56 protein-coding genes (1 of these 56 cut by a window edge) are annotated in these 54,280 nt (G+C 62.6%); 34 read left to right on the plus strand and 22 right to left on the minus strand.

All coding sequences use genetic code 11. The annotated features are described in order from the left end of the window. Together CO670_RS23245 and betI are read right to left on the minus strand one after the other, a co-directional pair. Positions 1–298, minus strand: a 298-nt coding sequence (locus CO670_RS23245) for an aldehyde dehydrogenase family protein (RefSeq protein ID WP_141502360.1), incomplete at its 3' end; no start/stop codon positions are given. After that, positions 295–936 carry a transcriptional regulator BetI gene (gene betI, locus CO670_RS23250; protein ID WP_097592382.1) on the minus strand — a complete coding sequence of 214 codons (642 nt, stop codon included), beginning with the start codon at positions 934–936 and terminating at the stop codon, positions 295–297. The genes CO670_RS23245 and betI, both read right to left, overlap by 4 nt. A gap of 141 nt (positions 937–1,077) precedes the next feature. Between betI and CO670_RS23255 the strand changes: the two genes are divergently transcribed. The 4 genes from CO670_RS23255 (at position 1,078) to CO670_RS23270 (ending at position 5,139) form a co-directional block, all read left to right on the plus strand. Continuing rightward, complete coding sequence (locus tag CO670_RS23255; protein ID WP_097592383.1) at positions 1,078–1,626, plus strand: HdeD family acid-resistance protein; 549 nt, start codon at positions 1,078–1,080, stop codon at positions 1,624–1,626. Positions 1,627–1,848: 222 nt separating this feature from the next. Next, positions 1,849–2,091 (plus strand): type II toxin-antitoxin system ParD family antitoxin, encoded by a 243-nt coding sequence (locus tag CO670_RS23260; protein ID WP_088688201.1) that lies wholly within the window; start codon positions 1,849–1,851, stop codon positions 2,089–2,091. A gap of 112 nt (positions 2,092–2,203) precedes the next feature. After that, complete coding sequence (locus CO670_RS23265) at positions 2,204–4,063, plus strand: EAL domain-containing protein (RefSeq protein ID WP_141502362.1); 1,860 nt, start codon at positions 2,204–2,206, stop codon at positions 4,061–4,063. Positions 4,064–4,140: 77 nt separating this feature from the next. Next, entirely contained in the window at positions 4,141–5,139 is a 999-nt protein-coding gene (locus CO670_RS23270; RefSeq protein ID WP_097592385.1) for an NAD(P)H-quinone oxidoreductase, read from the plus strand. A gap of 58 nt (positions 5,140–5,197) precedes the next feature. Here CO670_RS23270 and CO670_RS23275 read toward each other — a convergent pair whose 3' ends face one another. Then, positions 5,198–6,622 (minus strand): MFS transporter, encoded by a 1,425-nt coding sequence (locus CO670_RS23275; protein ID WP_097592386.1) that lies wholly within the window; start codon positions 6,620–6,622, stop codon positions 5,198–5,200. A gap of 101 nt (positions 6,623–6,723) precedes the next feature. Between CO670_RS23275 and CO670_RS23280 the strand changes: the two genes are divergently transcribed. After that, the gene (locus CO670_RS23280; RefSeq protein WP_097592387.1) at positions 6,724–7,347 is read left to right on the plus strand and encodes a MarR family transcriptional regulator; all 624 of its coding nucleotides are present in this window, start codon (positions 6,724–6,726) and stop codon (positions 7,345–7,347) included. A 38-nt stretch (positions 7,348–7,385) separates the two neighbouring features. On the opposite strand, the gene CO670_RS23285 is transcribed toward CO670_RS23280, so the two are convergent. Further along, the gene (locus CO670_RS23285) at positions 7,386–8,597 is read right to left on the minus strand and encodes an MFS transporter (RefSeq protein WP_097592388.1); all 1,212 of its coding nucleotides are present in this window, start codon (positions 8,595–8,597) and stop codon (positions 7,386–7,388) included. A gap of 526 nt (positions 8,598–9,123) precedes the next feature. On the opposite strand from CO670_RS23285, the gene CO670_RS23295 reads away from it, so the two are divergent. Beyond that, positions 9,124–10,131 carry an asparaginase gene (locus tag CO670_RS23295; protein ID WP_097592389.1) on the plus strand — a complete coding sequence of 336 codons (1,008 nt, stop codon included), beginning with the start codon at positions 9,124–9,126 and terminating at the stop codon, positions 10,129–10,131. On the opposite strand, the gene CO670_RS23300 is transcribed toward CO670_RS23295, so the two are convergent. After that, on the minus strand, positions 10,132–10,887 hold the full coding sequence (locus tag CO670_RS23300) for a DeoR/GlpR family DNA-binding transcription regulator (RefSeq protein WP_097592390.1): 756 nt from the start codon (positions 10,885–10,887) through the stop codon (positions 10,132–10,134). 128 nt (positions 10,888–11,015) lie between these two features. Between CO670_RS23300 and CO670_RS23305 the strand changes: the two genes are divergently transcribed. Both CO670_RS23305 and CO670_RS23310 read left to right on the plus strand, forming a co-directional pair. Next, entirely contained in the window at positions 11,016–11,372 is a 357-nt protein-coding gene (locus CO670_RS23305) for a DUF4406 domain-containing protein (protein WP_097592445.1), read from the plus strand. A gap of 191 nt (positions 11,373–11,563) precedes the next feature. Continuing rightward, positions 11,564–12,184 (plus strand): glutathione S-transferase family protein, encoded by a 621-nt coding sequence (locus CO670_RS23310; RefSeq protein ID WP_097592391.1) that lies wholly within the window; start codon positions 11,564–11,566, stop codon positions 12,182–12,184. Here CO670_RS23310 and CO670_RS23315 read toward each other — a convergent pair. Both CO670_RS23315 and CO670_RS23320 read right to left on the minus strand, forming a co-directional pair. Then, entirely contained in the window at positions 12,175–12,534 is a 360-nt protein-coding gene (locus CO670_RS23315) for an MmcQ/YjbR family DNA-binding protein (protein ID WP_097592392.1), read from the minus strand. The two genes, CO670_RS23310 and CO670_RS23315, sit on opposite strands and share 10 nt — an antisense overlap. A gap of 39 nt (positions 12,535–12,573) precedes the next feature. Next, a complete protein-coding gene (locus CO670_RS23320; protein ID WP_097592393.1) occupies positions 12,574–12,771 on the minus strand; it encodes a hypothetical protein in 198 nt (65 codons plus the stop codon). A gap of 132 nt (positions 12,772–12,903) precedes the next feature. Between CO670_RS23320 and CO670_RS23325 the strand changes: the two genes are divergently transcribed. Beyond that, a complete protein-coding gene (locus tag CO670_RS23325; protein WP_097592394.1) occupies positions 12,904–13,800 on the plus strand; it encodes a LysR substrate-binding domain-containing protein in 897 nt (298 codons plus the stop codon). A gap of 1 nt (position 13,801) precedes the next feature. Here the strand turns inward: CO670_RS23325 and CO670_RS23330 are convergent, their stop codons facing one another. Beyond that, positions 13,802–14,467, minus strand: a complete 666-nt coding sequence (locus tag CO670_RS23330; RefSeq protein WP_097592395.1) for a glutathione S-transferase family protein — start codon at positions 14,465–14,467, stop codon at positions 13,802–13,804. A 215-nt stretch (positions 14,468–14,682) separates the two neighbouring features. Between CO670_RS23330 and CO670_RS23335 the strand changes: the two genes are divergently transcribed. After that, positions 14,683–14,922: a hypothetical protein gene (locus CO670_RS23335; RefSeq protein ID WP_097592396.1), complete on the plus strand. Its 240-nt coding sequence runs from the start codon at positions 14,683–14,685 to the stop codon at positions 14,920–14,922. Positions 14,923–14,964: 42 nt separating this feature from the next. On the opposite strand, the gene CO670_RS23340 is transcribed toward CO670_RS23335, so the two are convergent. Beyond that, on the minus strand, positions 14,965–16,335 hold the full coding sequence (locus CO670_RS23340) for a TIGR03808 family TAT-translocated repetitive protein (protein WP_097592446.1): 1,371 nt from the start codon (positions 16,333–16,335) through the stop codon (positions 14,965–14,967). Between the two features lie 248 nt (positions 16,336–16,583). On the opposite strand from CO670_RS23340, the gene CO670_RS23345 reads away from it, so the two are divergent. Next, a complete protein-coding gene (locus tag CO670_RS23345) occupies positions 16,584–18,884 on the plus strand; it encodes an EAL domain-containing protein (protein WP_097592397.1) in 2,301 nt (766 codons plus the stop codon). A 3-nt stretch (positions 18,885–18,887) separates the two neighbouring features. On the opposite strand, the gene CO670_RS23350 is transcribed toward CO670_RS23345, so the two are convergent. Further along, positions 18,888–19,859, minus strand: coding sequence for a glycerophosphodiester phosphodiesterase family protein (locus tag CO670_RS23350; protein WP_097592398.1), 972 nt, complete (start codon positions 19,857–19,859; stop codon positions 18,888–18,890). Positions 19,860–19,979: 120 nt separating this feature from the next. Between CO670_RS23350 and CO670_RS23355 the strand changes: the two genes are divergently transcribed. The 9 genes from CO670_RS23355 to CO670_RS23395 all read left to right on the plus strand — a co-directional run bounded on the left by CO670_RS23355 (position 19,980) and on the right by CO670_RS23395 (position 27,821). After that, a complete protein-coding gene (locus CO670_RS23355) occupies positions 19,980–20,786 on the plus strand; it encodes an alpha/beta hydrolase (protein ID WP_097592399.1) in 807 nt (268 codons plus the stop codon). Between the two features lie 46 nt (positions 20,787–20,832). Further along, the gene (locus CO670_RS23360) at positions 20,833–21,843 is read left to right on the plus strand and encodes a ligase-associated DNA damage response exonuclease (protein WP_097592400.1); all 1,011 of its coding nucleotides are present in this window, start codon (positions 20,833–20,835) and stop codon (positions 21,841–21,843) included. A 201-nt stretch (positions 21,844–22,044) separates the two neighbouring features. Next, complete coding sequence (locus tag CO670_RS23365) at positions 22,045–23,670, plus strand: cisplatin damage response ATP-dependent DNA ligase (protein ID WP_097592401.1); 1,626 nt, start codon at positions 22,045–22,047, stop codon at positions 23,668–23,670. 119 nt (positions 23,671–23,789) lie between these two features. After that, complete coding sequence (locus CO670_RS23370; RefSeq protein WP_097592402.1) at positions 23,790–24,713, plus strand: alpha/beta fold hydrolase; 924 nt, start codon at positions 23,790–23,792, stop codon at positions 24,711–24,713. Positions 24,714–24,876: 163 nt separating this feature from the next. Continuing rightward, entirely contained in the window at positions 24,877–25,683 is an 807-nt protein-coding gene (locus CO670_RS23375) for a L,D-transpeptidase (protein WP_097592403.1), read from the plus strand. Positions 25,684–25,858: 175 nt separating this feature from the next. Continuing rightward, the gene (locus CO670_RS23380) at positions 25,859–26,593 is read left to right on the plus strand and encodes a L,D-transpeptidase (RefSeq protein ID WP_097592404.1); all 735 of its coding nucleotides are present in this window, start codon (positions 25,859–25,861) and stop codon (positions 26,591–26,593) included. A 258-nt stretch (positions 26,594–26,851) separates the two neighbouring features. Then, complete coding sequence (locus CO670_RS23385) at positions 26,852–27,061, plus strand: cold-shock protein (RefSeq protein ID WP_097592405.1); 210 nt, start codon at positions 26,852–26,854, stop codon at positions 27,059–27,061. A 249-nt stretch (positions 27,062–27,310) separates the two neighbouring features. Continuing rightward, positions 27,311–27,547: a 30S ribosomal protein S21 gene (rpsU, locus tag CO670_RS23390; RefSeq protein ID WP_097592406.1), complete on the plus strand. Its 237-nt coding sequence runs from the start codon at positions 27,311–27,313 to the stop codon at positions 27,545–27,547. 52 nt (positions 27,548–27,599) lie between these two features. Further along, positions 27,600–27,821, plus strand: coding sequence for a hypothetical protein (locus tag CO670_RS23395; RefSeq protein ID WP_097592407.1), 222 nt, complete (start codon positions 27,600–27,602; stop codon positions 27,819–27,821). 20 nt (positions 27,822–27,841) lie between these two features. Here the strand turns inward: CO670_RS23395 and CO670_RS23400 are convergent, their stop codons facing one another. Further along, positions 27,842–28,333, minus strand: coding sequence for a MarR family transcriptional regulator (locus CO670_RS23400; RefSeq protein WP_097592408.1), 492 nt, complete (start codon positions 28,331–28,333; stop codon positions 27,842–27,844). 125 nt (positions 28,334–28,458) lie between these two features. On the opposite strand from CO670_RS23400, the gene CO670_RS23405 reads away from it, so the two are divergent. After that, positions 28,459–28,881 (plus strand): organic hydroperoxide resistance protein, encoded by a 423-nt coding sequence (locus tag CO670_RS23405; RefSeq protein WP_097592409.1) that lies wholly within the window; start codon positions 28,459–28,461, stop codon positions 28,879–28,881. A gap of 263 nt (positions 28,882–29,144) precedes the next feature. On the opposite strand, the gene CO670_RS23410 is transcribed toward CO670_RS23405, so the two are convergent. Beyond that, complete coding sequence (locus CO670_RS23410; RefSeq protein ID WP_097592447.1) at positions 29,145–29,663, minus strand: MarR family transcriptional regulator; 519 nt, start codon at positions 29,661–29,663, stop codon at positions 29,145–29,147. Between the two features lie 86 nt (positions 29,664–29,749). Between CO670_RS23410 and CO670_RS23415 the strand changes: the two genes are divergently transcribed. The 3 genes from CO670_RS23415 (at position 29,750) to CO670_RS23425 (ending at position 31,857) form a co-directional block, all read left to right on the plus strand. Beyond that, on the plus strand, positions 29,750–30,478 hold the full coding sequence (locus tag CO670_RS23415) for a thioredoxin family protein (protein ID WP_097592410.1): 729 nt from the start codon (positions 29,750–29,752) through the stop codon (positions 30,476–30,478). A gap of 95 nt (positions 30,479–30,573) precedes the next feature. Beyond that, positions 30,574–31,041, plus strand: coding sequence for a DUF1579 domain-containing protein (locus CO670_RS23420; protein ID WP_097592448.1), 468 nt, complete (start codon positions 30,574–30,576; stop codon positions 31,039–31,041). 36 nt (positions 31,042–31,077) lie between these two features. Beyond that, complete coding sequence (locus tag CO670_RS23425) at positions 31,078–31,857, plus strand: VOC family protein (RefSeq protein WP_097592411.1); 780 nt, start codon at positions 31,078–31,080, stop codon at positions 31,855–31,857. A 164-nt stretch (positions 31,858–32,021) separates the two neighbouring features. On the opposite strand, the gene CO670_RS23430 is transcribed toward CO670_RS23425, so the two are convergent. Next, on the minus strand, positions 32,022–33,542 hold the full coding sequence (locus CO670_RS23430) for an ABC-F family ATP-binding cassette domain-containing protein (RefSeq protein ID WP_097592412.1): 1,521 nt from the start codon (positions 33,540–33,542) through the stop codon (positions 32,022–32,024). 381 nt (positions 33,543–33,923) lie between these two features. Here CO670_RS23430 and CO670_RS23435 point away from each other — a divergent pair, with 381 nt between their 5' ends. Then, positions 33,924–34,421, plus strand: coding sequence for a metal-dependent hydrolase (locus tag CO670_RS23435; protein ID WP_097592413.1), 498 nt, complete (start codon positions 33,924–33,926; stop codon positions 34,419–34,421). A gap of 7 nt (positions 34,422–34,428) precedes the next feature. Here the strand turns inward: CO670_RS23435 and CO670_RS23440 are convergent, their stop codons facing one another. Then, positions 34,429–36,024, minus strand: a complete 1,596-nt coding sequence (locus CO670_RS23440) for an ABC-F family ATP-binding cassette domain-containing protein (protein ID WP_097592414.1) — start codon at positions 36,022–36,024, stop codon at positions 34,429–34,431. A gap of 195 nt (positions 36,025–36,219) precedes the next feature. Further along, complete coding sequence (locus CO670_RS23445; RefSeq protein ID WP_097592415.1) at positions 36,220–37,782, minus strand: helicase HerA-like C-terminal domain-containing protein; 1,563 nt, start codon at positions 37,780–37,782, stop codon at positions 36,220–36,222. A gap of 223 nt (positions 37,783–38,005) precedes the next feature. On the opposite strand from CO670_RS23445, the gene CO670_RS23450 reads away from it, so the two are divergent. From CO670_RS23450 to CO670_RS23460, 3 genes are all read left to right on the plus strand, one after another. Continuing rightward, positions 38,006–38,398, plus strand: a complete 393-nt coding sequence (locus CO670_RS23450; RefSeq protein WP_088674413.1) for a hypothetical protein — start codon at positions 38,006–38,008, stop codon at positions 38,396–38,398. Positions 38,399–38,554: 156 nt separating this feature from the next. Further along, entirely contained in the window at positions 38,555–39,010 is a 456-nt protein-coding gene (locus CO670_RS23455; protein WP_097592416.1) for an NUDIX domain-containing protein, read from the plus strand. Between the two features lie 131 nt (positions 39,011–39,141). After that, positions 39,142–39,465, plus strand: coding sequence for a hypothetical protein (locus CO670_RS23460; protein WP_097592417.1), 324 nt, complete (start codon positions 39,142–39,144; stop codon positions 39,463–39,465). 22 nt (positions 39,466–39,487) lie between these two features. Here CO670_RS23460 and zwf read toward each other — a convergent pair whose 3' ends face one another. From zwf to CO670_RS23485, 5 genes are all read right to left on the minus strand, one after another. After that, on the minus strand, positions 39,488–41,005 hold the full coding sequence (zwf, locus tag CO670_RS23465; protein WP_097592418.1) for a glucose-6-phosphate dehydrogenase: 1,518 nt from the start codon (positions 41,003–41,005) through the stop codon (positions 39,488–39,490). Between the two features lie 115 nt (positions 41,006–41,120). Continuing rightward, positions 41,121–41,891 carry a trans-aconitate 2-methyltransferase gene (gene tam / locus CO670_RS23470; protein WP_097592419.1) on the minus strand — a complete coding sequence of 257 codons (771 nt, stop codon included), beginning with the start codon at positions 41,889–41,891 and terminating at the stop codon, positions 41,121–41,123. Between the two features lie 112 nt (positions 41,892–42,003). After that, positions 42,004–43,278 (minus strand): hemolysin family protein, encoded by a 1,275-nt coding sequence (locus CO670_RS23475; RefSeq protein ID WP_097592420.1) that lies wholly within the window; start codon positions 43,276–43,278, stop codon positions 42,004–42,006. Positions 43,279–43,456: 178 nt separating this feature from the next. After that, entirely contained in the window at positions 43,457–43,936 is a 480-nt protein-coding gene (locus tag CO670_RS23480; protein WP_097592421.1) for a cupin domain-containing protein, read from the minus strand. Between the two features lie 253 nt (positions 43,937–44,189). Beyond that, entirely contained in the window at positions 44,190–45,233 is a 1,044-nt protein-coding gene (locus CO670_RS23485) for a zinc-dependent alcohol dehydrogenase family protein (protein ID WP_097592422.1), read from the minus strand. A gap of 248 nt (positions 45,234–45,481) precedes the next feature. On the opposite strand from CO670_RS23485, the gene CO670_RS23490 reads away from it, so the two are divergent. Beyond that, positions 45,482–46,369 (plus strand): branched-chain amino acid aminotransferase, encoded by an 888-nt coding sequence (locus CO670_RS23490; protein WP_097592423.1) that lies wholly within the window; start codon positions 45,482–45,484, stop codon positions 46,367–46,369. Between the two features lie 202 nt (positions 46,370–46,571). Here CO670_RS23490 and CO670_RS23495 read toward each other — a convergent pair whose 3' ends face one another. Beyond that, positions 46,572–47,474 carry a LysR family transcriptional regulator gene (locus tag CO670_RS23495; protein ID WP_097592424.1) on the minus strand — a complete coding sequence of 301 codons (903 nt, stop codon included), beginning with the start codon at positions 47,472–47,474 and terminating at the stop codon, positions 46,572–46,574. 135 nt (positions 47,475–47,609) lie between these two features. Here CO670_RS23495 and CO670_RS23500 point away from each other — a divergent pair, with 135 nt between their 5' ends. The 4 genes from CO670_RS23500 (at position 47,610) to nadE (ending at position 52,684) form a co-directional block, all read left to right on the plus strand. Beyond that, positions 47,610–48,800: an HlyD family secretion protein gene (locus CO670_RS23500; RefSeq protein ID WP_097592425.1), complete on the plus strand. Its 1,191-nt coding sequence runs from the start codon at positions 47,610–47,612 to the stop codon at positions 48,798–48,800. Positions 48,801–48,875: 75 nt separating this feature from the next. Next, complete coding sequence (locus CO670_RS23505) at positions 48,876–50,492, plus strand: DHA2 family efflux MFS transporter permease subunit (protein WP_097592426.1); 1,617 nt, start codon at positions 48,876–48,878, stop codon at positions 50,490–50,492. Between the two features lie 27 nt (positions 50,493–50,519). After that, the gene (locus CO670_RS23510; RefSeq protein ID WP_097592427.1) at positions 50,520–51,725 is read left to right on the plus strand and encodes an adenylate/guanylate cyclase domain-containing protein; all 1,206 of its coding nucleotides are present in this window, start codon (positions 50,520–50,522) and stop codon (positions 51,723–51,725) included. A 125-nt stretch (positions 51,726–51,850) separates the two neighbouring features. Next, positions 51,851–52,684, plus strand: a complete 834-nt coding sequence (gene nadE / locus CO670_RS23515; protein WP_097592428.1) for an ammonia-dependent NAD(+) synthetase — start codon at positions 51,851–51,853, stop codon at positions 52,682–52,684. 36 nt (positions 52,685–52,720) lie between these two features. On the opposite strand, the gene CO670_RS23520 is transcribed toward nadE, so the two are convergent. Next, on the minus strand, positions 52,721–53,953 hold the full coding sequence (locus tag CO670_RS23520; RefSeq protein WP_097592429.1) for a multidrug efflux MFS transporter: 1,233 nt from the start codon (positions 53,951–53,953) through the stop codon (positions 52,721–52,723). Positions 53,954–54,070: 117 nt separating this feature from the next. Here CO670_RS23520 and CO670_RS23525 point away from each other — a divergent pair, with 117 nt between their 5' ends. Further along, positions 54,071–54,280, plus strand: the 5' portion of a protein-coding gene (locus CO670_RS23525; protein ID WP_097592430.1) for a nuclear transport factor 2 family protein. The gene runs 135 nt beyond the window's last position; only the first 210 of its 345 coding nucleotides appear in the window; the start codon lies at positions 54,071–54,073; its stop codon lies off the right edge, out of view.

Here is a 54,280-nt window from a genome sequence, read left to right on the forward strand (position 1 = left end):
CCTGGATCGGCTTGCCGGTGTCGAGCGTTTCCAGTTCCGACAATTCGCGGTTTCTCTCGCGCATGATCTCGGCGGCGCGTTTGAGGATACGGCCGCGCGCCATCGGGCTCATCGCCGCCCATTCCGGCTGGGCGCGTTTGGCCGCCGCGATCGCCTTCTCGACGATCGCAGGCGTTGCCGCGTGCAGCCGGGCGATCACCTCGCCGGTGGCGGGATAGAGGCTCTCGATGACGGTGCCGTCGGTATCCTCGACATATTCGCCGTCGATGAAGTGCGAGGCTGTCGGCTGGGCTTTCATGTCATTTGTCCTTGGATGGTGCGAAGTGGTTTTCCCTTCTCCTTCAGGGGAGAAGGGGACGTGGAGGCCAGAAGCGCATTCAGATAATCCTCCGTCAGCGCGATCGAGGCTTCGATGCCGATCGGCGCTGATTTCAAACTCTGCCTGATATAGAGCCCGTCGATCATCGCCGCTGCGCCCTCGGCGATGCGTTCTGCGGCGTCGGCCGGCAGCAGCGCCTTGAGATCGGCAAGCAGGTTGGAGCGCAGTCGGCGGGCATAGATCACCAGGAAACGGCGTGTCTCCTCCGAACGCTGCGCTTCGGCATAAAAGGCAAGCCAGGCGGCAATCGTCTCCGGCGCGAACTGGTCGGCATGGAAGCTGACGCGAACGATGGCCGAAAGCCGCTCACGCGGCGTCCGCGCCTGCTTGAGCGCCACGACCGCATCGCGACGCAACTGCCGCAGAAGCGAGCGGATCGTCTCGATCAGCAATTGCTCCTTGCTGCCGAAATAATGATGCGCAAGGGCTGGCGACACGCCGGCCTGGCGGGCGATATCGGACATGGTGACGGCAAGCGAGCCGTGATCGCCGATCACCCGCAGCGCCGCATCGACAAGCGCCTTGCGGCGCACCGGCTCCATTCCGACTTTGGGCAAGGCCACATCTCCCTGATAACGGCGCCATGTTAATTTTGATTGACTGATCAATCAATAAAAATCTTTCGCGTTTGGCAGCTATTCGGATCTTTTCCCGAAGCTTTGCTGCAACATATTCAAAATCACCCGGGGAGGTGCGTTATGACAGATGTCTTTGACGGAATGCCGACATCCCAGTTGCGGTCGAAATGGATCTGGTTCGTCGGCCTTGGGGTGCTGCTGTTCATCTGCGGCTTGATCGCGCTCGGCAATCTGATGCTCGCCACCGTCGTCTCGGTCTATTACGTCGGCATGCTCATGCTGTTCGGCGGTGTGATCTATCTCGTCCACGCCTTCCAGGTGCGCGGCTGGGATCATGTGCTCTTCTGGGCGCTGAGCGGCCTGCTCTATGTGCTCGCCGGCATCTGCGCCTTCATCAATCCGATCCTGACATCGGCGGCATTGACGCTGTTTCTCGCCATCGCCCTTCTCATCGCCGGCGTTTTCCGCACGTGGGTCGGCAGGCGGATGAAGCCGGCCAAGGGCTGGGGCTGGATCGTCGCAAGCGGTGTCATCACGGCGCTCGCCGGCTTTGTCATCGCGCTCGGCTGGCCAGTGAACAGCCTGTGGATCCTTGGCCTTTTCCTGGCCGCAGATCTCATCCTCCAGGGCTGGACGATGATCGCCTTCGGCTTCGGCATCCGCAGTTGAAACAGTGGAGAACGATGTCCCGGCGCCGCCTTCCAGCCGTTTCTTTTTTGACAAGGGCATGGCAGGGGATTAGACTTTAAGGGTTAAGGCTATTCGATACGCGAAACGCCAGCGCGTGCGAGTGCAACAAGGCATCGGCGAGATATCGTCGAAAATGCCGAAAATGGTCATGCGTCCCCCATGAGGCAGGATTCTGCCTGATTGAAAATAGGGAGGAAGTCCATGCCGATGGTCACCGTTTCCATCTCTCCGCAACAAGCAGCGGGCATTCGTGCCGCCGTCGATAATGGCGGTTATGCTTCAAGCAGCGAGGTCGTCCGCGAGGCGCTCCGCCTCTGGGATACCGCTCGCAAGATGGGCGAATTTCGCGGCGATGTTCTCGATGACGAGGACGTCCCTTCCAGCGGCAGATGCGTCGCCGACATGTTTGCCGATCACGAAGCGGAACGCCGCCGCTCCGCCTAAGCAAGCTTTTGATTGCATTGTAAAATCTGATAATCGTGGAACGCGTGGGCGCGCCTCGCGCGTTTCATAAAACTTTCATATTGGCGAAAGAGTTCATTGATCCTTCTGCGGCATGTTCCAGGCGAAAAAGAACAAGTCACAGTGGAGATCGGCCCACATGAAGACTGGAATGTCCCTGGCCACCGTCGAGCCGGGTGTTTTGCGCCGCTATGCCAGCGATCAGATCGTAACGCTTGCCAAGCTTGTCATCGAGAACGCCTTCCAGCCGATCGTCGAGGCCGGCACCGGCACGGTTTTCGGTTACGAATCCCTCATGCGCGGGCAGGAGCGCATCGGCTTCGACACGCCGATGGAAATTCTCGACGAAGCCCACCAGGCCAGCCAGCTGCTGCAGCTCGAACAGATGGTGGCGAGCCGCGCGCTTGCGAAATTCGCAACGCTGTCGAACTTCTCCACCTCCACACTTTTCCTCAATCTCGATGTCCGGCTTATCCCGCATGGCGAACGCCTGGTCGAGAACCTGCTGCAGCATTTGAGGACGGCCAATATTCCGCCATCCTCCGTGTGCTTCGAATTCTCCGAACGTTTCGACAATACCAGCGTGCCGGAGTTTTCCGCCCTCGTTTCCAAACTGCGCAAGGCCGGCTTCAAGCTGGCAATCGACGACTTCGGCGTCGGCCACGGCGAGATTAAGCTGCTCTGCGATCATCCCGTCGATTACCTGAAGATCGACCGTCACTTCGTTGCCGATATCGATCGCAGCCCGCGCAAGCGCCACCTGCTGAAAAGCATCGTCAACATTGCCCATGTGCTCGGCACGCGCGTCATTGCCGAGGGCATCGAAACCGAGGCTGAATTCATTGCCTGTCGCGAATATGGCGTCGATCTTGTCCAGGGCTGGTTCATCTCCCGCCCGACGACGCATGTTTCCGAACTGGCGCCGTGCTTTCCGCATCTGCAGGAGCTCGACAAGAGCAAGCGCAACAACCAGTCGCTCGACGAGATCCTCATCCGCAAGCAGATCGAGCTTCTGCCGGCGGTTTACGAGAACGACAGCATCGACAGCGTCTTCGAACTGTTCCGCCGCAATCCGCGCCAGGCCTTCTTTCCCGTTCTCAACGCCAATAGCGAGCCGCGGGGCATCATCCACGAGCACCACCTCAAGGAATATATTTATCAGCCCTTCGGCCGCGATCTCCTGAAGAACAAGATGTATGAGCGCAGCATCTCGCATTTCGTCGAGATGGCGCCGATCGTCGGTCTCGACAGCGACGCCGAGCAGCTGATGGCGATCTTCGCCAATATGGAAGGCAGCAACTGCCTGATCCTGACCGACAATATGCGCTATGCCGGCGTCGTCTCCGCCGCCTCGCTGATCAAGGTCATCAACGAGAAGCAGCTGAAGACGGCGCAGGACCAGAACCCGCTGACCGGCCTGCCCGGCAACCGCGCCATCCGCGATTTCATGCGCCAGTCCGGCCGCGACGGCGATGAGGTCCGCCATTTCTGCTATTGCGACTTCGACAATTTCAAGCCGTTCAACGATGCCTACGGCTTCCATCTCGGCGACCATGCGATCTCGCTGTTTGCCGCGCTGATGCGCCGCTATTTCTTCGCCGAGCGTCATTTCCTCGGCCATGTCGGCGGCGATGACTTCTTCATCGGCGTCGTCGGCTGGACCAAGGAGGAACTGACGGAAATCCTCGACCGGCTGATCAGTGATTTCCACGACGACGTGCTCGATCTCTATTCCGACGAGCACCGCGCCGCCGGCCGTATCCTCGGTCACGATCGCGCCGGCGTGGAAGCCCTGTTCCCGCTGATGCGCTGCTCGATCGGCGTCATCGAGCTGCCGGAAGGTCTCGTCATCGACGATATCAACCGCGTCAGCGCCGAGATCGCCGTCATCAAGTCGGCCGCCAAGGAGAGCGAGGAAGGCCTCGTCTTCCATCTCCTGGGCGAGGCGAATTGACGCCTTTGCCACTTCCTGCCTTCCCAAGCCCAGGGGGCTGATTTATCTCCCTGTTTCGGATCAGGGAGGATCGCGCCATGCCATTGCCTCAGGAAATGCGTTTCGTCGATCTCAACTCCTTCGGCGGGCCGGAGGTTATGACGATCGGCAGGCGCCCGCTGCCGGTGCCCGAAGAGGGGCAGGTTCTCGTGCGCGCCGAGGCGATCGGCGTCAACCGTCCCGATCTTGCCCAGCGCCAGGGCAGCTATCCGCCGCCCAAGGACGCAAGTCCGATCCTCGGGCTGGAGCTTGCAGGCGAAATCGTCGCCGTAGGGCCTGGCGTCAGCGGCCATGCGGTCGGCGACAAGGTCTGCGGCCTTGCCAATGGCGGCGCCTATGCCGAATATTGCCTGCTGCCGGCAGGCCAGATCCTGCCGTTTCCGAAGGGCTATGACGCCGTGAAGGCAGCGGCCCTTCCTGAAACCTTCTTCACCGTCTGGGCCAATCTCTTCCAGATGGCCGGGCTGACGGAAGGCGAGACGGTGCTGATCCATGGCGGTTCCAGCGGCATCGGCACGACGGCGATCCAGCTCGCCCGCGCCTTCGGCGCCGAGGTCTACGCGACGGCAGGATCGAAGGAAAAATGCGACGCCTGCGAAAAGCTCGGCGCCAGACGCGCGATCAATTACCGGAGCGAGGATTTCGCCGAGGTGATCAAGGCCGAGACCGGCCAGGGCGTCGACATCATCCTCGACATGATCGGCGCTGCCTATTTCGAGCGCAATATCGCCTCGCTGGCCAAAGATGGCTGCCTGTCGATCATCGCCTTCCTCGGCGGCGCCGTCGCCGAAAAGGTCAATCTCTCGCCGATCATGGTCAAGCGCCTGACGGTCACCGGCTCCACCATGCGCCCGCGCACCGCGGAGGAAAAACGCGCCATCCGCGACGATCTGCTCGCCGAAGTCTGGCCGCTGCTGGAGGCCGGCGCCGTCGCTCCCGTCATCCACAAGGTCTTTGCCTTCGAGGAGGTCGTCGCGGCGCACCGCCTGATGGAAGAGGGCAGCCATGTCGGCAAGATCATGCTGCGTCTGGGTTAGCGCATGATGCCGGAAAGTGTGAGAGGTTTTCGGATAAAGCGCGTCGCATGATCAAGTTTCATGCGACGCGCTTTAGCGTCAGCGAGACGCCGACCGCCAGCACGCCGGGCAGCGCCATCAGCAGATAAAGCCAGTGCGCCGCCGACAGCGCGCCCGATATGCCGCCCGGCTCGACGAGGCCGGCGTTGTTGGCGATGACGCCGGCAAATGCCGTACCAAAGGCGCCGCCGAGTGAACTCATGGTCGGAATTGCCGCCGACGCCTTGTCCTGTTCGTTGCTGGCAACGAGTTTCAGCACCATGGCGACGAGATGAGCCCAGCCGAGGCCGATACCGAAGCCCATCATGAACATGGCGGTCGCCGCCGGCACGAGAAGCAGCATATGCGCCTGCGGATTGTCCCTGGCGAGGAACACCGTGAGCGAAGCGGTCGCGGCCGCCTCGATAAGCGCGCCGCCGACGATGGCCAGATAGGCCCGTCTGCCGGTCAGCGAACTGCTGAGAAAGGCGGCAAACGTCCAGCCGACGGCGACCAGCGCAACGAGATAGCCCGACACCAGCGGCGTCACCCCATGCAGGGTCTGCAGGAAATAAGGAATGAAGACGTCGCTGACGAGCACGATGGTCATGGCGAGCATGGCCAGGTAGACTCGGGAAATCGGCTTGGAAAAGGTCACTGCGCCGAATGGCAGCAGGCGGTTCCGGCTTCGCCGCTCGATGAGAAACATGGCCGATACCGCGATGACCGAGGCGGCGATCAGCGCGACTTTCACGGCTGTCGTCTCGCTGGCGCCAGCCGCACTGATCAACAGAACGGCGGCAAGCAGCAGCCCGATCTGCGCCACCGGCGTCTTCACCTGATCACGGTCGTCCTTGACGTCAGGCAATAGCCGCGGCGCCAGCACCGCCATCAGCAAGCCGAGCGGCACCAGCACGATGAAGGCGTAGCGCCAGCTGCTGCCCGATGAAAAGAAGCCGCCGAGCGTTGGCCCGATGACGGTCGAAATACCCCAGATCGCCGCATAGAGCGTCGAGGCCTTCGGCCACAGCGGCTCGGGATAGACGAAGCGGATGAAGGCATAGCCGAGCGCCGCCAGCGCACCCGTGCCGAGGCCCTGCACGGCGCGGCCGATCAGCACCACCGGCATCGAAGGTGCGACCGCCGCAATCAGGCTGCCCACGCCGAAGACCAGAGCGGCGATCACATAGACGGCGCGAAGCCCGATCCCGCGCGGCCGCATGGCGACGAAGATGGAGCCGAGTATGGCTGCGGCCACGAAAAGGCTCGTGACCCAGGAAAACAGGGCCAGGCCGCCGATATCGCGGACGATCGAGGGCGCGATGGTGGCTGTGATGTAACTCTCGACCGCATAAAGCGTGACACCGCCGGCAAGCATCATCGTTGCAGCCAAGTGTTCGGGCAGGAAGAGCCGGAAGAGCGAACTGGCGTTCGGAATGGCGATGGTCTGATCGATATCGGACATGCGATGGTCCTCGATGTTTTTGCTGGCGAGCGATTATTTTCCAAGTTATAAATTGGAAATTACACGACGATGCGATTAAAACAAGATATGACTTGGAAAATATGCGCCAATCCCCAGCCAACCGGATTCTGATCCTGATAAAGACCGAAGGCCCGCAGCTTGCGGCCGCGATCGGCGATGCGCTCGGCATTTCGGGTGAGGCTGCTCGCCAACAGCTGGCGAAGATGGCGGAGGAGGGGCTGGTCGAACCGGTCACCATTGCCGGCACCGGCAGAGGCCGGCCGCGCCAGCTCTGGCACCTGACTGCCGCCGGCAATCGCCAGTTTCCGGACGGTCATGCCGAGCTGACGGCAAACCTGCTCGGCACGCTGGTCGAACAGCTCGGGCCCGCCGCGCTCGATGCCGTCATCTCCGCCCGCGAGGCCGAGACGCTGAAGCGTTATCGGGAGGAGCTGGAAAAATCCGGCGATCTCGCGGCCCGTGTCGAAGGCCTCGCAGCCATCCGCACCCGCGAGGGCTACATGGCCGACAGCTGGAAGCAGCAGGACGGTTCGTTCATGCTGGTCGAGAACCACTGCCCGATCTGCGCGGCAGCGGCTGCCTGCGCCGGCTTCTGCCGTTCCGAACTCGAAACCTTCCGCGCCGCCCTCGGCGCCGACGTCGAGCGCAGCGAACACATCCTCGCCGGCGCGCGCCGCTGCGCCTACCGCATCACGCCGCATTGAGGCCTGTCGCTCCCTCAACCTCGTTATTCACCCGCGCGTCAAGCCGGCTGTCGCGCCTGGCGTCTGCTGCTTTCGAGATAGAGCAAGGCTCCGATCGCCGCGATACCCGCGGCTGCGCCGACGAAGGCCGTGCCGGAATAATCGGTGAGCGATGTGCCGAAGGCGAAGAGCCCGGCGGCGATGCCGGTGCCGATGAAACTGTTGAGCGAGATCAGCGAGCTTCCGAGCCCCGGCCGGTCCGCGATCAGGTCCTGCAGATAGGTGATCGGCACGCTGAGGATCGCCGCCGCCCCGCAGGCGTTGAGAAGCAGCAGCGCATAGACATGCCAGCGCGCCGAGGCAAAGCCGAGCAGCATCAGATAGCTGCAATAGATCAGCGCGCCGAAGGCAAGCACATGCGCGGTGCGAAAGCGCCGCTGCGCCATGCCCCACATCACCATGAACGGCATTTCGAGAAAGGCCGTCAGTCCGGCCATGAAGCCCACATCGACCACGGTGCCGCCGGCCGCATGAGTGATGACCAGCGGCGAGAGCATGCCGTTCAGCCGCTGCAGTCCGAAGAGCAGCGATATGACGACGACGCGCGCCAGCACATAAGGCATGAAGATCCGCTTCAGCGAAGCGAAGAAGCCGGTTTGATCGGGGGCGGGACCGGCGGTGCCATTTCCGGGCGCGAAGAAGAAATAGAGGCAGAAGCAGATGAGGCTTGCGACGGCCGCGATCCCATAGGCCGGCGTCATCGATGGTGAATTGACGAGATAGAGGCCGATCAGCCCCGGCGCCAGCGCCCAGGAGCCGGAAAACAGCGCCCGCACCGTTGCCGTGATTGCCGCCGCCCGGCCGCGGTCCATCTGGTTGGTCCTGGCGCGCAGGCTGGCGAATAGCAGCGAATAGGTGGAATTGCTCATCGGCACCAGCAGAAGCGTCGAGAAGATGAAGACGGCGGGGCTGTGGATGATCGCAATCGAGCCGAAGCCGAGGATGCCGGCGACCGAAAGCGTCAGCACCAGCTGCCGCCGCTCCTTCAGCCTGTCCGACCAGATGCCGAGCGTCAGGCTCGTGGTGACGTTGACGATCGCCGAGAAGAACACGAGGCCCGAATAGGTGCCGTTGCTCAAGCCCAGTTCGTTGATGCCGATGATCGACTGATAGGGAACGGTCGAGGCATAGGTGAAGGCGAGCGCGACGAGTGTCACGGTGGGAATGCGGATCCTGTTGTCGCCGAGGATCAAGGCAAAACTGGATGACATGGGGCGGTTCCTGATGAACCACCTTTAACCGGATCGGACATATCAGAGAAACGATAGTTTTCGATCGTTTCGGTCAATTCCAGTGATGATTGTGCGCTTCAGATTTGCGCTGTCAGATTGGCAAGCCAGAAATCGATCTGTCCAAGGGGAAGAACGTTTCCGAGGAAACCGGTGAGAGCTGAGGCAATTGATATCAACACCAATCCCAGAAGCGCTCCCAGGATGATCCCAACGCTTGCCTTTTGGGGCTTGCGCGCCAGCCAGCACGCCAGGATGAGAGAGACGACCGTGAAAAAGACCCACAATATGGATTCTGAAATGGGTAGGCCTGATTGCAAGATAATTCCCTGGAATGTGAACGCTGCTGCAGGATAGCGTCTCGATGCGTCCGATCTCAAGGCCTTTCGCCCGAGGCGGATAAAGCCGGGCGCGATCCGAGCATGCGCCGTTCTTCATCAGCCGAGTTGGCTTTCGCGCCCCGACGCGGTATGCCTGCCGCATCCCGCCAGCATCCGGATGAGAACCCATGACCAATCCCGTCACCGTCGAAGTCACCCGCGGCCTGCTCGTCGAAAGCCGCCATCGCGGCTCGGTTGCCGTCGTCGATGGTGATGGCAAGCTGGTCTTCTCGGCCGGAGATGTCGAAGCCGTCGTCTTCCCGCGTTCCGCCTGCAAAGCGATGCAGGCGCTGCCGCTGATCGAAAGCGGTGCGGCCGACGCTTACGGCTTCGGCGATAAGGAGCTGGCGCTCGCCTGCGCCTCGCACAATGGCGAGGACGAGCATGTGGCGCTCGCCGCCTCCATGCTGGCGCGCGCCGGCCGCGATGCCGAAGCGCTGGAATGCGGCGCCCATTGGTCGATGAGCCAGAAGGTTCTGATCCATCAGGCCCGTACGCTCGATGCGCCGACCGCGCTGCACAACAATTGCTCGGGAAAACATGCCGGCTTCATCTGCACCTGCTGCCATCAGGATGTCGATCCGAAGGGTTACGTCGGCTACGGGCACCCGCTGCAGGTCGAAATCCGCGCGGTGATGGAAAGCCTGACCGGCGCCGTGCTCGGCGCCGAGAGCTGCGGCACCGACGGCTGCTCCATTCCGACCTATGCCGTACCGCTCCGGAGCCTTGCCCACGGCTTTGCCAAAATGGCGACCGGGACCGGCCTGGAGCCCTTGCGCGCCAAGGCATCCCGCCGCCTGATCGAAGCCTGCATGGCCGAACCCTTCTATGTCGCCGGGACCGGGCGCGCCTGCACGGTGATGATGCAGATCGCCCCCAACCGCATCTTCGTCAAGACCGGCGCCGAGGGCGTCTTCTGCGCTGCCATCCCGGAAAAGGGCATCGCCATCGCGCTGAAATGCGAGGATGGCGCGACGCGCGCCGCCGAAGCCATGGTCGCTGCCACACTCGCCCGCTTCTTCGAAACGGAAGAGAAGGTACATGCCGCCCTGACGGCCTTCGCTGCGACGTCCATGCGCAACTGGAACGGCATCCATGTCGGCGATATCAGGGCCACGTCGGCTTTGACCGAATGACTATGCCACGGCGATCGTGCCGTTGAGATCGCGATAGGGTTTCAGCCGCTCGGCCGCCATCTCCGCCGGCACGATCAGCCCCGCCACCTCGGAAATTGCGAGCACCGGGCAGGGCGAGACCAGATCGAACTTTTCCTCGGTCAGCAAGACATGGGTCTCCGCCGAACAGCGGGCGATATGCCGCTTGATCGCCGCTTCCTCGAAATCGCCGGTGGAAAGCCCGTGCACCGGATGCACCGCCGTGACGCCGAGGAAAAACAGATCGGGACGCAGCTGCGAGATCGCCGCCACTGCCGCTGCCCCGACCGCCACCATCGAATGTTTGTAGATCCGTCCGCCGGTAAGGATCACCTCGGCCGTCGGGTGGTGCTCCAGCTCGGCGGCGATCGTCGGGCTGTGGGTTGCAACCGTCAGCGGCATGTCGCGCGGCAATTGCCGGGCGATCTCGGCCGTGGTCGTGCCGCCGTCGAGGAAGATCATCTGACCGGGCTTGATCATCGCCGCCGCCTTCGCGCCGAGCCGTGCCTTGATCTCTGACGAGACGCTGCGCCGCGCGGTGAAATCGGGCAAGTCGGGCGAAAGCGGCATTGCCCCGCCATGCACGCGCTTCAACAGCCCCTCCGCCGCCATTTCCCTGAGGTCGCGCCGGATCGTGTCTTCCGAAAGTGCAAATTCCTCGGCCACGCGCTTGGCGATCACCTGGCCGTCGCGGCGCAGGATATCGAGGATGAGGCTCTTGCGCTGTGTCGTCAGCATTGTCTCTCCGCACGAAATTGAACGAGATGGCATGATGTTGCACGAATAGACTCGACATTCAAGAAATATCGTGCATTTTCGTGACATCCCGTGCATGAGGCCGGGAATGCTCAGCGATGGAGTGGATCATGCTGATTTTGATTGCCGGCCCGTATCGGTCCGGAACGGGCGACGACCCTGAAAAGATGGCCGCCAACTTGAAGCGGCTGGAGGAACCCTCGCACAAGCTGTTTGCCGCAGGCCACGTGCCGATGATCGGCGAATGGGTGGCGCTGCCGATCTGGCATGCCGCCGGCGGCAGGTCGGTCGGCGATGCGCTTTACGAGGAAATCTTCCACCCGGTCGCCGGCCGGCTGCTGCAGCTCTGCGAGGGCGTACTGCGCCTGCCGGGCGATTCCAAGGGTGCGGATAACGACGTGCGCACCGCCAGGGAACGCGGCATCCCGGTTTGGCACCGGCTGGAAGATGTGCCGGGCTGCGGGTGAGGGGGCGTCCTCTGCTTTGCCTCGCTTGCGCTCAGCGCATTCAAGGCTGTGCTGCTCACGCTCTCAACCGACCCTTCGGTCGGTTGAGAGGAGCCGCGCTGCAAGCCAATCATTGTCTGCAAACCCGATCTTCCTCAGTTCCGGCTCGCCCACCCCTGCGCTATAAAACCTGCCGAAAGGGAGTCGAAACCATGCTGACTTTGTTTTACGCGCCGGGAACCTGCGCGCTCGCAAGCCTCATTGCCCTGGAAGAATCCGGCCTGGCCTTCGAAGTGAAGAAGGTCAATATCCGCGAGGGCGAGCAGCGTTCGGCGGACTATCTGAAGATCAATCCGAAGGGCCGTGTGCCGGCGCTGGTCACCGATCGCGGCGTGCTGACGGAAACGCCGGCGATCCTGGCTTACATCGCCCAGCGCGCGCCCGTCGCGAAGCTGGCTCCGCTCGACGACGCCTTCGAATTTGCCAGGCTGCTGTCCTTCAACAGCTATATCTGCTCGACCGTGCATGTGAACCATGCCCATCGCCCGCGCGGCTCCCGCTGGTCCGACGATCCCGCGGCAATCGAGGCGATGAAGGCGAAGGTGCCGCAAAACATGGCCGACTGTTTCACCCTGATCGAGCAGACCATGTTCGAGGGGCCGTGGGTGATGGGCGAGACCTATACGGTCGCCGATCCCTATCTCTTCACCATGACGGGCTGGCTGCCGTCGGACGGCGTCGATCCCGCCCGCTTCGAAAAGGCGAGCGACCACCACGCCCGCATGCTGCAGCGCCCCGCCGTCCAGCGGGCGCTGGCCTACGATCAGGCCTGATTTCCGAAACGTGACGCAAGTTTCTTCGGCGCCCGGAAAAGCCAGGCGCCGATCAGCCGGAACCGCAGTTCCTCGTCGCCGATCATCGTGACCCGCAGGGGCAGATACGGCCAGCCGACATAATGATCGGTCTGGAAATAGATCTCGGGCGCCATTTCGAGCAGATGTTCCTTGTCGTCGATCGCGATCGAAATCACGATCGTCTCAGTGTTCTTCACGGCGACGAAACTCTTGCCGCCGACCTTCAGCGCCGGATTGCCATAGGAGGTGCTTTCTTCGACGCCGGGTAGGCCGGCTTCCACCGTCAGCCGCTTCAGCCGTTCGAAGATCGCATCGACATGGCCCGTCATTGTTTCGCCCTTCTTCTCGGGGCGAAGCCTAGCATATTCTCACGCGCATTTCGCCAAGGGCGGATTGGCCTCGGCAGGAAGGCCGGCCTGAATGCCGAGCGGCAGATCGGCGATTTCGCGCATCGACATGCGCTCGACCTCCGGATGCTGCAGCGGATCGCTCTTCCATGGGGGATCTGCACTGTCGGTATTGGCGAGGTTAAGGGCAGGCTTCAAGAAAAACTTCAGCAATGACATGGCATGCCTCGCTTTCTTCAATGGAAATATGATCGTCGGTGGCTGGCGCCATCGAGCTTGCATGTGACAATATCGGCCCCGGCGGCTCAGTTTTCAATTGAGATTGCCGTGGCGCCGCTATAGAAAAACTATATGAAGAACTTGAACTCCGTCCATCTCAACGGCCTTCGGGCGCTGGAAGCCGTCGGGCGTCTCGGCTCGCTGCAGGCGGCGGCCGAAGAGCTCGGCGTTTCGGTCGGCGCCGTCAGTCAGCAGGTCATCAAGGCGGAGGCGCAGCTCGGCCAGGTGATCTTCGAGCGCACCGCCAGGGGAATGATCGTGACCGAAGCGGCCCGGCCCGTGCTCTTCGCGCTCGATGAGGGCTTTGCCCGTCTTTCGGCCGCCGTCTCGATCGCCCAGCGTAAGGACGATACGATCCTGACAATCTCCGTGGCGCCGGTTTTTGCCGCCCGCTGGCTCGTCTGCCGGCTGGATCGCTTTGCCGAACGTCATCCCGATATCAAGCTGCGATTGGATGCGACGCACAATCTCGTCAATCCTGCTCTCTGCGATGTCGATATCGGCATTCGCGTCGGCGTCGGCAAATGGCCGGATGTGCGGGCGGAGCTGCTGCTGGAACAGGAGGTCTTTCCCGTCTGCTCTCCTGAGATGGCGGCGAGATTGAAGGAGCCTGCCGATATTCTGGAACTGCCCGCCGTCATCGACGGCCGCGCGATGTTCAACTGGGAAGTCTGGATGCGCGAGGCGGGTCTGTCAGGCGCCACGCTTGCGACCCGCCATGTCTTCAACGATGCCTCGCTCTGCCTCGATGCCGCCATCGCCGGGCAGGGCGTCATGCTTGCCTGGCAGACCCTTGCCGCATTTTCGCTTGCCGAGGGCCGGCTGGTCGCTCCCTTCGGTATTCGCGCGCGAACCGGCTTCGGCCATTACTTCGTCACGGCGGAAGGCGTGCGCGAGCCGAAGAAGGTGAAGGATTTCAAGGCGTGGATCCGTGAGGAAATGGCCGGCACCGTCGCTTTGTTTAAATAATTCAGACTTCCATCGGCTCCTTGCCGCGGGTCGCCTGCATCGCCTTATAGGCCGGACGGGACTGGCAGCGTTCGATCCAGGCCTTGACGTTCGGATGGGCGTCGAAAAGGGCCCCTTCGCTCTGGGCGTAGCGCAGCACCTCGGCGATGTTGAGATCGGCAACGGTGAAGCGGTCGCCGACGATCCACTGCTTGCCGGCAAGGTGGCTTTCAAGCGCCGCAAGCGGTCTGCGCAGGGAGCGGCAGGCCGCCGCGATCGTCTGCTTGCCGCCCTCGCTGTTTTCGAGCCCGTTATCATAAGTGAGCACGATCCTCACCGTCTCGGGTTCGACCTGCGATGCCGCCCAGATCGTCCACATCGTCAGCAATCCGTCTTCTTCGACGGTTTTGCCGGAAAGCGGTCCGCCATGTTTGCGGGCGAGGTAGAGATTGATCGCCAGCGACTCGTGCATCACCACGTCGCCATCCTTGATGCTAGGGATCTGGCCCATCGGGTTGACTGCGAGAAAATCCGGCGCTTGGGTGTTGAGAGGCGCCTCGTCAGACAGCGGGCTTACCAGCCGTCTTGCCTGCAGCACCGGCACCGACCGGAACTGGAGCCCGAGCTCCTCCGCCATCCAGTAGACGCGTGATGCGCGCGATCGATAGACTCCGTAAATTGTCAGCACGACAAGATCCCCCGATGTTTCGGAGAAACCGTAAACGCCAGCTCGCCCTCGGAAAAGTCCTCGCCGCTGATAGGACGATGAAAGCTTTTGATGCTGTGGCGGTGTCCGGGGAACAATGGCGACGCCGGCAGGTTCGACCAGGAGACCGGAGCCGTCGAGGCTCCAAGGCCACCAGCCGTGTGCGAAGCACAGATACCAGGGAAAGGAAGAATGTCATGGCGGGGAAGAAGACGCATGAACAGCAGCTTCGCGTCATCGAAAAACGCGAGAAAACCGCAAATGCCGATGGGTCCTTCGACGCTTCGGCCGACCTGCACCGCAACGAACAGGCGAGGAAAGCGCACCGAAAAGGAAGCGACCTGAAGGCCGGCCCGGACACCGGAAACGAGGATCGCAACATGGTGCGCGGCGTCAATCAGGAAAGCGAGCATAGGAAGGGAAGCGGTCGCCCCTGATCGCCGGCGGCGCAATCCCCAAGGCGTTTCCGGCGCTGCTTGTCAGGAGATGCGGTTTCTCTCGATGGTGAGCTGCGCATAGGGCGAGCCGCCGCCTGCCATTTCGCCGGAAACTTTCTTCTCCCATTGAAAGCCGAGAACCGCGCCCTTTGGGGTGTCCTGGAACACATTGTCGGTGATGACGGCGGTTCCCGCGCCGTCGGCGACCGAGACGGCGCAGCCGACCGGCGCCTTGCGCACGACATTGCCGTTGACGATGACGTTGCGGAGATAGGGACCCCAGCCGATCTGCAGACCCCAGCGCGGTGCGCCTTCGATCACATTGCCGGAAACCAGCGTGTCGGCCTCCGCCGCAATGCCGATGCCGAAACCGACCTCGTGCTGGTAAGGGCCCTTCAGCGTCAGGTTGCGCACGATATTGCCGGTGACGCTCGCGAGCCGCCCGCCTTCGTCGAAATTGGCGATCGAAATGCCGTTCGCGGCTCCATCGATCAGATTGGCGGAAACGACCGCGCCCTCGAAGGCGAATTCGACATAGATCGCCGTCTCGCCGGAGCGTCGGCACTGGTTGCTGCTGATCTGGATGTCCGAGGCCGAATTGGCGCGGATCGCCGTGAAAGCGCAGTCGGATATGTGGTTGTTCACCACCATCACGCCATCGGCGCGGAAGATATTGATGCCGTTGCCGTTCTGGCCGGTGCCGCCATCATTGGCGCGGATGTTGGAAATCCGGTTTCCTGAAACGACCGTGCCGTCCTCCGCCTTCTTCCAGCGATGCACGAGGATGCCGCCATTGCCGCAATCCGAGACCTTATTCGCAACGATCGAAAGACTGGCGGAATCGACCGCGTAAAGCCCGGATTGGGCAGCGCCGGAAATGCGGCTGCGCTCGATCCGCCCGCCGCAGCGCTCCAGTTGCAGGCCGTGCTTGCGGCTGCCGCCGATCTCGCAATTGTCGATCAGCACCTCGTCGACGCCGGTAAATTGAACGAGCCCGCCGGCATAGTCGCCAAGCCAGCGGTTGCCGCCGTCGATGACGAGATTGGAAAGCTCGATGCGCCGCACGTTTTCGGCCGCAAAGAGGTGGCCCTCGCCGGTATAGACGATCCGCGATGCGCCGGGCACGCCTGATATGCGCGTATTGTCGGGCAGGGTGAGATTGGAGATCCGGTAGGTACCGGGCGGCAGGAAAACAGGCACGTTCTCGCGCGCCGCCTGTTCGATCATCTGCTGCAGGTTGCGGGTCTTGCGATCGCCGCTTTCGGGAATGACGCGGTATTCGACCGCGTCGGTCGCGCCGCGCAGATCCGGCTCGGCGGCCGCCGTCAGCGGCGAGGCGAGGGCGCGCGGCGCCGTCCATCCGGCAACAGCCGAGGCGGCGAGAAGCAGAAGCATGTCACGGCGTGAAGGCATCCCGATATCTCTTGTCATGGCGCGCCCGAAGCAGGAAATATGCCAACCCGGCATGTATCTTTTTGGCACAAGCGGCCGATATTGCAGTTGCTGCCGCAGACAAAGGCAGGAAATCGCCGCGGATATTGGCGTCTCATTCACCCTTTCATTTAAGCAAGCCGAAGGAAATGCCGAATACTCTGAAACGAAGAGTTTCGCTGATGGATATTGCGGGGATACGGCCTTCGGCCGCCGGGGAGAATGGGGTCATGCCTGAAGTGAGTGCCAGGCGATGGGAATCAGCCGATGCCCTGACCACTGAAACGCGCCGTATCGTCGCCGCGACGGAGGCAATGATGGCATCGACCGCCCACCATCTCTCCGAAGGCATCGAGAACCTGCGCCTGAAGGCGATCGTCCACGAACTTCCCGACTTTCTCTACGTCAAGGACCGCGATAGCCGCTTCGTCTTCGCCAACGCCGTCACGGCGAGCTGCCTTGGCCTGGAAAGTGCTGAAAAGCTGACCGGCAAGCGCGATTTCGACCTGTTCGACTTTGAGACGGCCCGCCGCCACTTCGATATCGAACAGCAGATCATGGCGACCGGGCAAGCCCGTATCGACATGGAAGAGACGGTCGTGCTGCCCGGCGGCGGCAAGCCGATCGTCCGGCTGACCTCGAAGATACCGCTGCGCAACGATCGCGGCGAGATCATCGGCCTGATCGGCGTTTCCCGCGATATCACCGAACGCAAGTTGCAGGAGGATCTCTATCGCGGCCAGGCGAACCTGCTCGAGATGATCGCCCGCAACGAGCCCTTGCCGATGATCCTCGAAGCGCTGGTGCTGATGATCGAGGCGCAGCTGACCGGTATCGACGGCTCTGTCCTGCTGCTCGACAGCGAGGGCACCCGGCTCTATCACGGCGCGGCTCCCAACCTGCCCGGCGGCTACAGCCGTCTGATCGATGGCGTATCGATCGGCCCGAAAGTCGGCTCCTGCGGCACCGCCGCCTGGCGCGGCCAGACCGTGATCGTCGAGGACGTGATGAGCGACCCGCTCTGGGAGGACTTCCGGGCCCTGGTTGCCCCGTTCGGTTTTCGCTCCTGCTGGTCGACGCCGATTGCCACCTCGCAGAACAATGTGCTCGGCACTTTCGCGCTTTATTCCAGGGAAGTGCGCAGACCGACCGAGCGCGAGATGAAGCTGGTGGCGCTCGCCACCCACATCGCCGGCATCGCCATCGAGCGCAAGCGTGTCGATGACCGCATCCATTTCATGGCTCATCATGACGATCTGACGGGCCTGCCGAACCGTGCCTTCCTGAAGGAACGGCTGGCCAATATCCTCGACCAGGCCCGGCGCAACAATCGCAAGGTCACCGTCGCCTATATCGACCTCGACAATTTCAAGGACATTAACGACGGCCGTGGCCATGCCGCCGGCGACGAGGTGCTGAAGGAAATCGCCGTCCGCATGGTCAACAGCGTGCGGGCTTCGGATATGGTGGTGCGTCTCGGCGGAGACGAATTCCTCGTGGTTCTCGTCCACCAGTCGAGCCATGATGCCGGCATCATGCGCCGCCTGCGCGAATTGCAGAAGGCGATCAACCGGCCGGTCCGCGGCGAGGACGGCGAGTTCGCCGTCACCTCGAGCATCGGCGTCGCCTCCTTCCCTTTCGATGGCGCGACGTCGGAAGAGCTTCTCGCCAATGCCGACCGCGCCATGTACCGCGCCAAGGAACTCGGCCGCAGCACGCTGCAATATCACGATGGCGTCGGCAGCGCGCCCGTCGGAATGCCGCTCAGCGAGCGGGAGGAATTGCATCAGGCGATCGTCGGCAATCAGCTTTTCCTGGAGTACCAGCCGCAGGTCGACGTCGCGACCGGCCGCATCACCGGCCTCGAGGCGCTGGTGCGCTGGAACCATCCGGCAAAGGGCAGGGTGCCGCCGGTCAATTTCATTCCGCTCGCCGAAGAGACGGGCCTCATCGTTCACCTCGGCCTCTGGGTATTGAACGACGCATGCCGCCAGGCCCGCCGCTGGCAGGACATGGGCCTGACGCCGTTGACGATCGCCGTCAACGTCTCCGCCAAACAGTTCGCCGATCCGGATTTCGCAAAACATGTCGCCGAAGCGCTCGAACGCCACGCCCTGAATTCCCATTGGCTGGAGTTGGAAGTGACCGAGAGCGTGGTGATGCAGGATGCCGAACGCGCGCTCGCCATGATGGAATCGCTGCGTGCGCTCGGCGTGCGGCTGTCGATCGACGATTTCGGTTCCGGCTATTCCAGCCTCGCGGCGCTGAAGACTTTCCCCTTCGATCGTCTGAAGATGGACCGTTCGCTGGTCGAAGCCCTGCCGGGCGACAAGACCGCCGTCGCCATCGTCTCGGCCGTCATTTCGCTGGCGCGGACGCTGAAGCTGTCGGTTCTCGCCGAAGGCGTGGAAACCGACGCCCAGCTGGATTTCCTGCGCCAGGCCGGTTGCGACGAGGCGCAGGGTTACCGCTTCTCGAAGCCGGTCTCTCCCGACGGGATCGCCGCATTGCTGCAGGCAGGCGGCCTCTGAGCTTCATTTCACGAGCTTGCCGATCGCCTCGATCTCGTTCGTCCATATGCCCGCCGCATAGTTCTGCGGCAGACGGCCCAGCTGCGCGGGATCGTCGATGCCGGTGGAGAAATCGCCGCCGCGATAGGGGCCGAGCACGAAGACGTCGGTCCCGGCATCCTTCATCCGATTGAGGAAACGGTCCGGCCAGCCCCAGAGCCACGGCGCGATATTGACCGGCACCAGCATCATCCCATGTTTGCAGGCATCCGGCAGTAGACCGGTCCAGCCATAGGCGATATAGCCGGTGAGGCAGCCCTTCAGGCTCTTGCGCGATGCGGTCCTGATATCGGGCGCGAGCCGGCGCAGGACGTCGATCGGCTCGTCCCCGCCATAGACGATGATCTCTGCCCGGCGCTCGGCGGAAAGCCCGTTGAGCACGGCGGCGAGCTTTTCGCCTTCGGAAGGGTCGCGGCTCTTGACGTTGATGAGGAAGCGCCGGTCCGGAAAGGTCGAAAGCACCTGCGTCAGCGTCGGCATCATGCCGATGCCCCGGCCGCGGAAAGGAAAGCTCTTGCCGCCATCGGCGGTGTAGCCATAGCCGATGTCGAGCTTCCTCATCTCCGCCATCGAATGCTCGCGCGTCACACCGTGCCCATCGGTGCGGCAGTCGAGTGTCCAGTCGTGAAAGACGGCGAACTCACCGTCCGTCGTCGGATGTACGTCGATCTCGACGATATCGGCGCCGGCTGCAAAACCTGCCTGCATCGACGCAATGGTGTTTTCCAGATAGCCGTGTTTGGGCGGCAGCATGCGGCTCGCCGTGCAGGTATCATTCTTCAGATCGGTCTCGTCGAAGCGCTGGGCGATACCGCGATGGGCAAGCAGCACCGGCTTTCCCGGCCGATGCTCGGCAAGCAGGCTGGTATTGTTGAGATAGATGCCAACAGCGGCGAGCGCGATCGCCGCTGCGCCATATAAAAGCTTCCTGCCCATCCTGCTCCCCCTGATTGCATCGAACGAGGCAACAGCTAGAAAGCGATTCTGGTTGTTCTTGGGCTGTTTTCCGGCTTTTCTATGCAGGTGTTTAATCCCCGGAAAAGGAGTGGCATCGCCATGGAAGCACAGGACGACGATCTCATCCGTTTCGAAGAACAGGGCGCCGCGCCCTTGCCGCCAGCCTCCGTCGAGGGCCATGTCGAGCGCGCCGGCGCCCGCATCTGGTTTGCGAGCTATGGGAGCGGCCCTGCCGTCATTCTGCTGCATGGCGGCCTCGGCCATAGCGGCAACTGGGGCTATCAGGTCCCGGCGCTGCTCGCTAGCGGCCGCCGTGTCGTGCTGATCGACAGCCGCGGCCACGGCCGCAGCACCCGCGATTCCCGTCCCTATACCTATGAACTGATGGCCGCCGACGTGCTCGCGGTCATGGACGAACTGCGCCTGGAAAAGGCGGCCGTCGTCGGCTGGAGCGACGGCGCCTGTATCGCTCTCGTTCTCGCGATGACGGTACCCTCCCGCATCGAGGGCGTCTTCTTCTTCGCCTGCAACATGGATCCGAGCGGAACTCTGGAATTCGTACCGACGCCGGTCATCGACCGCTGTTTCGGCAGGCACGGCAAGGATTATGCGGCATTGTCGGCGACGCCGGACGATTTTAATGGCTTCGTCGAAGCGGTTAGCCTGATGATGAGGACCGAACCGAACTATGATGCCGCCGATCTCGGCCAGATCCGCGTGCCGGTGGCGATCGTGCTCGGTGAGCATGACGAGTTCATCAAGCCCGACCATGCCGAATATCTCGCCCGCAGTATTCCGGACGCTCAGATGATCTATCTCAATGGCGTCAGCCATTTTGCGCCACTGCAGCGGCCGGCCGAGTTCAACGCCGCAGTGTTGTCCTTCCTCGACGGGCTCCCGTCTTGAATCGCTCCCTCTAGCCTCGCGTTCATTTCTCGCTATCTCTAGCTTCATGAGAGCTGATGCGCTGCTTTATCCCGCCCCGGAAGGACTCTACTGCCCGGAAGGCGGTTTTTATGTCGATCCTGTGCGTCCCGTCGAGCGGGCGCTCATCACCCACGGTCATTCGGATCACGCCCGGCCGGGCCATGTGAACGTGCTCGCTACCCGCCAGACGCTGGATATCATGCGCCTGCGTTACGGTGACGGTTTCTGCGCCAGCGAGCAGGCTGTTTCCTTCAGCGAGGAACTATGGGTTAACGGCGTGAAGGTGAGCTTCCATCCCGCCGGCCATGTGCTCGGTTCGGCCCAGATCGCCATTGAGAAGAACGGTACCCGCATCGTCGTCTCCGGCGATTACAAGCGCCGTCCCGACCCGACCTGCGCGGCCTATACGCCGGTTCCCTGCGACGTCTTCATCACCGAGGCGACCTTCGGCCTGCCGGTTTTCCATCATCCCGATCCGATGGACGAGACCGGCAAACTGCTGGCCTCGTTGCGGCAGTTTCCCGAGCGCACCCATCTCGTCGGCGCCTATGCGCTCGGCAAGGCCCAGCGTGTCATCCGGCTGCTGCGCGATGCCGGTTATGCCGAGCCGATCTATATCCATGGCGCCATGGAGAAGCTCTGCGACTATTACATCGGGCAGGGTGTCGATCTCGGCGAACTGCTGCCGGCCACGATCGAAAGCCGCGACAAATCCGCCTTCAAGGGCGCCGTCGTCATCGGCCCGTCATCGGCCTTCGCCGACCGCTGGGCCCGCCGCTTCAACGAGCCGCTGCCGGCCTTCGCCTCCGGCTGGATGATGGTGCGCCAGCGTGCAAAACAGCTCGGCGTCGAATTGCCGCTCGTCATCTCCGACCATTGCGACTGGCCGGAGCTGACGGAAACGATCCGGGAACTGCATCCGGCCGAGGTCTGGGTGACGCATGGCCGCGAGGAAGCCCTGGTGCGCTGGTGCCAGTTGCAAGGCATCAAGGCGAAGCCGCTGCATCTCGTGGGCTACGAGGATGAGGGGGATTGAGATGAGCTGCGTGCTGCCCGAAAACCCCTCCCCAACCCCTCCCCACAAGGGGGAGGGGCTCAACCTGCTGCGTCGTCCCACCACAAAATCACCGCCGAAAACGCCGCGGCCGAAAGAGAGCGGGGCGTCGCCGCGGGTTAGCCCCTCCCACCTGTGGGGAGGGGTTGGGGAGGGGTCTTTTCCTAGCGTGGGGAGGCGCCCATGAAAGCCTTCGCCGATCTCCTCGACCGCCTGGTGCTGACCCCTAGCCGTAACGGCAAGCTGAAGCTGCTCACCGACTATTTCCGCGACACGCCTGATCCCGATCGAGGCTATGGCCTTGCCGCCATCGCCGGCACGCTGGAGGTGCGCAACGTCAAGCCCGCCATGCTGCGCGAACTGGTGCTGGAGCGCATGGACGAGGTGCTGTTCCGCTATTCCTATGACTATGTCGGCGATCTCGCTGAAACCATCTCGCTCGTCTGGGACAATGAGAGGGATATCGACCGCTCGGCCCTTGCCCAGCCGCGTCTCGGCGAGGTCGTCACCCGCATGAATGCGCTCGGCCGCACCGAGGTGCGCGGCTACGTCCGCGACCTGCTCGACCGGCTGGATTCCTCCGGCCGTTTCGCCTTCATCAAGCTGGCGACCGGCGCCATGCGTATCGGCGTTTCGGCCCGTCTCGCCAAGCAGGCGCTCGCCGATCTCGGGGCCAAGGACGTCACCGAGATCGAAACCCTGTGGCATGGGCTGCAGCCGCCTTACGAGACATTGTTCGAATGGCTGACGGGCGGCGGTGAAAAACCGGTGCTGGCGACGCCGGCGATCTTCCATTCCGTCATGCTGGCCAATGCTGTGGAGGAGGGCGATCTCGACGGTCTCGATCCGGCCGACTATGCCGCCGAATGGAAATGGGACGGCATCCGCGTCCAGCTCTCCCGCTCCGGCGACAGACGTAAGATCTATTCGCGCTCCGGCGACGACATTTCGGGCGCCTTTCCCGATGTTCTCGAGTCGATCGATTTTTCCGGCGTCATCGATGGCGAGCTGCTGGTCGGCGGCACCGCGCGCTCCAACAGCCCGACCCGCACCTTCTCCGATCTGCAACAGCGCTTGAACCGCAAGACGGTGACAGCGAAGATGCTCGACGACTACCCGGCCTTCATCCGTGCCTACGACCTGCTCTTCGATCGCGAGGAGGATGTCCGTGGCCGCACCTATGTCGATCGCCGCGACCGCTTGGCCGAAATCATCGAGCGCGCACCCCATGACCGTTTCGATCTGTCGCCGCTTGTCCCATTTTCATCCTGGGAAGAGCTCGACGATCTGCGCGCCGCCCCGCCCGATCCCGTCATCGAAGGTGTGATGATCAAGCGTCGCGACAGCATCTATCAGGCCGGCCGCATGAAGGGGCCCTGGTTCAAATGGAAGCGCAATCCTTATAACGTCGATGCGGTGCTGATGTATGCCCAGCGCGGGCACGGCAAGCGCTCCAGCTACTATTCGGATTTCACCTTCGGAGTCTGGGCCGATGACGAGGATGGCGAACAGCTCGTCCCCGTCGGCAAGGCCTATTTCGGTTTCACCGATGCCGAACTCGAGGTGCTCGACAAGTTCGTGCGCAACAACACCACCGATCGCTTCGGCCCGGTACGCGCCGTGCGCGCCGACAAGGATTTCGGCTTCGTCGTCGAAGTGGCCTTCGAGGGCATCAACCGCTCGACGCGGCACAAATCGGGGGTGGCGATGCGCTTTCCCCGCATCGCCCGCCTGCGCCCCGACAAGCCGCCCTATGAGGCCGACAGGCTGCGGACGCTGATCGCCATGATCGACGCCAAGCTGGAGTAAAATCCGATCCCCTGCGCAACAATGACGCAGGACGATATTTTCAACACGATGTGTATTGGCGGCAACGCGGTTTCCGGTGCAAATCTTATGTGCCGGGGAATTGATTTGGGTGCTGCGTCATGAGTTCGCATGAACGAAATTCTTTTTTCCGCCACCGCCGCGCCGTGCTGGCCGGACTCGCCGGTGCAATTTTTCTGCCGCGCATGGCCGCCGCTTTCGACGTTCCGGACGAGCCGCGCCTTGCCAAGCACGACTATGCCGCCGTCCGCCGTCATTTCCGCACGAAACTCCTGAAAAAGGGTCCGGCGCCCGATAAATACGAACCGCTGAATGCGCCTGCCGATGCCGACAAGATCTTCTATCGCTCCGGCTATGGCGGCGAGCTGGAACTCGCCGCCTGGGTCTCGAAATACAAGCGGGAGCGCACCGCCAAGCCCGCCGTGCTTTTCCTCCACGGCGGCAATGCCATGGGCATCGGCCACTGGCAGCTGATGAAGCCCTATATGGATGCCGGTTATGTGGTGATGATGCCGTCGCTACGCGGCGAAAACGGCCAGATGGGCAATTTCTCCGGCTTCTACGACGAGGTGGACGACGTCCTTGCCGCCACCGAGCGTCTGGCCCATCTGCCGGGCGTCGATCCCCAGCGGCTTTTTATCGCCGGCCACAGCATCGGTGGCACGCTGACCATGCTGACGGCAATGAGCACGCATAAATTCCGCGCCGCCGCGCCGATCTCGGGCAATCCCAATGCTTTCCGGTTCTTCAGCCGCTATCCCGAGGACATCCGCTTCGACGACAGCAATGCGCATGAATTCGAGGTGCGCTCAGCGCTGTGCTACGCCCATAGCTTCAAATGCCCGGTCCGGGTCGTCCACGGCACGGAAGAGTCCCATTTCAACGACCGCGCCGATCTGCTCGCCCGCCGCGCCCGTGCCGCCGGCACGCACATCGAGACGGATACCGTCACCGGCAACCACACCTCGGCGCTGCCCGCCGAGATCGAGCAGAGCATACGCTTCTTCCACGGAGTGGCGGCTTGAGTTTGCAGCGGCCGGCAACACCGGCCGCCGTCGCCGATAGCGACGGCGGATTCACCGTTTTGCGAGTTTGATTTTCCACCCTGACGCCAGCCTCGCGCCAGCCGCGAATGCCATCGTTCAGGCAGATGTCACTGTCTTGCCGATCGTTGATAGGGGTGGTTCCATGAATTTTCTGCGCCGGGTTTTCCCGATTGCCGGGCTTGTAACGGCCGCCGCGTCGCTGAGTGGCTGCAACATCCTCATTCCCGACGTCGCCGCCGATTCGCCGGCCCGCTTCGTGCAGGAAACCTCGCCGGTCTTCTATCAGCCGCCCGGCGTCGATCCGCGCCGGGTGCGGCCCATTCCCGATCAGCCGGTGCCGCAGACGCGCGAGCTCTACAGGACCCAGTTCAACCAGACCTACGGCCTGCCGGTCAGCAATCCGGTGAATATGACGATGTACGGCGAATTGCGCGACGAGGATTTCACCCTGCCGTCGATCCCGGTCAGCCGCATACAGCCGCAGTTCCTGCGCCAGGAAGTCGAATATCAGACGCTCGAGCGCCCCGGCACCGTTGTCATCGACACCAAGACGCGCTTTCTCTATTTGGTCGAGGGCAACGGCAAGGCGATGCGCTACGGCGTCGGCCTCGGCCGCGACGGTTATGCCTGGTCGGGCCGCGGCGTCATCCAGTGGAAGCAGAAATGGCCGCACTGGACGCCGCCGGTCGAAATGGTCTCGCGCCAGCCTGAGGTTCGCCCCTTTGCGGCGGAAAACGGCGGCATGAATCCGGGCCTTCAGAACCCGCTCGGCGCGCGCGCCATGTATATCTTCAAGGACGGGCAGGATACGCTCTACCGCATCCACGGCACGCCCGACTGGCAATCGATCGGCAAGGCCACCTCGTCGGGCTGCGTGCGCATGCTCAACCAGGATGTGATCGATCTCTATAATCGCGTTCCCGCAAAGGCCGAGATCGTTGTGATGTAGCGCTGCAACAGCGCTACCCATTCGTCCGCTCGCGGCCGGACACGTCTGCGTGAAGCTATGGTTTATTTGGCGCAAGCCGATAGATTTTCTCTTGTCGTTATCGGCAATGAACGAATCATCGGTTATCAGGTGCCTCGTTCGGCTTCCCGCATCAAAAGGAACTCAGTCCCGCGTCATGAGCTTCGATAGACATCTTTCCCGCCGCAGCTTTCTTTCCTTATCGGCACTGACCGCAGCTTCTGCGCTCACCGGCTGCGCTTCCTCAGCCAACACTGTGACGGCAGGCGACACGAGGATCATCTACCGTTCGCCCGTCCGCCTGTTCCAGTCCATGGGAACATCGAGCGTGCCGAGCGACGCCGAGCTTGCCGTCATGTATGGTCCCGTCGAAGACGGCGGCTTCCTTATTCCCGCCGTGCCCTACGAGCAGATCGATCCCCGCTATTATCGTCAGCGCGTCGTCGATCCCACGGGCCAGCCGCCCGGCACCATCGTCGTCGATACGCCGTCGCGTTTCCTCTATCTCGTCCAGGCCGACGGCATGGCGATGCGTTACGGCGTCGGCATCGGCCGCGAAGGTTTTGCCTGGCAGGGATCGGGCGTCATCCAATGGCGTCAGAAATGGCCGCGCTGGAAGCCGCCGAATGAGATGGTCGCCCGCCAGCCGGAACTCGTCAAATATTCGATCGAGAACGGCGGCATGGAGCCGGGCCTGAAGAACCCGCTCGGCGCCCGCGCGCTGTACATCTTCTCGAATGGAGAGGATACGCTCTACCGCCTGCACGGCAATCCGGATTGGCGCTCGATCGGCAAGGCCGTTTCATCGGGCTGCGTCAGGCTGATGAACCAGGATATCATCGATCTCTACGACCGCGTTCCGACGAAGGCGCCGATCGTCGTCTGGCAGTAATTCTCGCCGAGGCGGCCGTGATACGGCCGCCTCGGGTGATTTTCGCACGGCAGACGGCTTCCTCTTCCGTTCGCGGAAGGGATTTATTTTCGAAAAACCATTGCTCAATTCGATAGAATGCCTACATGGGGCGTATCGAATATTGCTTGTGACCTTTGTCTACGCGCTGAAGCGCTTCGTCAGATCTCCTCTCAACATCGATATTGCCGGCGGAAATCCTTCCCCGGTTGCACTCAAGCGGTTGAAAAGGAAATCGTTATGAATTCAGGCGTCGTCAAATGGTTCAATGGCACCAAGGGTTATGGCTTCATCCAACCCGACGATGGTTCCACGGACGTTTTCGTCCATATCTCGGCAGTAGAGCGCGCCGGTATGCGTGAACTCGCCGAGGGTCAGAAGGTCACCTACGATATTGTCCGTGACAAGCGGTCCGGCAAGAATTCGGCTGATAACCTTCAGGCTGCATGATTTGTCATTCGCCCACCGCGCACTGATTTGGCGACGATCTGACCACGGATGTACTGGCAGCGAGCCGACCATGGATGGCAGCGGGCTGACCATAGATGGCAGCGGAAAGGCTGAGTGACTGGAAGAGGTCGGGTTCAAGCCCGGCCTTTTTGTTTTGGTTGTGGCGAGCCCGTTCCTTGGCATTACGCGGACAACCCGATGTTTCGTTATCGATAATGCGGCCTTGCCGCCAACAGGAAGGAGTTCATTTTGCAGGTACTCGTCAGAGAAAATAATGTCGATCAGGCGCTTCGTGTGCTCAAGAAGAAGATGCAGCGGGAAGGCCTGTTCCGGGAGATGAAGGCGCGCAGCGCCTTTGAGAAGCCGTCGGAAAAGCGCGCCCGTGAAAAGGCCGAGGCGATCCGCCGCCAGCGCAAGCTCGCCCGCAAGAAGCTGCAGCGCGAAGGCCTGCTGCCGGCGCCGAAGAAAGCGATCCGCGCCCGCTGATTTCGGCCGCGGAGCAATGGCTGAGGCATCTCCATCACTCAGGAAGGGGCACATGACCGCCACCAAGGGAGAATTCTTCAATCCCGCCAAGCTTTCGCCTCGCGACAAGGCGGAAGCCACCGATCACACGGCGCGCGCCATCATCGAGGCCGAGGCCTCGGCCCGCGAAAAGAAGACGGAGAAGCTGAGAGCGCTGCGCCTGCAACAGGCGGCCGAAGCCGAACCCGAAGCAGCGCCTGCAAAGAAGAAGCGGTCGCCGGGTAAATCCCGATAATTTCTCTCCGGCGGCTGCGTTCAGCCGCCGTCGCCCAGGCCGGCCCGCCCGAGATTATCGCGCAGCCGGTGCAGCATGTTGCGCATCTCAGCCATTTCCTCCAGCGTACAGCCCACGGCTTGCCCGATCGCTGTCATGATCGTGTCGATTTCCCCCTTCATCGCCTGACCCTTCGGCGTCAGCGACACGATCACCTGCCGCTCGTCGCGCAGGTCGCGCATACGCTTGATCAGCCCGCTTTGCTCCAGCCGCTTCAACAGCGGCGACAGCGTGCCGGAATCGAGATCCAGCTGCTCGCCGATCGTCTTCACGGGCAGTTCGCTGCGTTCCCACAGCACCAGCATCACGAGATATTGCGGATAGGTAAGGCCGACCCGCTCCAGAATTGGTTTATAGGCGCGGGTGAAAGCATGCGCCGTGGCATAGACTGCGAAGCACAACTGCTTTTCCAGCCGCTTTTCCTCCTGCGGTATCTCCATCGTCTTCGTCGTCTGCGCTTTCATATCCATCATCCCTGAGGCGCCGATTGTCCTCTTTTCGAATTCCGAATGCAATTTGCAAAATTCACTTGCGTACAATTTAATTGCGCGATATTAAAAATCCAACCCAGTCGAAGGGCCAATCAAAGGAGATCGTGATGCCTATTCTCTATACGACCAAAGCCTCTGCTACCGGCGGCCGCGCGGGCCGCGCCGTTTCCGACAACGGCGTTCTGGACGTAACGCTGACCGTTCCGAAGGAACTCGGCGGCGACGGCGCGACCGGCACCAATCCCGAACAGCTCTTCGCGGCCGGCTATTCCGCCTGCTTCCTCGGTGCTTTGAAATTTGTCGCGGGCCAGCAGAAGGTCAAGATTCCCGAGGACACGACGGTCTCCGCCAAGGTCGGCATCGGCCCGCGCGAAGACGGCACCGGCTTCGGCATCGAAGTGGCGCTGACGGTCAATATTCCGGGTCTCGACCGCGAAACGGCCGAAAAGCTCGCAGCCGCAGCCCATATCGTCTGCCCCTACAGCCACGCCATGCGCACCTCGACCGAAGTTCCGGTCACAGTTGCCTGATCCAAACGCGTTCAGCAAGCTGCGGACGACTGCCTGCGGCTTCGGTCGGGGCTGTCGCTTGCTTGCTGCTGACATGAACGCAGTGCTTATCGCACGGTGCTCGGGTCAAGCTCGAGGACGGCAGAGCAAGGGGAGGCCTATCGCCTCCAACCGACCCTGCTCCTCAATCTCCGTCGTGCTCGGGCTTGACCCGAGCACCCACACTCCGGTCGCATCGCTGGAAACAAAGCGATTTCTCGAATCCGGGGCATGCTGAGTTAACTCTACTCGGCCATCACCCGCGCTGTAGCTCCGCTGGCGCGGCGAGCGGCCGTCTTCGGCGTCTCATCCGTCATCCCCGACACCGTCTGCAGATCCTGCCGCAGCCGCGCGGAACTTCCATCCGGGAGCTTCTGGTCGAGCGCCGCATGCGTCTCTTTCCAGATCGGCAGCGCTCTTGCCAGCACCGCCTTGCCTTCGCCGGTCAGGGCAAGCAGCCGGCCGCGCCTGTCCTTGGGATTTTCCATCACGCTCACCCAGCCCTTGCGTTGCAGCGGCTTCAGGGCCGCGGTCAGCGTCGTCTGGTCCATGGCGAGCAGGGTTGCGACCGGCCCCATCGGCGGCGGCTCCGGCCGGTTCAGCGACATCATCAGCGAAAACTGCCCATTGGTCAGCCCCGCGGGCCGCAATGCGTCATCGAACAGGCGGGCGAGTGCCCGCGCCGCTCGTTGCGCATGCAGGCAAAGGCAGGTGTCGCGCACCAGCAGCGTTGTAGAGAAAGGAATTTCAACCGAATTTGACATGACCATTTTATATTGATATCAATCTTTTTAGTCAAGGAGAAGGAGATGGGCCGGCTCGCCGGCAGCGCCGGAGGAGGGCGCATCCGATGCAGAACGAAGTTGTTTCCCGCGAGCAATGGCTCGAGGCCCGCCGTGCCCTGCTCTTGAAGGAAAAGGAGGCGACGAAGCTGCGCGACAGCATCAATGCCGAGCGTCTGGCGCTGCCTTGGGTGAAGGTCGACAAGGATTATATCTTCGATGCACCCGAGGGAAAGAAGTCGCTCGCCGATCTCTTCGACGGCCGCAGCCAGTTGCTGATCTACCATTTCATGCTCGGTCCGGATTGGGATGCCGGCTGCACCGGCTGCTCCTTCCTGTCGGATCATGTGGATGGAGCCTTGCCGCATCTCAACCATCACGACGTCACCTGGGTTGCCGTCTCGCGCGCGCCGCTCGACAAGATCACCGCCTATAAAAGGCGCATGGGATGGAAATTTCCCTGGGTCTCCTCCTTCGGGAGCGATTTTAATTTCGATTATCACGTTTCTTTCAGCCCCGAGGATCTTGCCAAAGACAAGGTCTTCTACAATTTCACTGCCATGGAGCCGGCCGACGCCCATGACGAACTGCCGGGCCTCAGCGCTTTCTACCGCAATGAAAAGGGCGAGGTCTTCCATACCTATTCGAGTTACGCCCGCGGTCCGGAAGAGTTGATCGGCACGCTGATGATCCTCGACCGAGCCCCGAAGGGCCGTAACGAGGACGGCATCATGAACTTTGTGCGCCGCCATGACGAATATCAGGAGGTCCCGAAGGCGCCATCCTGCTGTCACTGAGCCGGAGCATGATGCCGGAAGATATGCAGCGGTTTTCGGACGGCGTCACGCTCTCCGCGATGCGGAAGAACGCCAACATCACCCAAGGGAGAAGGATGATGAAGACTGCAGAAGTGCTGAAGGAACACTCCTTCCTGGAAAGACTCGTCGGAAAGTGGAACGTCACCGCACCCGAGATGGGCGGCGGCGATGACTGGACGGAAACCGTGCGCTCGCTGCACGGCATCTGGTTCGTTGCCGAAGGGACCGGCCGCATGCCCGACGGCAAGCAAGCCACAACCGTCCTGACGCTCGGCTACAACGCCGAGAAAGGCAAGTATGTCGGAAGCTGGATCGGCAGCATGATGGACTATATGTGGGTCTATGAAGGCGAGGTCGATGCTTCGGGCAACGTGCTGGACCTCTATACCACCGGCCCAGATTTCAACGGCGAAGGGCTTGCCGATTACCGCGAGCGGATCACCTTCGTCGATGCCGATCACCGTACGTTCACCTCCAGCGCCAGACAGCCCGATGGCTCGTGGAAGCAGTTCATGGAAGCGCATTACGCCCGCAAGATCTGACATTGTCGCGCCAAACGTCGAAAAAGGGAGAGTTTGATGTCTGAGACGCATGGAAAGTTCATCTGGTGCGAGCTGATGACACCCGATACATCAGCCGCCGCGAAATTCTACAGCTCGGTCGTCGGCTGGACGACCTCCGAAATGACCGTCGAAGGCATGCCCACCTATACGGTCTTCGAGGCCAATGGCATCGGCGTCGCCGGTCTGATGGAATTCCCGGCCGAACTGGAAGGGCAGGGGATTCCGCCGAACTGGACGGGTTATGTCGACGTCGATGATGTCGACCAGTCGGCAAAGGATTTCGCCGCCAATGGCGGTTCGGTGCGCCGCCCGCCGGAAGATATCCCGACCATCGGCCGTTTTGCCGTCGTCGCCGATCCGCATGGCGCGGTGCTCTGCATCATGACGCCGGCGCCGATGGAGAAAACCTGGCCGGAACTGGCCTTCGACGCGCCCGGCAATATCGGCTGGCGTGAACTCTATGCCGGCAATGGCGAGGAGGCGATGGCCTTCTATTCCAAGCTCTTCGGCTGGAAGAAGGACAGCGATTTCGACATGGGCCCGATGGGCGTCTACCATCTCTTCTCGCATGGCGGCCGGCAGATCGGCGGCATGATGACCAAGCCGGCGGATATGCCGATGACCTTCTGGTGCTACTATTTCATCGTACCGGCCATCGATGCCGCGATCGAACGCGTCACCTCAGGCGGCGGCAAGGTCGTCAACGGCCCGATGGAAGTTCCCGGCGGCAGCTGGATCATCCAGGCCACCGACCCCCAGGGCGCCTTCTTCTGCCTGGTGGCGCCGAAGCGGTAGTTTGGGCTGTTTTTGACGTGTGCCGCCGGCCCCCTCATCCGCCTGCCGGCACCTTCTCCCCGAGGGGAGAAGAGACTCGCGGCGACGTCTCGATTCCCCCTTCTCCCCTCGGGGAGAAGGTGCCCGTAGGGCGGATGAGGGGGCTGCACGGCACCCCCTCACGATCACCCCGCAACCGACGCAAAGAACCCTTCCGGGCTCTCCACCTCCAGCAGCCGCTTCTTTTCAATCAGCCAGAAGCGGTTTCCCACCGCCCGCACGAAGCTGCGGTCGTGCGAGACCAGCAGGCAGCTCGCCTCCTGCGCCATCAGCTCGCTTTCGAGCGCTTCCTGGCCCTCGATATCGAGATGGTTGGTCGGCTCGTCGAGCAGGTAGAAGTTCGGTTCCGTCAGCCTGAGCACGAGCATGCCGAGCCGCGCCTTCTGCCCGCCGGAAAGCTGGCCGATCGGTTTTGCCTGCATGTCGATCGTCATGCCGGCGCCGGCAAGCAGAGCCCGCGCCCCCTGATCGCCGACATCGAAGCGGCGGATGATCGTGCCGATCGGCGTATCCTTGTCGGCAAGATCGGCGAGCGCCTGGTCGCCATACCCGAGGACGACCGAGGGCGTCGCCTTGATGCCGTCTGCTCCGGCATCCGATCTTCCGATCGCCTGCTTCAGCATTGAGACCAGCCGCGTTTTGCCGGCGCCGTTGAGGCCGAGGAGCACGATGCGGTCGCCCTGGCAGATGAACTGCCGGCCGGTCCGGAAGAGCAGGGTCCCATCGGGCGTCGTCACTGCCGCATCTTCCAGCGTCACCAGCACCTTGGCATGCGTACCGCGGTTGGAAAGCCGGATGGCGCCGGCCGAGCGTTCCAGATGCGCGGGCTTTGCCGCGTCTTCCAGCTTCTCCGCCCGCTGCTTCAGCTGCTTCGTCTTGACGACCAACAGATCGCTGCCGGAATTGATGCCGATATTGTTGAGCTTGGCCGCCTGCCTGCGCAACTGTTCCGCCGTCTTCATGTCGCGCTCGTAGCGCCGGGCCTCGGAGGCGTCGGCCTCGTCGAGGGCGGCGCGCGCCCTCGTATAGGGGAGGGCAAAGACCGGCGATTGCTCCGGCCGCAGGAACAGCGTCCGGTTGGTCGTCGCGTCCAGAAAGGCGCGGTCATGGCTGGAGAGGATGACCGGAACGTCGCGCGGCAGGGCGTTCAGCCAGCCCTCCAGCTGTGCGATCTTTTCGAGGTCGAGATGGTTGGTCGGCTCGTCGAGCAGAAGCACGTCGGGCTCGCGGACCCAGGTACGGGCCAGCAAGGCCAGCCGCTGCCATCCGCCGCTCAGCTGCTTGAGCGGCCGGCGGCGCATTTCCTCCGGCACTTCGAGCGATTCCAGCACCACATCGACGCGCCAGGCCTCGCTTTCGGCTTGATCGGCCGGCAGCGCCTGCAGCACGGCATCGTAGAATGGCGTGTCGAAAAGGGCTGCCGGCACATTCTGGGCGACATGACCGACGGTGAGCCCGCGCGCCTTGGTGATCTCGCCCTCGCTCGGTTCGAGCGCGCCGGTGATGCAGGCAAGCAGGGTGGATTTCCCCCGGCCGTTGGCCGCGACGAGGCCGATGCGGTCGCCGGCATTGACGACGAGATTGAGGTTGGAAAACAGCCGATTGCCCAGCGTCACGCCGAGATTGCGGATATTGATGAGGGTCATGATCGTTCTCTGGTCTTGACCGGGGACGCGATCCGGGGCGTTCAGCCATCACGGGATTACACGTATCGGACCCGGGAAGTTACAGGAATGGGCGCGAACCTTGGGATACGGCGCCGCATTGGCCACGAAGGGCAGACCAGGAAGAGATGTCGAGAAACGGTCTCCGGTCAGCCCTGCAAACGCATTTGCAGGGCGTTGACGGGACCACGCTGGCGATGATGCCGGAAATAATATTGCATAGCGTGATCCTCCTTTCTCGAAAGGTTGCAGAAAGCAAATAGCATTGCTCGTAAAAAGAGGCAAGGGAGCTGGAAACGGCCGATTTCTAGCCATGAATCGTTCCTAGAGGATTTTCCGGGCCAACCGGGAGGACCAGACAGGATGCTCATCGCTCATTTGCCGGCAGGCTACCTTCTGGGAAGCGCTGCGCGACAACGATCCGCCGCACCCGGCATCATGGCCGCGGCCCTGATCGGCAGCGTGCTGCCGGATTTCGATATGGTCTATTTCTTCGTGACCGGCGGAAGGGTTCATCATCACGACTTCATCTCCCATTGGCCGCTGTTCTGGCTGGCACTCGCCGCTGTGGTTCTGCCCGCGATCGGCCGGCTGGCGCCGGGACGGTTCCTGATGGCTGCCGTCTTTTTCGCAGCCATCATGCTCCATATGGTCATGGATACCGTCGCCGCACCGATGCTCTGGCTGGCGCCGTTCGACCGGTCTAAATTCGAGCTGACCACGGTGCCGGCGACCTACAGCAATTGGGTTGTAAGCTTCATGTTGCACTGGACCTTCGGTGTAGAGCTCCTGATCTGCGCTGCGGCGCTGGCGGTCGCCGTCTGCCGCTCCCGCAGCCTTCGTAGCCGGCAGCAGGCATAATTCTGATCTATACGCCCGCGCCGACGGCGGTCAGTTCCAGCCGCCGCCTTATCCCGATGTTTTCGAGAAACGTTTCGTCGTGGCTGACGACGATGAGCGCGCCATCATAGGCGCGCAGTCCCGCTTCGACCGCCGATATCGAGTCGATATCGAGATGGTTGGTCGGCTCGTCGAGGATTAGCAGCGGTGGCGGCGCCGAGCCCAGAACGCAGGCAAGGCCGGCGCGCAACAATTGCCCGCCGCTCAGCGTCGAAACGGTCTGCAGCGCCGCATCGGCCCGGAACATGAAGCGGGCAAGCGCGGCGCGGCAGCTATTCTCGTCGGCTTGCTGATTGATCCGGCGGAAATTATCGCGGATCGAGTCCGATGGATGGAGAAGGCTCACCGTCTGATCGAGCATTGCAAAAGCGGTCATGACGCCGACCGTGCCGGTCCAAGGCTTCAACGCGCCAGTGATAAGCGACAGCAGCGTCGTCTTGCCGGAGCCGTTCGGCCCGGTGACGGCGATGCGTTCCGGTCCTGTCATCTCGAAGCAGAGATCGCGGATGACGGGATCGCCCGGCCGATAGCCAACTGTGACACCATCGATCCTCAGCACGATCTTGGTGGCGGGCAGTCCCGTCGCGGGCAAAGTGACCGACAGCGGCTGAAGAATCTCAATCTTTTCGCGCGCTGCCTTTGCGTCTTCGGCCGCCTGGGTCCGCCGGCGCTCGGCAAGGCGGGCATTGTCGCCGCCCGTCGTTTCGCTGCGTTCTTTCATGCCGCCGAGCAGGATACGCGGGATGCCGCCCTTGGCAGCCATCTTCCGGCCGGCGCTGTCCCTCTGCGCCTGCCGCTCCACTGTCGCCTGGGCTTTTCTGGCAACCTCGGCAACCCGCTTCTCGGCATCGGCGAGATCGTGTCGGGCGGCGGCAAGCTCGAGAGCCTTACGCTCGCGATAGTGGCTCCAGTTGCCGCCGTAGCGCGTGGCGCCGAGCGAGGTCAGTTCCACGATCGCATCTATGCTTTCGAGCAGCTCCCGGTCGTGGCTGACGACGATCGCGCCGGCCCGCCAGCCCGACAATAGCGCGATCACGGCTTCGCGGCCGTCGCGGTCGAGATTGTTGGTCGGCTCGTCGAGCAGCAGGAAATCTGGTTCGCCGAAGACCAGTGCGGCCAGCCCCGCACGCGTGCGCTGCCCGCCGGAAAGCACGGCAAGCGGCGTCTGCGGTTCTGCCTCGAGCCCGGTGCGATTGAGCGCCGCGGCGATGCGCGTCTCCAGCATCCAGTCGGCGGATGCGAGCTCCTCGGCACTCGCTTCGCCGGCCTCCGCACGGCGGAGAACGGCAAGCGCCTCGGCCACGCCGAAGAGATCGGCGATGGTTTCGCCAGCCGTGATCTGCACGCTCTGGCGCAGCACGCCGAGACTGCCGCTGACGGAGATCGTTCCCGATTGCGGCCGGATATCACCGGAGACGAGCTTCAGCAGCGTCGTCTTGCCGACGCCGTTGCGGCCGACAAGACCGGTGCGTTCCGCGCCGAAACTCAGGTCGAGATCGGAAAAAAGCGGCCGTCCGTCAGGCGCGGCCCAGGAGATGTGAGAAAGGGTGATGGATGCAGGCATGAATCTGGATTTCCCCGTTGGCAAGGCAAATTGGCGTTGCGATCGGGTTGAAATCCATTGCGGCACACATCCTGTAGAAATGGTCGATGGCGAGGAATTTAGGGAGTGAAGCTCTTTGCTTCAAGGTAAAATAGCCGGCCGCAGATGGCAGACGGTAATCCCGCCATCCTTTTCCGTTGCCGGCGGTGCGCCGCCTTACCGCTTCAGGCTCCCCAGAATGCCGCGCACCAGCGCCCGGCCGACCTGGGTGGCCACGGTGCGGGCGACGCTCTTCATCGCGGCTTCCATCACCGTTTCGCGCTGATAGCCGGAGGCCCGGCCGCGGGATTGTCCGCGGCCCTGCTGGCTGTCAGCATCGCCGCCGAAGCCCGGTATCGTCCAGCCTGAATTCGTGCTGCCCGGCTGCTGTTGCGCTTCTTCCTGCGCACGCTTGGCGGCATCTGCTTCCGCCGCCTTCTTCGCCCGTGCCGCCAGCATCTCGAAGGCGGATTCGCGGTCGACGTCTTCGTCATAGACTCCAAGAACAGGGCTCCTGTCCATCACCTGCTGGCGTTCGTCATCCGTCAGCGGACCGACGCGGCCGGACGGCGGGCGGATCAGCGTGCGCTCGACGATCGAGGGCGCGCCCTTGGCTTCCAGCGTCGAGACCAGCGCCTCGCCGGTGCCGAGATTGGTGATGACGGTGGCGCAGTCGAAGGCCGGGTTCGGGCGGAAGGTGTCGGCGGCCGTCTTCACCGCCTTCTGCTCGCGCGGCGAATAGGCGCGCAGCGCATGCTGGGCGCGGTTGCCGAGCTGGGCGAGCACCGTTTCCGGCACGTCGAGCGGGTTCTGCGTCACGAAATAGACGCCGACACCCTTGGAGCGGATCAGCCGCACCACCTGCTCGACGCGTTCGACCAGCACCTTCGGCGCGTCGTTGAAGAGCAGATGCGCCTCATCGAAGAAGAAGACGAGCTTCGGTTTATCAGGATCACCCACCTCAGGCAGTTCCTCGAAGAGCTCCGACAGCAGCCAGAGCAGGAAGGTGGCGTAAAGGCGCGGGTTCATCATCAGCTTGTCGGCGGCAAGCACCGAGATCTGGCCGTAGCCGTTATTGCTGGTGCGCATGATGTCGGTGATCTTCAGCGCCGGCTCGCCGAAGAAATGTTCCGCGCCCTGCTGTTCGAGAACGAGCAGCGCCCGCTGGATCGAGCCGACCGAAGCCTTGGAGATCAGGCCGTACTGGTTGGAAAGCTCGCTGGCGTTCTCGCCCATATAGTTGAGGAGCGAAGTGAAATCCTTGAGGTCGAGCAGCGGCAGCCCGGCCTGATCGGCGATCTTGAAGGCGATGTTGATCACGCCTTCCTGCGGCTCGGAAGCATCCATCAGCCGGGCGAGCAGCAGCGGCCCCATCTCGGCGACCGTGGTACGCACCCGGTGGCCCTTCTGGCCGAACAGATCCCAGAAAATGACCGGAAACTGATCGAATTCATAGTCGGAAAAGCCGATCAGCTCGGCCCGCTTGGTCAGGAAATCCTTGGCCTCGCCCTTGGCGGCGATGCCGGAAAGATCGCCCTTGATGTCTGCCGCAAAGACCGGAACGCCGGCGCGCGAGAAGCCTTCGGCCAGCACCTGCAGCGTCACCGTCTTGCCGGTGCCGGTGGCGCCGGTGACCAGACCGTGACGGTTGCCGAACTTCAGGTCGAGATATTCCGGCTTGTTGATGCTGTCATCGGGATTGCGGCTTGCGCCGATGAAAATCTTACCTTCCTCGAGCATTCGGAGTATCTCCCTTCGGCGTGGCGCCGTTTGTGTCGGAGGCATGGGTTCTCCCGCCGCCTTCATCGAACCATCGTTTCCCTGTTATAAGCAGGGAGGAGGATGCGAACAACTGGTTGCATTGAAAGCGAAACCGGACAAAGTGCCGGCGGGAGAGGGTCGCTTGAGTTGCGGCCGAATTTCGATTAACGTTGACGTTAACGTCAAAAATAGGAGGCTGACGATGAATGAAGTTGTGACCCAGATCGCCGATCGCGTGGGTATTGCGCCGGATCTGGCGGAAAAGGCGCTCGGTATGATGCTTGGCTTCCTGCAGCGCGAGGCCGCCGATGGTCCGGTCGCCCGGATGATCGAAGCGATCCCCGGCGGCGCCGACCTCGTCGCCCAGTTCAACGGTGCCGGCGCTGGCGGCGGTGGCCTGCTCGGCGGGCTGATGAGCTCGCTCGGCGGTGGCGGCATCATGGGCCTCGGCCAGCAGCTGATGGGCGAGGGCCTTGGCATGGGCGAAATCACCACGCTCGCCAAGGAAACCATCGCAGTCGCCAAGCAATATGCCGGCGAAGAAGTCGTCGACGAGGTCGTCGCTTCCGTCCCCGGCCTCAGCCAGTTCGTCTGAGGGACGCATAAAACAGAAGAGCCTCGCGGTATTCGCTGCGGGGCTTTTTTATGCGCGTTAGCGGCTGATAGGCGGAACGTGCGCGCAAGCGGACCTCTCGCCGCTGCCTCTTGCAAACCGTGCTTATTGAATAAGCTGTCCGGAAAGGAAAGCCGCATGACCGTCTGGCGCCCATCGCAGCAGATCAGAGTGAAGGTGATCGGCCTTGCTTGGCGAGGGGACCGGCTGCTTGCCGCGGAAGTGGAAGATGACAGCGGGCGCATCAAGGGCGTCCGGCCGCTCGGCGGCTCGATCGAATTCGGCGAAACGCGTGAAGAGGCGCTGCATCGCGAAATCAGGGAGGAGCTGGAGACGGAAATCCGCATCGTCGGCCCATGGCACCTTCTCGAAAACATCTTCGAGCATCACGGCGCGATCGGTCACGAGTTCATTTTCGCCGCCGAGATAGAGCTGGTCGATTCAGCGCTCTATCAGCGCGACGAAATCCACTATTCCGAGCACGACGAGACGGCGGCGACGGCGCGCTGGTTCGGCCGCGACATGCTGCGGAACGCCGGCATGGAGCTCTATCCGACGGGTCTCGAAAAGATGCTGTCTCGTTGGGAATGCTGAGACGCAAGAAGGGCTCTCGCGAGGCTCAAATTCTGGTCGCCAAACTTTGATCGTCAGCCCCGTTCAAGCGGAACAAGGACGATCGAATTTCTGTTATTATCGGCATCGCTCAAACCAGAAGGAACAGCATCATGCGCAGGTTTATTGCAGCAACTTCGATCGCTTTCCTCAGCCTCGCCGCCCCGGTTCTTGCCCAGTCGAACATGGGCATGGACGCCAGCGGCCGGTTCGACGGCACGCCGCCGCTCGGCACCGCGCCGGGAGCCGAGACGCAAAGCGGACTGACGATCCCGCTCGACTCGATCGAAACGGGCAGCATCGACGATGGCGCCCCCAGCGGTCCCGTGGATTGGGCGCGATGCCCGCCACGCAAACCGCGCGGCGCGCTCGCCACGGAAGGCGGCAACAGCGGTGCCTCCATCAATCCTGCCTGCCGCGACAACAGCGGAAACTAAGCGGGAGCAGGGAAGAACGGCGCTATTTGCCGTTCTTCCCGTCCGGGTGCATCAGGACACCGAGTTCATGCCATTGCCGCCCGTCGCGTTCGATGAGGCGGTCGGCGCATGCAGGTCCCATGCTTCCCGGCGCGTAGGAGTCCGGTACGCTCTCATCCCCGGCCCAAAGATCAAGGAAGGGCTGCACCGCCGCCCAGCCTGCCTCGATGCCGTCGGCGCGCTGGAACAGCGTCTGATCGCCGATGAAGAGATCGTAGAGCAGCGATTCATAACCGGTCGTCTTGCTGATATCGAACTTGTCGGCATAGCGGAAATCGAGTGAGACGGGCGTGGTATCGACCGAAAGCCCCGGCGACTTGATCGAGATTTCCATGCTCATGCCCTCGTCCGGCTGCACCTGAATCACCAGCCGGTTCGGCGGCAGGCGGCGGTTGACCTCCGTCTCGCGGAACTGCGCGAAGGGCACCGGCTGGAAGGTGATGACGATTTCGGTATCGCGCGCCGTCAGCGCCTTGCCGGTTCTCAAGTAGAAGGGCACGCCGGCCCAGCGCCAGGTATCGGCATAGAGCTTCAGCGCCACGAAGGTTTCGGTCCTGCTATCGGGCGAAACGTCCTTGGTATCGCGATAGGCCGGAAGCTCGGCGCCGTTGAGCGGTCCTGCGGCATAGGCGCCGCGCACCCCATGCGTCTTCGCCTCTTCGGGCGTATAGATGCGCAGCGCCTTCAGCACCTTGCTCTTCTCGTTGCGGATCGCTTCGGCATCGAAGCTGTTCGGCGGCTCCATGGCGATCATCGCCAGCAACTGGAAGAGATGGTTCGGCACCATGTCGCGCAGCGCGCCGGTCGCATCGTAGAACTTGCCGCGGCTGCCGACATCGACGATTTCGGCGGCGGTGATCTGCACGTGGTCGATATAGCGGCTGTTCCACAAAGACTCGATGATCATATTGGCGAAACGCGCCGTCATCAGGTTCTGCACCGTCTCCTTGCCGAGGAAATGGTCGAGCCGGTAGACTTGGCTTTCGTCGATCTGGGCAAGAATCTGGGCATTGAGCGCCCGCGCCGAGGCGAGATCGGTGCCGAACGGCTTCTCGATGGCGACGCGGCGGAAGGTGCCCTCCTTTTCATCGGTCAGCCCATGGGCGGCGAGCTTTTCGACGATCGTGCCGAAGAAGGATGGCGGCACCGCGAGATAGAAGGCGGCATTGGCATCCGGTCCCAGCCGCCTGCCGATCGCGAGGAAAATATCCTCCTTGGTGAAATCCCCCGCCATATAGGAAATGCGCCGGCGCAGGCTCTCCCAGGCTTCGTCCTTCACCGTCTGCTCCTCGCCGTGCAGATGGTGCAGGAACTCGTCGAGCCGCTTGCGCAGGAATTCGTCGTCGCCGGGTTCGATGCCGACGCCGAGAATATGGAGATCCTCGCCGACGAGACGGCTGCGGGTGAGATTGATGATCGCCGGCACCAGCAGGCGGCGCGTCAGGTCTCCCGTGGCGCCGAAGATGACGAGGGTGACCGGTGGAGTAGGGGCAGCGTCCATATGTGTCGTCTCCCTGAGATTTTCCGGCCGACTATAATGCGCGCCGGTTTTGCCGCAACATATGGGGCGAGGGATAACAGGCATTTGACAGCACGTGGAACGTCTTGGGTACCGCTTACCCCTTCACCGCCACCATGAAGATCCGGGGGAAGCGCAGCAGCACCCGCCCGTCCGACATCTTCGGATAAGCCTTTTCCACCCGTGCGAGATAATCCGTCAGAAATGCCTCGCGATGCGCTTCACCGGCATGGGCGAGATAGGGCATCAGCCCGGTGCCCTTCACCCATTCGACGATATCAGCCGCGTCCGCCATCGGATGGTTGTAGATCGTGTGCCAGATATCGACGCGCGAGGCCTTGGCGATCAGCCTGGAGTAGTAGGTCGAGGGTGCCGGCAGGCCCTTGCGGCGCACGCTCTTTTCCTCGAAGGCGGCTTTCCAGGGGCCGGCATGCGCGGTCTCCTCCATCAGCAGATGGGTGGGTTCGCCGAGATTATCCGGCATTTGCACCGCCAGCGCTCCGCCTGGGGAAAGCCCGTCCATCAGCCGGTCGAATATATCGAGATGATCCGGCAGCCATTGGAACACCGCATTGGCAAAGAGCAGGTCGACCGGTTCCCGAGGCTGCCAGCTGGCGAGATCGGCCTCGACGAAAGCGGTGCCAGGAAGCCGTTTTCGGGCTGCCTCCAGCATGTTCAAATCGCTGTCGAGGCCCGAGACGCCCTCGGCGCCGTAGCGGTCGATGATGAGCTCGGTCGAATTGCCCGGCCCGCAGCCGAGATCGACGGCGCGGCGGATGCTCTGCAGCGGCACCTGCGCCAGAAGATCGCGTGCCGGCCGCGTGCGCTCGTCCTCGAATTTCACATATTGGTGGGCGGACCATGCCATGGCATTCACTCCTGCTGTCGAACCACATCTTTCATGTGGCGGATTCGGATCTTGGCGGTCTTGCCGCCGTCAGCGCCTGACGATCCCCCGGGCGAGGAAGGCACTCGCCGGTTCACTCCGCAGACACGAGTATTTTGTCCACGCGCCTGCCGTCGAGATCGATGACTTCGAAGCGCCACCCGTCTCTCGTGAAGCTCTCGCCCAGTTCCGGCAGATGTTTCAGCTCTTCCAGCACTAGGCCGGCCACCGTCTGATATTCGAGATCGTCATCGAGTTTGAGATTCAAGAACTCGGCGAATTCGTCGATCGGCGTCCAGCCCGACACCAGATAGGAGCCGTCGTCCCGACGTGCGATGGCCTGCTCGTCGACAGGCCCCTCCTGGAGAGCCCCCATGATCGCTTCCAGAATGTCGCCTGACGAAACAATCCCCTCGAAATGGCCGTATTCGTCGAAAACCAGCACCATGTGGATGGGCGATTTCCTGATTGCTTCAATCACATGAATGGCGGTTGAAAGGTCTGAAACCACCGGAACGTCCTGTGTCAGCGCCTTGATATCGGCGCTGCCGTGTTCGGACATCGAATCGTAGAAATCTTTGACCGGAAGGATGCCGATCACCTCGTCCGAACTGCCTTTGCGAACCGGCAGCCGAGACCGCTTCGTCCGGTGCAGCTGAGCTCGAATTTCATCAAGGCTGTCGTCGATATCGATGATTTCGACGTCGCGCCGCGGCGTCATCAGCGCTCGGGCGGTGCGGTCCGCCAGCCGCATGACGCCCGATATCATCGCGGACTCTTCGCTTTCGATGACGCCGGCCGACTGCGCCTCGGCCAGAACGGTTTTGATTTCTTCGTCGGAGACGTTATCGCCGCCTTTTCCTGTCTGGCCCAGCAGCTTGAGCACAAGATTTCCGGAGGCGTTCAGAAGCCATACGAGAGGCAGCGCAATTTTCGAAAGCACTGCCATGGCGGGCGCGACCTTCGCCGCGACTGCTTCCGGTTCTCGCAACGCGATCTGCTTTGGAACAAGCTCGCCGACGATGAGGGAAAGATAGGTGATTGCGACGACGACCGAACCGACGCCAACGGCATCGGCGGCCGTCGACGACATGCCTTGCGTCTCCAGCCAGCCCGCCAGGCGGCCCCCGAGGGTGGCCCCTGAGAAGGCGCCCGAAAGGACGCCGACCAGCGTGATGCCGATCTGAACCGTGGAGAGAAAGCGACCGGGGTTTTCGGCAAGTCTGATTGCCTGAGCCGCACCCTTGCTCCCATTGTCGGAGAGAACCTTCAGGCGGGCGGTTCTGGAAGACACGACTGCCAGCTCCGACATGGCGAGCACACCATTGAGGATGGTGAGAAACGCCACAATTCCAATTTCCAGAAACACAGGGACCCTATTCGTTGAGGTTTTGATGCGACGCCGAGAGGTGACGCGAAGCGTTCGAAGAGACGCTATATAAACGCATCACCCATCGTCTTTCCATCATCGTCTTAACATCAGCATAGGTTCCATCAGCCTTCGGAATTTCCCGAGGCGGCAAGCTGCCCCAGGCGGAGGGGGCGCATCAGGCGGCGAGGATCGTAATCCCGTAGGCATTGGCGGCCGCGGTCATGCGGGCGACGGTCTCCGGCGAAGGGCTGGCCTTGGGTGGCTCGGTTGCGCCTTCCGCTTCGATGAATTCGGCCATGTCGCGGTCGACGATCGCCGAAAAGACCGCAGGGGCGGTGCCGCGATTAGCGTAGCCATGCACCATGAAGGGCGCGATGCTGACGATGTCGCCAGCGCCCGCCTCGATCTCTTCGGGGCCGCTGTCGGTCAGCCGCCAGATCGTCAGGCGACCTTCCAGAATGCGGAACACTTCCGGGCTCGCATGCGCATGTCTAGGCGTCCGGCTGCCTGATGGTACGGTGACGTCGAAGATATTGAGCCAGTTTCCGCGGGTCCGAAGCCGTCGCTCGATCCGTTCTCCGAGGACGAAAAAGCGTTTCGCCCTATCACCGGTTTCGTCACCGGCATGCATGTTCACAAATGAGTTGGACATCATGTCTCTTTCTTTTTCTTGCAGGCTTTTCTTGTTGGCCTTTCTTCGGCCGCAGCCGTTAGACCCTTGCGCCATCTTTGGCAACCACCGCGATCCAGTCGGTGGTAAGCCGATGGCCCCGATATCGGTGCGGCGGACAGGTTTCGCAAGGCCTGTCCGGCGGCTGCAAATGTGCGCCGGCCGCACCGTGTCGGAAGGCTCTGCGCCTATAATACGTTGGCGTGGCTGAATAAGGCCGGCGGCCTGTGCCGCTGCCTTATGAAAACCGTGTGATCACGCTGATGCCCGTCGCTTCCGCCTTGTCGAGCGCCATCAGCGCCGGCACGGCTTCTTCCAGGCTGACTCGGCGTCCGATCAGCTTCTGCGGAGCGATCTTGCCGGCGGCAAGCATCGACAGCATGGCGTCGTAGCGCCAGGCCTGCATGCCGTGGCTGCCGTAAATCTCCAGCTCGTGGCCGATCACCTGCGCCATCGGGATTTGCGGCGCGGCATGTTCGCCGAGCATCAGCCCCACCTGCACATGCCGGCCGCGCCGGCGCAGATTCTTGATCGAATTGAAGCAGGTAGCGGGGTGGCCGAGCGCATCGATCGAAACATGCGCGCCGCCCTTGGTGATCTCGCGCACCGCCTCCGCGACGTCGGCGACACCTGATGCGTTGACTATCGCCACCGCCCCGCATTCGCGCGCGAAGGCGAGCTTTTCATCCGAAATGTCGATGCCGATCGCATTGGCGCCGAGAGCGGTGGCGATCATGATCGCCGACAGGCCGACGCCGCCGCAGCCATGCACGGCGATCCATTCGTCGGGTCCGGTGCGCGCTTGGTCGGCGACGGCGCGGAATGAGGTGGCGAATCGGCAGCCGAGGCTTGCCGCCGTCGCATCGTCGATCGTGTCGGGCAGGTGCACCAGATTGGTGTCGGCATAATCGATCGCCACATATTCGGCGAAGGATCCCCAATGGGTGAAGCCCGGCTGGAACTGGTTGGGGCAGACCTGCTGATTGCCGGAATGGCATTCGCCGCAATGGCCGCAGCCGGAAACGAAGGGCACTGTCACCCGGTCGCCCACCTTGAAACGCATTACGCCGCGACCGGTGGCGACGACCCGGCCGGCAAGTTCGTGGCCCGGCACATGCGGCAGGCGGATATCCGGATCATGCCCCATCCAGCCGTGCCAGTCGCTGCGGCAGAGCCCGCTGGCGCCGACCGCAATGACGACGCCGTCCTCGGCAGGCGTGGGGTCGGGCAGGGTGCGAATCTCGGGCGCCTTTTCGAAGGCTTCGTAATACATGGCTCTCATCGGCGTCTTCCCTTGCTGCTACCTGCGACTGCCCCATGATGGCATGCGGCCGGCCGCCGTTCCAACCGTCCATTCCATCACTTTTGCTGATGCACCTATCGCTTCAGCGCGTGCCGCTGCGCAGGAATATTGCGGCCTGACGCCGTCCTCCGGTATTTTCTTGCTTCCGCATTTCGCGCCCGGATTTCTTCTTGACCCGGCTTGCCGCCGCGGTTTTTGCTTTTCCGGCTTCAAAAAGGGAGGGCAACATGGCCGTCGATACATCACCCCGCTCAACCACCTGGACGCATGTCGACGGGGAGTGGCTTCCCGGCAATCCGCCGCTGATCGGGCCGACGTCGCATGCCATGTGGCTGGGCTCCTCGGTCTTTGACGGCGCCCGGTGGTTCGACGGTATCGCGCCCGATCTCGACCTGCACTGCCAGCGCGTCAACCGCTCGGCGCTTGCCATGGGTTTGAAGCCGGTGAAATCGGCCGAGGAGATCGCAGCGCTCGCCTGGGAAGGCGTTGAGAAATTCAATGGCGCGACGGCAATCTATATCAAGCCGATGTATTGGGGCGAACACGGTTCGCCGGGCAGCGTCGTTTCCGTCGATGCCGAATCGACCCGCTTTGCGCTCTGCCTGTTCGAGGCGCCGATGGGTGGCCACGGCGGCACCAGCCTCACCGTCTCGCCCTATCGCCGGCCGTCGCCGGAAACCGCAATGACCGAGGCGAAGACCGGCTCGCTCTATCCGAACAGCGGCCGCATGATCGCCGAAGCCCGCAGCCGCGGCTTCGACAATGCGCTGGTGCGCGATCTGAACGGCAATGTCGTCGAGACCGCCTCGTCCAACGTCTTTCTGGTGCGCGACGGCATAGTGATGACGCCCGCCGCCAACCGCACCTTCCTTGCCGGCATCACCCGCGCCCGCGTCATCGGCCTCTTGCGGAAGGCCGGTTTCGATGTCGTCGAGACGACGCTCTCCGTCGAGGATTTCATGCAGGCCGACGAGATCTTCACCACCGGCAACTATTCCAAGGTCGTCGGCGTCACCCGCCTCGACGGCCGCGACTTTCAGGAAGGCCCGGTCACCCGTAAGGCGCTGGACCTCTACATGGACTGGGCCCACGGCAGAAGCGAGAGCGAGGAGTGAGCCACGATCCCGCAAAGCGGGAGCAATCGATCCAGTGAATCGATTGCAGTGGCGAACGCCCGGAGCGCAAGCGAAGGGCTGGCGCGGTTCGGCGAAGCCGAAGCAATCGATCCAGTGAATCGATTGCAGCTGCGAACGCCCGAAGCGCAAGCGAAGGGCTGGGGCGGTCCAGTCGGCAGAATTGAGATCGGGATACACCCCCTCACGTCATCCACTTGCGATGCTCCGCAAATCTCTCCGCCAGGAGGTCAATGAACAAACGCACCTTGGTCGCCAGATGGCTGCGGTTGGGGTAGACGGCATTGATGTTGAATTCGACCGGCCTGTAGTCCGGCATGATCTTCACCAGCCGTCCTTCGGCGATGTCGTCGAAGACCACGAAGCTCGGCGCCAGGAAGATGCCCTGTCCGTTCAGCGTCAGGAAACGCAGCATTTCCGCGCTGTTGGAGACGACATTGCCGGCGATCTTGACGCTTTCCTGCCGGCCTTCGCCATCCTCGAAGCGCCATTCCTCGCCATAGGGGTAATAGGCATATTGCAGGCAATTGTGATCGGCGACCTCGGCCGGCCTTTGCGGCGTCGGATGGCTTTCGAAATAGGCTGGCGAGCAGACGAGCATATGACGCCAGGGTGTCAGCTTGCGCGCGACGAGCGAGGAATCCGGCGGCGGCACGGTGCGGATCACCAGATCGTAGCCGTCCTCGATCATGTCGACCATTCGTTCGCCGACACTGAAATCGAGCGCGATCGATGGATAGAGTTCCATATATTCGCTGACGACGGGCAGCAGGAAGCGCACGATGGCGCTGCTGGTATAGACCTTCAGCGTGCCGCGCGGCGTGGTGCTCAGCGCGCCCGCCGTCCGGTCGGCCTCTTCGAGCTCGGCAAGGATCTGCGAGGAGCGTTCATAATAATATTTACCGGTTTCCGTCAGGCTCACCTTGCGCGTCGTGCGGTTGAGCAGCCTGACGCCGAGCCGATCTTCCAGCGATTGCACGTGATTGCCGACCATGGTGACGGACATGTTGAGCCGGCGCGCGGCGGCGGAGAAGCCGCCGCATTCCACCACGCGGCCAAAGACTGTGAGGCTTGTCAGCCGATCCATATTACCCTCGGATTATCCGCTGAGAGTTGATGATCCTTCCCGATATAAGCAGATTATCACGATGAACGGCAGGGTGCATTTTCTTCGCAACGAACAGGACCTCGTACCGAGGGGCTGGATTGAAGGAGAAGCACGATGGTTGAGTTACCGCGCAAGGATGTTTTCGACACCGCCCGGCAGGCCGATGCCGCACCTGTTGCCGAGGCGCCTGTCGTCGAAGCGCCGGCTGCGGAAGCGCCGAAGAAAACCGGCCGCAGGGCGGTCAAGCGCGCGGTCATCGCCGCTGCGCTGCTTGCGGGCGTCGCCTTGTCAGGCGATTTCGGCTACCGCTACTGGACGGTTGGCCGCTTCATCGAATCCACGGACAATGCCTATGTGAAGGCCGATTACACGACGGTGGCCCCGAAGGTCGCGGGATACATCAAGGAAGTGCTCGTCAACGACAATGACCCGGTCAAGGCCGGTCAGGTTCTCGCCCGCATCGATGACCGCGACTTCCAGGCCGCCCTTTCGCAGGCACGAGCCGATGTGAAGGCGGCTGAAGCCGCCATTGCCAATATAGATGCCCAGATCGCCTTGCAGCAGTCGGTCATCGGACAGGCGAAGGCAACGATCGAGGCCTCGCAGGCCTCGCTGGATTTTGCCGTTTCCGACGCGGCGCGCTCGGCCAGACTGATCACCAGCGGAGCCGGCACGCAGTCCCGCGCCGAACAAAGCCAGTCGGCCCGCGACCAGGCCGCAGCCGCCGTCGAGCGCGACCGGGCCGCTCTCGTCGCGGCTGAAAACAAGGTGCCGGTGCTTGAGACGGAGCGCCAGCAGGCGGTCGCAGAGCGTGATCGGGCGGCGGCTGCCGCGCGTCAGGCGGAACTCAACCTTTCCTATACTGATATCGTTGCGGCCGTCGATGGCACACTCGGCGCCCGTTCGATCCGCGTCGGCCAATATGTCACCTCGGGCACGCAGCTGATGGCCGTCGTGCCGTTGCATGCCGTTTATGTCGTCGCCAATTTCAAGGAAACGCAGCTGACCTACGTTCGCCCCGGCCAGCCGGTCGAGATCAAGGTCGACAGCTTTCCCGGCGCGACGATCAAGGGCCATGTCGACAGCGTTTCGCCGGCAAGCGGCCTCGAATTCTCGCTGCTGCCGCCTGATAACGCCACCGGCAACTTTACCAAGATCGTCCAGCGCATTCCGGTCAAGATCGTCATCGACGACGAGGCTCTGCGTGGCCTGTTGCGCTCGGGCATGTCGGTCGAACCTGAAATCGATACCAAAGCCGCGCAGACCTCCGCGGCCGAGGAGGGATTATTCAGCTCGGCTGGATAATCCCGATCCTTCCCCGAATACCGCCCGAACCCCGTCATGAGAAGGTTTTCCGTGAGAACCGGAAAGAGATCAGCCATGGCCACTCTTCAGATCGCCGCAAACAGCAATTCGCTCACGCATCCCGCCGCGATGTCCGCCCAACCCGCCGCCATCAGCCCGCTCCGCATGTGGATGGCCGTCGTCGGCTCTACGCTCGGCGCCTTCATGGCGGTCCTCAACATCCAGATCGTCAACGCCTCGCTTGCCGATATCCAGGGCGCCATCGGCGCCGGCACGGATGACGGCGGCTGGATTTCGACCTCCTATCTGATCGCCGAGATCGTCGTCATTCCCTTGAGCGGCTGGCTGACGCGGGTCTTCTCACTGCGCAACTATCTGCTCGTCAACGCGATCCTCTTCCTGATCTTCTCCGTCGCCTGCGCCTTTGCGGCCAATCTGCAGCAGATGATCATCCTGCGGGCCATTCAGGGCTTTTCCGGCGGCGTGCTGATCCCGATGGCCTTCACCATCATCATCACGCTGCTGCCCAAGGCGAGGCAGCCGGTCGGTCTCGCACTTTTTGCCCTTTCGGCCACCTTCGCACCGGCCATCGGCCCTACGATCGGCGGTTATCTTACCGAGAACTGGGGCTGGGAATATATTTTCTACGTCAACCTGGTCCCTGGCGCGCTGATGATCGGCCTGCTCTTTGCTTCGCTGGAGCGGGCGCCGATGAACCTGAAGCTGCTCGCCAGGGGTGACTGGCCGGGCATCGTCACCATGGCGATCGGGCTGGCAGCCCTGCAGACCGTGCTGGAAGAGGGCAACAAGGAAGACTGGTTCGGCTCCGATTTCATCCTCCGCCTGGCTGTTGTCGCCGCCGTCTCGCTGACGCTGTTCATCATCATCGAGCTGAAGACCGCCCATCCGCTCCTGAACCTGCGTCTGCTGTTGCGGCGCAATTTCGGCTTCGGCATCGTCGCCAACTTCCTGCTCGGCATCGCGCTTTATGGTTCGGTTTTCGTGCTGCCGATCTATCTCGCCCGTATCCAGGGCTATAATTCCGAACAGATCGGTATGGTCCTCGCATGGACCGGCATTCCGCAACTGCTGCTGATTCCGCTGGTGCTGCGCCTGATGAAGCGTTTCGACGTCCGGCTGCTGATCGTCGTCGGCTTTGCCCTCTTTGCCGCCTCGAACTTCATGAACGTTCACATGACCGGCGATTATGCGAGCGACCAGCTCTTCTGGCCGAACATCGTGCGCGCCATAGGCCAGGCGCTCGTCTTTACCCCGCTGTCGGCCATCGCCACATCAGGTATCGAGCAGGAGAATGCCGGAACGGCATCGTCGCTCTTTAACATGATGCGCAATCTCGGCGGCGCGGTCGGCATTGCCTCGCTGCAGACCTTCCTGTCGAAGCGCGAGCAGTTCCACTCGAACATTCTGACCAACTCGGTCTCGGTCTTCGAGGAAGCCACGCGCGATCGCCTTGCAAGGCTGACAGCCTATTTCATGAACCACGGCGTCAGCGATCAGGCTCTCGCCGGCCACAAGGCCGTCGTCGCTATCGCGCTCAAAATACGCAGGCAGGCCAATATCATGGCCTTCAGCGACACCTTCTTTCTGCTCGGTGTCGCGCTCGTCGTCGCCCTGCTGGCAAGCCTGCTGCTCAGCAAGCCCGGTCAACTCTCCGGCGGCGGCGCTCACTAACGCCGTGCCCTCAAGGAGGAGAAAGCCATGACATCAGCGATCCATGCTCCCGATCTCGACCGGTCTCCGCCGAAGGCCACCGGCAACGCCGTCAGCACGGGCGCGCTGCTCTCGATCATCGAATGGCTCTCCGGCGACGAATGCCACGCGCTCGACGAAGCGGGCCTGGTGTCCGGTCTCGGCCGCAGGCTTCAGGCGCTTGGCCTGCCGGTCGACCGGCTGACCCTGCATCTGATGACGTTGCATCCCGAGTTCATCGGCCGCACCATTGCCTGGGCGCCGGGCGAGCCGGTCGAGATCCATGATCGCGAACACGGCGCCCGCGTCGCGATCGCCAATACGCCGCTGCGCAAGGTCATGGACACCCGCGAACCGCTGGTCGTCGGCCTTGGCGAAAGCGTCCACGGCCGCTGGCAGCATATCGATGTCTTTGCCGATCGCGGCTTGATGCAGCTCGTCATCGCGCCGCTCTGCAATGGCGAAGGTCCGGTCAGCGCCGCCGTTTTCGGCACCAGGCGGCCGGGCGGCTTCACCGCTTCCGAGCGGCAGCTGATCGAACGCATCCTGCCGGCGCTGCGAAACACCAGCGAGTTGCGCACTCTTCGCCAGGTCGAACTCAGCCTCCTCGACACCTATATCGGCCCGCTGACGGCCAGCCGGATCCTGGCCGGCCGCATCCGCCAGGGCGAGATCGAATCCATGCAGGCCGCCCTGCTGCTCTGCGACCTGCGCGGCTTTACCGAGCTGTCGAACCGGCTGCCCGGCAGCACCGTGCTCGGTCTGCTCAATGCCTATTTCGACAGGATCGTGCCGGCGATCACCCGCGAGGGCGGCGAATTGCTGAAATTCATGGGTGACGCCGTCCTTGCCTTCTTCCCGGGTTACGATGCCGCCCATTCCTGCGGTGCCGCCCTGGCATCGGCCGGCGCCATCCTCGATGAGATCGATGATTTCCGATACGAAGGCGTCGGCGTGAAGGCCGGCATCGCGCTTCATTACGGCGAGGTCAGTTACGGCAACGTCGGCTCCGGCCGCCGCCTCGACTTCACTCTTATCGGCCGCGACGTCAATCTGGTCAGCCGCATCCAGACCGCCTGCAGCGAGCTCGGAGAGGCCCTGTTGATGTCGAACCCATTCCGCCAGGAGGCGGGGGAGGGAAACGCGGTCTCTGTCGGGGCACATCGGCTGAAGGGTTTTGCGGAGCCGGTGGAGCTGTTTACGATTGTGCGGTAGGCGTGCTGCGGACCGGCCTGCCGACAGAAGATAGACGGGTTGCCCGATGAACAGGGTACCACACGTCTTTCTTTCCCCTATCTTCGCCGAGGTTATCCATAGACTTCACAATGAGGAAAAGACCCATGACCGTGCTGTCCGACGAACAAGGCGAGATCATCCGCGAACTGGGCGTTGCCGCCGAGATCGATCCTGAGCACGAGATCGACCGCCGCACCGCTTTTCTCAAGGATTACCTCGTTGCGTCGGGCATGCGCAGCTATGTCCTCGGCATCAGCGGCGGCGTCGATTCGCTGACGGCGGCCCTGCTGGCCCAGAAGGCCGTGCGCGAGCTGCGTGACAGCGGCCATACGGCGGAATTCATTGCCGTGCGGCTTCCCTACGGTGTCCAGGCGGACGAGGCCGATGCGGAGAGGGCTCTGGAAACGATCGGCGCGGACCGCAATATGGTGGTGAATATCAAGGCGGCCGCCGATGCGATGCTTGCCGCCGCTCAGGGCGGCGGCCTTGCCTTTGCCGATGCCGGCCGGCAGGATTTCATCCTCGGCAACATCAAGGCCCGCCAGCGCATGATCGCCCAGTTCGCCCTTGCCGGCGCGCTTGGCGGCCTCGTTATCGGCACGGATCATGCGGCCGAGGCGGTCATGGGCTTCTTCACCAAGTTCGGCGACGGCGCCGCCGATATCTTGCCGCTCGCCGGTCTCAACAAGCGCCGCGTCCGCCTCTTGGCAAAGCGACTTGGCGCACCTGACGAGCTGGTCTTCAAAGTCCCGACCGCCGATCTCGAGGACCAGCGGCCGCTACGCCCCGACGAGGAGGCCTATGGCGTCACCTATGACGAGATCGACGATTTCCTCGAAGGCAAGCCGGTCGGCGAGATCTCCCGCCGCCGGATTCTTGCCGCCTATCGCGCGACTGCCCACAAGCGCGCTTTGCCGGTCGCCGTGAACGCTCTCTGACGGTCGTCTGTCCTGCATGCGCCGGTTTCATCGTCCTCAGGCGGCTGCGGTTTCCGTTTCCCTCGGCCGCACCAGCCACGCATAGGCAGCGCCGGCGAGAAGCAGAACCGAGGTGCCGAGGAAGACCGCCTGCATGCCAATATGCCCGCCGATGAAGCCGCCGAGGATGGGGCCGGCCACCTGGCCGACATATTGCGAGGAGATGGAAAGACCGAGAATGCTGCCGGCGGCGCTATCGGGCACGCTGTGGCGGATGACGGCCGCGATGCAGGGCAGGAGCCCGCCGAGTGCTGCGCCCATCAGGAAACGCAGGAGGATGAGCTGCCAGGAGCTGGTGACGAAGGCCTGCGGGATCAGCAGCAGCCCGGCGATGGCGAGCGCGCCTGCGATGACCGGCCAATGGCCGATCCGGTCGGCAAGTTTTCCGAGCCATGAGGCGGAAAGGATGCTGCCGAGCGCTGCGGCTGACATGACGAGACCCGAAATCATCGTCACCCGGCTTTGCTCAGGCACGATCTGCGCGACATAGACGGTGATGATCGGCTCGATCGACATGTTGGCGAACATCAGCAGCATGCCGGTCGCCAGCATGGCGATGACAGGCCGCTTGTCGGCAACGGATTTCCAGCCGCCGCTTGCCTTTGCGGCCTGCTTGCGGGCCGGTGACTTCTCCTCCTTGATCAGAAAGGCCGTCGCGAGAAAAGCGAGGAAGATCATGCCGCCGGCGGCGAGAAACGTGCCGCGGATACCGATGATCTCAGGCAGCGCCCCACCGACCAGCGGCCCGACGAGATTGCCGGCCATGATGCCGGACGAGAGAACACCGAGCGCCCAGGCGGAGCGATCCTTCGGCGTCTGCGTCGCCACCAGCACCATCGAGCCGGAGGAGTAACCCCCGGCAAGCCCGACGAAGAGGCGCAGCGCCACCAGCTGCCAGACATTGCCGGCCATGCCCATCAGCGAGATCGCCAGGGTCATGCCGAGGCTCGCGCGCACCAGCATCAGCTTGCGGCCGTAGATGTCGCCGAGCCGCCCCCAGAGCGGCGCGACGAGAGCTGCGGCGAAGAACGTGGCGCCATAGGCGATGCCCGACCACTGCACGATCGCGGCATGGTCGCTGACGCCGAGCTCTTCGACATAGAGCGGCAGGAAGGGCAGCAGCAGCGTCATCGCCACGATCGTCGTGAAGGAGCCGATCAGCGAGATGGCGAGATTGCGCTTCCAGTAGATCGAACCAGGCCTTGCGGCGTCCCATTGCGTGTCTGTCATTCCCTGCCTCGGCATCGAACTTGCAGCGCAGTTGCACCGCAACCTGGATCATCTCAAATAAAAGTGCTAGAACATAACCGATTGCGACGCGCAATCGGTTAATCGGAGGACATCGCCTTGAACGCCATGGACTCATCTCGCGAGCGGACCGTCCGCGATCTTTACGCCGCCTATCTCGGCGACCGCAAGGAGATCGTCGGGGCCATGCTGACCGAAGACTTCACTTTCTCCAGTCCGCGCGACGACCATATCGACCGGGCTGCCTATTTCGACCGTTGCTGGCCGAAGGAGCCGCTCTTCCGCGATATCGTGATCGAGTTCCTGGCG

The organism is Rhizobium sp. J15 (assembly GCF_002531825.1).
Lineage (GTDB): Bacteria > Pseudomonadota > Alphaproteobacteria > Rhizobiales > Rhizobiaceae > Rhizobium.

What these genes read in the sequence shown, in the direction of transcription:
- CO670_RS23255 (WP_097592383.1), top strand. Translation starts at nt 1,078, where the DNA reads ATGACAGATGTCTTTGACGGAATGCCGACATCCCAGTTGCGGTCGAAA.
- CO670_RS23260 (WP_088688201.1), top strand. Translation starts at nt 1,849, where the DNA reads ATGCCGATGGTCACCGTTTCCATCTCTCCGCAACAAGCAGCGGGCATT.
- CO670_RS23265 (WP_141502362.1), top strand. Translation starts at nt 2,204, where the DNA reads ATGTTCCAGGCGAAAAAGAACAAGTCACAGTGGAGATCGGCCCACATG.
- CO670_RS23270 (WP_097592385.1), top strand. Translation starts at nt 4,141, where the DNA reads ATGCCATTGCCTCAGGAAATGCGTTTCGTCGATCTCAACTCCTTCGGC.
- CO670_RS23275 (WP_097592386.1), bottom strand. Translation starts at nt 6,622, where the DNA reads ATGTCCGATATCGATCAGACCATCGCCATTCCGAACGCCAGTTCGCTC.
- CO670_RS23280 (WP_097592387.1), top strand. Translation starts at nt 6,724, where the DNA reads ATGCGCCAATCCCCAGCCAACCGGATTCTGATCCTGATAAAGACCGAA.
- CO670_RS23285 (WP_097592388.1), bottom strand. Translation starts at nt 8,597, where the DNA reads ATGTCATCCAGTTTTGCCTTGATCCTCGGCGACAACAGGATCCGCATT.
- CO670_RS23295 (WP_097592389.1), top strand. Translation starts at nt 9,124, where the DNA reads ATGACCAATCCCGTCACCGTCGAAGTCACCCGCGGCCTGCTCGTCGAA.
- CO670_RS23300 (WP_097592390.1), bottom strand. Translation starts at nt 10,887, where the DNA reads ATGCTGACGACACAGCGCAAGAGCCTCATCCTCGATATCCTGCGCCGC.
- CO670_RS23305 (WP_097592445.1), top strand. Translation starts at nt 11,016, where the DNA reads ATGCTGATTTTGATTGCCGGCCCGTATCGGTCCGGAACGGGCGACGAC.
- CO670_RS23310 (WP_097592391.1), top strand. Translation starts at nt 11,564, where the DNA reads ATGCTGACTTTGTTTTACGCGCCGGGAACCTGCGCGCTCGCAAGCCTC.
- CO670_RS23315 (WP_097592392.1), bottom strand. Translation starts at nt 12,534, where the DNA reads ATGACGGGCCATGTCGATGCGATCTTCGAACGGCTGAAGCGGCTGACG.
- CO670_RS23320 (WP_097592393.1), bottom strand. Translation starts at nt 12,771, where the DNA reads ATGTCATTGCTGAAGTTTTTCTTGAAGCCTGCCCTTAACCTCGCCAAT.
- CO670_RS23325 (WP_097592394.1), top strand. Translation starts at nt 12,904, where the DNA reads ATGAAGAACTTGAACTCCGTCCATCTCAACGGCCTTCGGGCGCTGGAA.
- CO670_RS23335 (WP_097592396.1), top strand. Translation starts at nt 14,683, where the DNA reads ATGGCGGGGAAGAAGACGCATGAACAGCAGCTTCGCGTCATCGAAAAA.
- CO670_RS23340 (WP_097592446.1), bottom strand. Translation starts at nt 16,335, where the DNA reads ATGCCTTCACGCCGTGACATGCTTCTGCTTCTCGCCGCCTCGGCTGTT.
- CO670_RS23345 (WP_097592397.1), top strand. Translation starts at nt 16,584, where the DNA reads ATGCCTGAAGTGAGTGCCAGGCGATGGGAATCAGCCGATGCCCTGACC.
- CO670_RS23350 (WP_097592398.1), bottom strand. Translation starts at nt 19,859, where the DNA reads ATGGGCAGGAAGCTTTTATATGGCGCAGCGGCGATCGCGCTCGCCGCT.
- CO670_RS23355 (WP_097592399.1), top strand. Translation starts at nt 19,980, where the DNA reads ATGGAAGCACAGGACGACGATCTCATCCGTTTCGAAGAACAGGGCGCC.
- CO670_RS23360 (WP_097592400.1), top strand. Translation starts at nt 20,833, where the DNA reads ATGAGAGCTGATGCGCTGCTTTATCCCGCCCCGGAAGGACTCTACTGC.
- CO670_RS23365 (WP_097592401.1), top strand. Translation starts at nt 22,045, where the DNA reads ATGAAAGCCTTCGCCGATCTCCTCGACCGCCTGGTGCTGACCCCTAGC.
- CO670_RS23370 (WP_097592402.1), top strand. Translation starts at nt 23,790, where the DNA reads ATGAGTTCGCATGAACGAAATTCTTTTTTCCGCCACCGCCGCGCCGTG.
- CO670_RS23375 (WP_097592403.1), top strand. Translation starts at nt 24,877, where the DNA reads ATGAATTTTCTGCGCCGGGTTTTCCCGATTGCCGGGCTTGTAACGGCC.
- CO670_RS23380 (WP_097592404.1), top strand. Translation starts at nt 25,859, where the DNA reads ATGAGCTTCGATAGACATCTTTCCCGCCGCAGCTTTCTTTCCTTATCG.
- CO670_RS23385 (WP_097592405.1), top strand. Translation starts at nt 26,852, where the DNA reads ATGAATTCAGGCGTCGTCAAATGGTTCAATGGCACCAAGGGTTATGGC.
- CO670_RS23395 (WP_097592407.1), top strand. Translation starts at nt 27,600, where the DNA reads ATGACCGCCACCAAGGGAGAATTCTTCAATCCCGCCAAGCTTTCGCCT.
- CO670_RS23400 (WP_097592408.1), bottom strand. Translation starts at nt 28,333, where the DNA reads ATGATGGATATGAAAGCGCAGACGACGAAGACGATGGAGATACCGCAG.
- CO670_RS23405 (WP_097592409.1), top strand. Translation starts at nt 28,459, where the DNA reads ATGCCTATTCTCTATACGACCAAAGCCTCTGCTACCGGCGGCCGCGCG.
- CO670_RS23410 (WP_097592447.1), bottom strand. Translation starts at nt 29,663, where the DNA reads ATGTCAAATTCGGTTGAAATTCCTTTCTCTACAACGCTGCTGGTGCGC.
- CO670_RS23415 (WP_097592410.1), top strand. Translation starts at nt 29,750, where the DNA reads ATGCAGAACGAAGTTGTTTCCCGCGAGCAATGGCTCGAGGCCCGCCGT.
- CO670_RS23420 (WP_097592448.1), top strand. Translation starts at nt 30,574, where the DNA reads ATGATGAAGACTGCAGAAGTGCTGAAGGAACACTCCTTCCTGGAAAGA.
- CO670_RS23425 (WP_097592411.1), top strand. Translation starts at nt 31,078, where the DNA reads ATGTCTGAGACGCATGGAAAGTTCATCTGGTGCGAGCTGATGACACCC.
- CO670_RS23430 (WP_097592412.1), bottom strand. Translation starts at nt 33,542, where the DNA reads ATGACCCTCATCAATATCCGCAATCTCGGCGTGACGCTGGGCAATCGG.
- CO670_RS23435 (WP_097592413.1), top strand. Translation starts at nt 33,924, where the DNA reads ATGCTCATCGCTCATTTGCCGGCAGGCTACCTTCTGGGAAGCGCTGCG.
- CO670_RS23440 (WP_097592414.1), bottom strand. Translation starts at nt 36,024, where the DNA reads ATGCCTGCATCCATCACCCTTTCTCACATCTCCTGGGCCGCGCCTGAC.
- CO670_RS23445 (WP_097592415.1), bottom strand. Translation starts at nt 37,782, where the DNA reads ATGCTCGAGGAAGGTAAGATTTTCATCGGCGCAAGCCGCAATCCCGAT.
- CO670_RS23450 (WP_088674413.1), top strand. Translation starts at nt 38,006, where the DNA reads ATGAATGAAGTTGTGACCCAGATCGCCGATCGCGTGGGTATTGCGCCG.
- CO670_RS23455 (WP_097592416.1), top strand. Translation starts at nt 38,555, where the DNA reads ATGACCGTCTGGCGCCCATCGCAGCAGATCAGAGTGAAGGTGATCGGC.
- CO670_RS23460 (WP_097592417.1), top strand. Translation starts at nt 39,142, where the DNA reads ATGCGCAGGTTTATTGCAGCAACTTCGATCGCTTTCCTCAGCCTCGCC.
- zwf (WP_097592418.1), bottom strand. Translation starts at nt 41,005, where the DNA reads ATGGACGCTGCCCCTACTCCACCGGTCACCCTCGTCATCTTCGGCGCC.
- tam (WP_097592419.1), bottom strand. Translation starts at nt 41,891, where the DNA reads ATGGCATGGTCCGCCCACCAATATGTGAAATTCGAGGACGAGCGCACG.
- CO670_RS23480 (WP_097592421.1), bottom strand. Translation starts at nt 43,936, where the DNA reads ATGATGTCCAACTCATTTGTGAACATGCATGCCGGTGACGAAACCGGT.
- CO670_RS23485 (WP_097592422.1), bottom strand. Translation starts at nt 45,233, where the DNA reads ATGAGAGCCATGTATTACGAAGCCTTCGAAAAGGCGCCCGAGATTCGC.
- CO670_RS23490 (WP_097592423.1), top strand. Translation starts at nt 45,482, where the DNA reads ATGGCCGTCGATACATCACCCCGCTCAACCACCTGGACGCATGTCGAC.
- CO670_RS23495 (WP_097592424.1), bottom strand. Translation starts at nt 47,474, where the DNA reads ATGGATCGGCTGACAAGCCTCACAGTCTTTGGCCGCGTGGTGGAATGC.
- CO670_RS23500 (WP_097592425.1), top strand. Translation starts at nt 47,610, where the DNA reads ATGGTTGAGTTACCGCGCAAGGATGTTTTCGACACCGCCCGGCAGGCC.
- CO670_RS23505 (WP_097592426.1), top strand. Translation starts at nt 48,876, where the DNA reads ATGGCCACTCTTCAGATCGCCGCAAACAGCAATTCGCTCACGCATCCC.
- CO670_RS23510 (WP_097592427.1), top strand. Translation starts at nt 50,520, where the DNA reads ATGACATCAGCGATCCATGCTCCCGATCTCGACCGGTCTCCGCCGAAG.
- nadE (WP_097592428.1), top strand. Translation starts at nt 51,851, where the DNA reads ATGACCGTGCTGTCCGACGAACAAGGCGAGATCATCCGCGAACTGGGC.
- CO670_RS23520 (WP_097592429.1), bottom strand. Translation starts at nt 53,953, where the DNA reads ATGACAGACACGCAATGGGACGCCGCAAGGCCTGGTTCGATCTACTGG.